We start from the raw sequence: 57,671 nt of genomic DNA on the forward strand, positions 1-57,671 counted from the left end.
AGTAGCAGAAGCATGTTCCTGCGAAGTTCGCCGATCAAACGCTCGCTTTGATTGCGCTTTCCACGATTTCTGGTGCAGCATCGAACGCGTTGCCGGCCCCTGGCATGGCACCTGCATCGTGACAGCAGCCCATTCACCGACCGCAGAGATCCGACATGCGCATCGTGCAAGCCACCCTCGATCACCTCGACATGCTCGCCCCGCTGTTCGTCAAATACCGCGAGTTCTACGGCATGCTGCCCTACCCCGAGTCCTCGCGGAAATTCCTCGAGAAGCGTCTCAAGCGCAAGGAGTCGGTGATCTACCTGGCCCTGCCGGACGACGGCGACGACCGCCTGCTGGGCTTCTGCCAGCTGTACCCGAGCTTCTCCTCGCTGTCGCTCAAGCGCGTGTGGATCCTCAACGACATCTACGTCGCCGAGGACGCCCGCCGCCAGCTGGTGGCCGACCACCTGCTGCAGCACGCCCGGCAGATGGCCCGCGAGACCAACGCGGTGCGCATGCGCGTGTCCACCAGCATCAACAACGACGTGGCGCAGAAGGTCTACGAGTCGATCGGCTTCCGCGAGGACACCGAGTTCAAGAACTACATCCTGCCGATCAGCGACGACCTCGTCTGATCCACGCCTTGCGCCAGGCTAGCCATGGCGTAACGCCAGTATTACAGTGAGGCATCGCACCTGCCGCCCGTAGTCCGGCGGCCAAGGGGTTCCATGAGCATTCCCCAGCGCCTGTTGCGTCACTTCACACTGCTCCTGCTGCTCGGCCTGCCGTTCGGTCTGAGTACCGCCCAGGCCGAGACCCTGCGGGTCGCCACCCTCGACTGGGAGCCCTACGTCGGCCCCGAGCTGCCCGGCCAGGGGCTGGCCAGCCGCATCCTCGACGAGGCCATGGCGCTCAACGGCGACCACGTCGAGCGGGTGTTCCTGCCCTGGCAGCGGGCCCTCAACGAAGCCCGCGAGGGCCGCTACGACGCGCTGATGCCGGCCTACCTGTCGGTGGACCGCAGCCGCGACTTCTACACCTCGATGCCGCTGCTGGACTCGCAACTGGGCTTCTTCCGCCGCCGCGACCACGCCATCGCCTACCGCCCCGGCGACCTCGACAGCCTGCGCCCCTACCGCATCGGCGTGGTGCGCGGGTACGTCAACCAGCGCGAGTTCGACAACGCCGACTACCTGACCCGCGACGTGGTCAACAACGACTGGCAGAACCTGGAGAAGCTCCTGCGCGGGCGCATCGACCTGGCCGTGGTCGACCGCTACACCGGCTACCACCTGCTGGCGCGCAACGCCCCGGCCCTGCGCGAGCAACTCGAATTCATCGAGCCGCCGCTGGAGATCAAGCCGCTGTACGTGCTGATTCCCAAGGTGCGCAACGGCGGCGAAGCGCTGGCGGCCAACCTCGATCGCGGCCTGCGCACCCTGCGCCAGAGCGGCCGCCTGCAACAGCTGATCGCCGACGCCCATCTGGAAACCGCCCAGGCCATGCGCGCGGTGGCCGATCACCCGCTAGCCGAGCAGGTAGACGGCGCCCCCGACCAGCGCCGCGCCCGCGAAGGCGCCGACAACCGCCCAGCGGCGCCAACCCTGAGCTGGCAGGCGAGCCTGCGCTAAACCGTTTTCCAGCGCCTGCTCCAGCTCCGAAAGCGCCTCGAAGCGGCCCTCCGGCTCCGGCGCCAGGGCCCGCGCCAGGCAACCGTCCCAGCCCGGCGGAGGATCCACGCCCAATTCCGCCAGCGGCTGGTAGCGCGCCACCGCGCCGGCGTTCGGCAAGGCCAGCTCCGGCCAGCGCCCGCTGGCCAGCCAATAGGCGTAGGCGGCCACCACGAACTGCTCGGCGCGGCTGTCCAGCGCCTCGCCCCGGCGCAGCTCCGGCGCCAGCGGCAATACCCCTTCAGGCAGCGCCTGGCGCGGGCAGCCGGGAATCGACGCGGCGAGCTCCGGCAGCAGCAACAGCCGCCCGCGCTCGTTCACCAGCACCTGCCGGGGCGACACCCAGACGCCCCGCACGCCGCGCCGCTGCAGGGCGCGCAGGGCTTCCACCAGCTGCCGCAGCAACGCCAGCAGTTCCGCCGGCGCCGGCTTGCGCCAGGCGCCACGCCAATCCGCCAGGCTGCGCCAACGCCCCGGCGGCCGGGCGAACAGCTGGTAGGCGTGCTGGCGTGGCGTGCGCGGCGACAGCACCTCCGGCAGGCTCGCCACCTTGCAGCCACGCAACGCCCACTCGCCCAGCCAGAACACCTGGTCGGCGGCCCGCGTCGCCGCCAACAGCCAGGCCTCGCGGCCATCGCGGTGGAGGGCGAGGAACAGTCGCCCCTCCGGGCCGTAGGGACAGGCCTCCAGCAACTGCCAACCCTCCAGTTCGATACCCGCCTGCAACACCGGCGGCGCCGGCCAGCCCGCCGGGATCGTCAGGCTCACACTGGCGACCAGGCATTGCGGTACCACCAGCGCCGCCGCGCCGGGCGCCGCCAGCAGGGGCGCGAGCAGCGCCTCCAGGTCGGCCTCGGCCACCTCCGCCAGGCCCGCCAGCAGCGGCCGCCGATCGATCACCTCGAGCAACGGTTGCGGCGCCAGCAGCAAGGCCTCGCCGGGATGCAGGGCCAGGTTGTGCTGGGTCAGGGTCAGCTCGGCCTGCTCGCCCAGGTGCCCGTCCTCGCGGCCGGGCAGCGCCTGCAACTCGCCGTCGCGATAACGCAGCAGGCCGACGTTGCCGCAGCGCAGGAAGTGCGCCTGGGCCCCCTGCACCAGCAGGATGCCGGCGGCCAGCCCGGCCAGCGGCTGCCCGGCGCGGGCGCGGCGGAACTGCTGCATGTTCAGCGAAGCCAGCACCTGGCGCAGCGCCTGCGCCTCGGTCCAGCCCTCGGGGCTGCAGGCGAAGTCGGCGAAGAGCGCATCCAGTTGCCACTCCAGCTCGCGCACCAGGTTGGGGCAATCACGCCCCCAGAGCAGCGCCAGCATGAACAGCCCCGGCCGCCCCGCCCGGCCACCCAGCCAGTGGGCGCGAACCCGCGCCGCCTGGGCCGGCAGGTCGGGCCCGGCTCCCAGGGCGAGGCCGGGTGAAGGTGAATGGCGAGCGGGAGGCAGCATGATCGGGGTTCCGGCGAAGTCAGACATGCCTCTGAATTGCAGCCTTCATGCCGACAGCTTTTTCACTCAAGCGCGGTAATATCCTGAAATCTGTCCCGGGTCGCGTCCCGCGACAAAGCGCCCCCCGCTGTAACGCGGTGGTGCCTATAATGCCGGGCTCGGCAGTTCACCACGCGGTTTTCAAGGCTCCTAAATGGATTTCAACCCGATCGACCTCGTTCTGCATCTCGACACCTATCTCTCGCTGCTGGTCAGCAACTACGGCGCCTGGATCTACGCCATCCTGTTCCTGGTGATCTTCTGCGAAACCGGTCTGGTGGTGACCCCGTTCCTGCCCGGCGACTCGCTGCTGTTCATCGCCGGCGCCATCGCCGCCGGCGGCGGCATGGACCCCTGGCTGCTCGGCGGCCTGCTGCTGCTCGCGGCGATCAGCGGCGACAGCACCAACTACGTGATCGGCCGAACGCTCGGCAAGCGGCTGTTCAGCAACCCGAAGTCCAAGGTGTTCCGCCGCGACTACCTGGACCAGACCCACGCCTTCTACGAACGCCACGGCGGCAAGACCGTGACCCTGGCGCGCTTCCTGCCGATCGTGCGGACCTTCGCGCCCTTCGTCGCCGGCATGGCCTACATGCCCTACCTGCGCTTCCTGTTCTTCAGCGTCGCCGGCAGCATCGCCTGGGTCGGCGGCCTGGTGACCCTGGGCTACTTCTTCGGCAACGTGCCGTTCATCAAGCAGAACCTGTCGGTGATGATCATCGCCATCATCGCCTTCTCCCTGGTGCCGATGCTCATCGGGGTGATCCGCCACAAGCTGGCGCGCGACGACAAGCCGCAGGCCTCGGAGCGCTGACGGCGCCATGTGGTCGCTCAGCGCCTGGCGCCGCCAGCGCTTCCTCGCCCGCCATCCGCTGGATGCCGGGCTCTGGGCCGAAGTGCTGCGGCACCTGCCGATCCTCGACGGCCTGAGCGAAGAGGAACTGCGCCTGCTCGGCGAGCGGGCGCTGCTGTTCCTGCGCGACAAGCACCTCACCGCCCTGCCCGGCGTCGAGCTGAACGACTTCCGCTGCCTGCTGCTGGCGGCCCAGGCTCAGCTGCCGTTGCTGCACCTGCCGGAGCTGAACTGGTACGGCGGCTTCCACGAACTGGTGCTCTACCCGGACGACTTCCTCAGCCCGCAGAAGCACCGCGACCCGGCGGGGGTGATCCACGAATTCGACGACGAGCGCAGCGGAGAGACCTCGCTGCAAGGCCCGGTGGTGCTGGCCTGGCCGGGAGTCGAGAGCGGCGGAGGCTGGGACGCCTACAACCTGGTGATCCACGAGCTGGCGCACAAGCTGGACATGCTCAACGGCGACGCCAACGGGCTGCCGCCGCTGCACCGCGACATGCGCGTGGGCGACTGGTCGGCGGCCATGCAAGGCGCCTACGACGAGATGAACCGCCTGCTCGACCGCAACCCCGACGCACACACCGCCATCGACCCCTACGCCGCGGAAAACCCGGCGGAATTCTTCGCCGTCTCCAGCGAATACTTCTTCAGCGCCCCCGATCTGCTGCAGCGGGCCTATCCGAAGGTCTACCGGCAATTGGCCCTGTTCTACCGGCAAGATCCGCTGGCGCGCCTGCAACGCCTGCAGCACGAGAATCCCGACTATCAGGAAACTCCGGCGCACTGAGCGATGTCTGTGGCTTGGCCACGGCAATCTGCCTATAATCCGCCGCACTTTTTCGGCCCGACCAACCCTTGGAGTCGTCCATGAGCTACAGCAGCATCCCGGCTGGCAAAGACCTGCCGAACGACATCTACGTCGCCATCGAGATCCCGGCCAACCACGCGCCGATCAAATACGAAATCGACAAGGACACCGACTGCCTGTTCGTCGACCGTTTCATGGCCACCCCGATGTTCTACCCGGCCAACTACGGCTTCATCCCCAACACCCTGGCGGATGACGGCGACCCCCTGGACGTGCTGGTCGTGACCCCCTACCCGGTCGCGCCGGGCTCGGTCATCCGCGCCCGCCCGGTCGGCGTGCTGAACATGAGCGACGAAGCCGGCGGCGACGCCAAGCTGATCGCCGTGCCGCACGACAAGCTGACCGTGCTGTACAAGGACGTGAAGGAATACACCGACCTGCCGGCCCTGCTGCTGGAGCAGATCAAGCACTTCTTCGAGAACTACAAGGATCTCGAGAAGGGCAAGTGGGTCAAGGTCGAAGGCTGGGGCGACGCCGCCCAGGCCCACGACTACATCACCAAGGCCGTCGCCGCCTTCCAGGCCAAGTGATGGTCGCGGGGTAACCCGCGCTGAAAAAGCCCCGCCTCGCGCGGGGCTTTTTCGTTCCGGGCACTAGAGGCACTCGCGCGCGGCGCGCTCGGCGGCGTCGCCCTCGACGCCCGGGCGCTGATACAGCGCAACCAGGCTGCCGCGCTCGTTGGCCGTGACCTCCAGCAGGCTGGCCGGCTCCCCGCCCTGGCCCTCAGGCAACACCAGGCGATAACCGAAGCGAATCTCCCGCTGCGCCGCCCCCGCCCACTTCGGCGCCAGGCAGTCGCGGTACACCGGCGGCGACTTCAGTGTTTGCAGGCGCTGCGCCGGCGCCTCCTCCTTCAACTGCCCCGGCGACTGACACCCGGCCAACCCCAGCAACAACAGCGCCACCAGATATCCCCTGCGCATCCCCGTCTCCCGCCGAACGAACCTGCCGGGAAGGTTAGCAGCCCATTTCCCCGCCACTCCCGCCAACGCGGCAGCTCAACGTCATGCCGTTGGCGCAATTGGCATTAGGCAACCCCGGCCGAATTTGCTAAAGTGCGCGCCCACGATGCAGGCGCCAGGCGCCGCGTCCACAGAATCAAGGCGGTCGCTGCTTACCAGAAGTAAGGACGGACCACCCCCTGAAAAGCCGGCCACAAGCCGGCTTTTTTAATGCCCGCAGAAATCCACCAATGTCCGTCAAGCCCTGGAAAATCAAGGCTTTGAGACGTACCATCTGTCTCTCAACGTCCACCAATAATCGATAGAATCTCCCGCCAAAGTGTGGGTGAAGGTGTGGGTAGATAGGGAGTCTGTATGGGTAAGCTAACGACCAAGACCATCGAATCATTGGCTAGGACGGCAGAACCCGGAAAAACCAACGATGGCGATGGGCTCTACTTTCAGGTAGCCAAAGGCGGCTCTTCGAGCTGGATCTTTCGCTACAAGCTGGACGGGCGAAGCCGCGAAATGGGACTAGGCCCCTTCCCGGTCATTACCCTCAGCCAAGCGCGGCAACTCGCAGCGGATCAGCGAAAACTTCTCGCGACCGGTATCGATCCCCTAGCCGCCCGAGATGCAGAACGAGAAGCGAAGCGAGAGGCTGAGCGCCAAGCTGCAGCGCGTCGTACCACGTTCGAAGATCTTGCTCGCGATCATCAACAGGCCCATGGAGCCACCTGGTCTGAAAAATGGCGTAAGGGCTGGCTGCGGAAGCTAGAGCTATACGCATTCCCCATCATCGGGAAGCTATCGGCTGACGATATCCAAACCGAGCACATGCTGAGCGTCTTGCGGCCGATTTGGTCGACAAAAACGCGCACCGCCGATGAAGTGCGTGGACAAATCGAGCAAGTGCTAGATGCAGCAAAGGCTCGCCGCCTTCGCGGCGGTGACAATCCCGCCCGCTGGCGCGGCCATCTGGAAAACCTCCTCAGCAAAGCTGAAAAGAAGAAAGCTCGGCAACGCCAGCACTTCCCAGCCATGCATTGGCGTGACTTGCCGAAGCTGATGAGTAAATTGGCTCAAGACTCCAGTCGGGATGCCGTAGCCGCACGCCTGCTGATTCTAACTGGGGCTCGCTCCCACATGATCCGCTTCGCGCAATGGCCCGAGATGGATTTTGCAGCTGGGACATGGGCACTTCCGGCCGAACGCATGAAGATGAGAAAGCCATTCGTCATTCCCCTCCCCTCTCAGGCTGCGGATATGCTGCAAAGCCTACCTCGTACGAATTCACCGTATCTGTTCCCAGGAAAAGGCAAGAGTGGTGCCATACATGCCAATGCCATACGCAACCTCCTGCATAAGCTAGGGCACGCAGACATTACTCGACATGGCTTTCGCTCCACATTCCGCGACTGGGCCAACGAGAACACTCACTACCCACGAGAGGTATGCGAACTCGCACTCGCTCATGACGAACGGGATCAGACCGAAGCCGCTTACTCTCGCTCAGACTTTCTAGAGAAACGCAGAGCACTGATGGCTGATTGGGCCGAATTCTGTACAAGCCACAAGCTGCAGGCATAACTACCAAGCGTCACCGGCAGCAATCGGCAAATTGCACATCCGAGATTATGAATCAATCAGCAGGGCTGTTGCAGCGCATCGCGCCGGGCGTAGGCTCGGAAATAGTCGGCCAGCTTGTAACACGCGATGGCCTGTGCCCCTTGGCAGTCAGCGACTGCTCGGCGCAGAGGATCTGACGAGCGTTGTGCTCCCTTGACCTCTGCACTAGGTGAAGGCGCAGGAACCCCCACAGTTCGAGCCAAGGGCACAGATGAACTCACCGATAGGCCGTAGCGCCGCCGACCAGGCCACAAAACAGCAAGTACGCCTCGACGGCTACAAGTGAGGACAAGCACAAAACTAGTGCTGCCCACTAGTTGCGGCCTGCCGCTGGCTGTCAGCGCCCATAACTTCCTCTGCGATGCCGTGCATTACCTCGACTGACTTGTCAGGGCATTTTGCTATTATTCAGTAACGGACAGGCACAGGGCATCGGGTCTGCTGCCGTACTCACTGGGAGTCGGAACTAGAGGGCATGGGGCATAAGAAGCAATGCCATGGCCCGCCACAATGCCAGGTACGCTCCCGACAATCTGCACAAAAAGGAATTTGGCATGGCCGGGACATCTACTGACAAATTTTCGGCCGGTGAGCAGGGACTGGGATACATCTACCAGGCGCGTCTTGCTCTTCTACAACTGCTCCAATTGCCGGAAGACACCGCCATCTTCCTGGAAAAGGACGATGACCTTGATTTCGTCGACGGCCAGGGCGGGAAGTCTTTGGCCTCGCTTAAGCACAAGGCGATCGGCGACAGACTGACCGACTTGTCGGCCGACTTCTGGAAGTCCATCAATATCTGGTTGGTGCGGTACAAACGTGATGGCCGTGCTGCATCGAACCTGCGGTTCTTCCTCTTCACCACCGGCGAGGTGTCGACCGACTCGTTCCTGTCCCGTCTTCTCCCCAATCAGCCCACCGCCTCCGGCGATGACGAAACTCTGACTGCATTGGCCCAAAAGGCACTTTCGGCATCGAAATCGAAACTCATCGCGCCGATTGCCGCGGCGTTTGAGGAACTGAATGATGTCGAGAAGCAGGATTTCCTCGAGCGCATCCTGATCCTGGATAGCAGCCCGCGCATCGACGACATTCCCGTGCTCATAAGGGATAAGCACATGCGAAGCATCCGGCGCGAGCACCGCGAATTCGTCTTCGAGCGGCTGGAAGGTTGGTGGACCGATGTCGTGATCAAGCAGCTCACCGGTGGTAGGCCCGAAGGGATCTTTGGCTACGAAGTATCTGACAAGCTCTCGAACTTCGCCGAGGAGTACAAGGTAGATAACCTGCCTATCACCTTCCGCGGAAAACTCCCCTCCGACAACATCGACATTGATACTGATCCGCGCCTATTCGTAGCGCAACTGCGCGAGATTGGCATTTCCGCCAACCGAATCAGAAGTGCGATTTTGGATTATTACCGGGCGTTCGAACAACGGTCGGCCTGGGCGCGCGCGAGCCTGCTTGTATTGGGAGAGGTCGAGGAATACGAAGATCGCTTGGCCGATGAGTGGGACCGCTACAAGGATGTCATTTTCGAGAGGCTGGAAGACGACAGTGCTGAGGACGTGCTTCGCCAAGCCGGCACTGAACTTTACAACTGGGCGGAATTTGAAACCGCAAAGATCGACTCCCTGCGCATTCGTGCGCGGGTGACGGAGCCCTACGTCCTTCGTGGAAGCTTCCACATTCTCGCCGACAGTACTCCCCACCCCAGAGTCTACTGGCATCCCAGATTCCTTGACCGTCTCGGCGACGTACTGGAGGCGGCATCATGAAGCGATGGGATCAGCGCCCTTTCGAGGTTCGAAACCTGTTCAATCCTGCATTCTGTGGCTTAGTCATGTTTCGCGCCCTGGCCGGCTACGAAGAAGAAGACGACCGCGGCATGCCTTTTTCGCTGTCGCTTCTTGTGCTGCCCCTAAGCCTGCACAAGGACTCACGAGAGGTGATCGCTGGCAGCCCACGCAGCTATCTGCTCAAGACCGCAGAGAAGAACCAGCAAATCATGGTGGGCTTCGCCGATCGGGTCACGCAGATGCTTCCCTATACCTTCGAGGGGTTCGGTCTACTGATGGAAAGGGGGTGCATCGCCGTCGCGGATGACGGACGCATTCAGACCATCCCCAAGAAGGTGCGCAAGGCCGTCGATGGCACAGCCGAAACTGTCGCCTGCCAGAAAGTGGCCCGCGTCGTAGGAAAGGAATTCGCACGTATCGCCGACCGGGCGACCGTCTACACGACTTTCGGGATTCGCCCATGAAGATCAGATCCATCCACATTTACAGCCATGATGGCCAACGTCGTGACCTCGCATTCAAGGTGGACGGACTCAACGTCATCACCGGTCGCTCCTCCACTGGCAAATCTGCACTTTCAGAGATCATCGAATACTGCATGGGACGATCTTCGTTCAACGTCCCCGAGGGTATCATTCGCGACAAGGTGGCCTGGTTCGCCGTTATCTACCAGTTCGAGAAGGCGCAGGTACTGGTCGCCAAGCCAACCCCTTCTGGCAGCGGCGCCAGTTGCAGTACGGTGATGCTGCGCAGAGGCGCCCAATTGCAGGTACCCGAGTTCAAGGATTTGGCGATCAACACTGACGACGAAAGCATCGTCGAATTATTGTCGCGCCTGCTCGGGATTCCCGAGAATCGCACCGAAGTCGCGCTGGAGCATAGTCGCAACAGCTACGACGCCAACGTTAAGCACACGTTCTATTACCTGTTCCAGAAACAGGGGTTGGTCGCTAACAAAGACCAACTTTTCTACCGGCAGAACGAACAGTTTCAGCCGCAGGCGATCCGTGACACGTTACCGATCCTGCTCGGAGTCTCTTCCAGCGACCGCTACGAACTGGAATCCAAGTTGCGCTTGGCGCAACGGGATCTGAGGGTTAACCAGAAGAAACTGGAACTGGCACAAGACGCCGTCGACACATCGCATGTGCAGGCGATCGGCCTCCACTCGGAAGCAAAGACAGTCGGGGTCCTCGGCACTACCGACGAGAGTCTCAATGCAGACGGGATCATGGAAGTATTGAAGTCTGCGTTGTCCTGGAAGCCCGAAACGGTACCTGACGACGACGGCAGCCGGGTTTCGATTCTGGAAGAGAAACTCGTTCAGTTGCGCCGTAATCGCCGGGACGTTCAGGGAAGGATTGATGCAGCGCGACAGTTCGCCAAACGCTCGGGTGGCTACGAAAACGAGGCTGCCGAACAGATAGACCGCCTGGCGTCGATCAAAGCCTTGCCGAAGAATCCTGACAGCGGCGAATGGCAATGGCCGTTCAGCGAACAGAATCTGGCACTAGAATCCCCGGTTGCCGTTGTCCTGCTCAACGAACTGGCATCGCTCGACAAGGAGTTGCGCGTCGCCACCGGCCAACGTCCTAAGCTCGATGCCTACTTGACCGAACTGGCCGGCACCGTGGACGAGATCAGGGATGAGATCAAACAGAAGGAAGCGGAGCTGTCCGCGGCGATCTCAGCCAGCGAATTTCTCGCCAAGATGGGCTCGCGCAACAATGCCGCTGCGCGCGTGGTCGGCCGTATCAGTCTGTTCCTGGAAACGCTCCTCCCAAATGAGGATCTTGCCAATCTGAAAGCTGAGAGTCACCGCCTCAGCAACAAAGTCAAGCAGCTTGAAGAGCAGATCGGGGCGGATGACAGCAACGAGCGCCTGACGTCGATCCTCAACAACATCTCTGCGCAGATGTCGCGATACATCCAGAAGTTCAACGCCGAGTTCGGTCCTTATCCCGCGCGGCTAAATCTGCCTCAACTAACGATCATCTTTGATCGGCCCGAGCGCCCAGTGCCGATGGGCAGGACCGGCGGCGGCGAAAACCATCTCGCGTACCATCTGTCGGCACTACTTGCCCTGCACCTATTCGCGGCGCAGAACAATCGACCAATCCCGCGCTTCCTACTGATCGACCAACCAACCCAGGTTTACTTCCCCTCTGAACAGGTTTACCAAGATGCCGACGGTTCAGTGCAGAAGACGGAAGCCGACGCCGACCTTGATGCGGTACGCCGTCTATTCGAGCTGTTGCTGAAGTTCACTCAAGAAGAGGTCCCCGGCTTCCAACTAATTGTTACTGAACATGCGAACCTGCGCGAACAGTGGTTCCAGGACGCGTTGGTTGAAGAACCATGGACCAAGCCACCCGCGCTAGTTCCCGAAAATTGGCCATCAGAACCAGTGAATTGATCTAGCAACCATCATACGACTAGAAGTCGTATGATGGTTTAAGTAGATGTGTTTGATCCACTGCTGATACCAACTTTTGCCCGATTCTAACCCACAGGTATTACTAAGGAGTCGCCCGTGAGCCTTGATGATTTTTTCTTAATAGTCGATGAAAAGCTTGAAACAGCCAAGAAAAATGAAATCTTGCTAAAAGCATCCACAGATAAAAATCTAAAAGCACTCAAAGAAGCTGTGATTCGAGCCACCCTCTTGGCAGGAAATTACTCAGCCAGGCTACAAGAGCGCAACCTTAAAGTCGACATCCAAAATTCAGATGAAAGCATAACACTCAGCTTAACCTACAGAGATGGTAGCCATCAAACTATCACTCTTGGTAAAACTTCGAGAGAGAATCTCTTCGGGATAACTGTCGAAGACATCGACAACAACGGGGACATTGTCATATCACTAGATGACTCTCGTAACTATGATTCAGAGAGCTGGGAAGATGAAATTTACGAAAAACAATTAAGAAAATTCATCGAAGACTTTATCTCCTACGCAGAGAGGCATGGTGGGTTTTAATCACAGGGACATCTCAAGCCCTTCAAAAGGTATACAAAAGGCGGGTTAAAGCCCGCCCTTTAGTCAAAATCTACAACGGGCTATCTACATCACAGCAATTCGATTCGAAAAAAACTCAACCCTACATCACAGCAATGACATACCCACCATGGAGGCCCTCCAGCCATGTCATTGCTGTGCCCTCGCTGTAACTCCCCCCAAATTGCATCCCTGCATCCCGCCATGAAGATCGGTGCCTTCGTCGGCACGATCGGTGGAGCAGCACGCGGTGCATCCGCCGCGCTGGCCGGCAGCCAGGCCGGCGCGGCAGTCGGCGCCATTGCCGGTCCGCTGGGCATCACCCTCGGCTCGTTGTCCGGCGCCATTCTCGGCGGCTTGGCCGGTGGCGTCGGCGGTTGTGCTCTGGGCGCCCAACTTGGCGACCAGTTGGATCGTCACGTGCTCGCCAACAACCTCTGCCTGCTCTGCGGGCATCGCTTCAACCTGCCGACCTGATCGGTTTCGCGCGTCTTCTCCCCCCTTCCCTTTTCAACCCTTTCGCCGGTGCTGCGCTTCGCGCAGCGCTTTATGCCGGCTATTGCTCACAGGAAACTCATCATGGCTCATCTCGTAGAACAAATGGCCTATGTCGGCGAAGCCCCCTGGCATGGCCTGGGCAGCCGCCTCTCTCCGAAACAACCACTGGAAGTCTGGCAACGCGAAGCCGGTATGGATTGGCAGATCCAGGAAAGTCCGGTGCACTTCAAAGCGGATGCGGTCGGCCACCTGGGCAGCATCCATTCCTTCCCCGAACAGAAGGTGCTCTACCGCTCCGACAGTAAGGCGCCGCTCTCGGTAGTCTCCCAGCGCTACCAGGTGGTGCAGCCGCGGGAAGTGCTGGAGTTCTACCGCGACCTCACCCAAGTCTCCGGCTACGAGTTGGAAACCGCGGGCGTGCTCAAAGGTGGCCGCAAATTCTGGGCACTGGCGCGCACCGGACAGAACACCTCGCTGAAGGGCAACGACCTGGTCAACGGCTACCTGTTGCTGGCCACCTCCTGCGACGGCACCCTGGCCACCACCGCCACGCCGACCACGGTACGGGTGGTGTGCAACAATACCCTGACCATCGCCGTCGACGGTGCTACCCGGGCGATCAAGGTTCCGCATAGCACCCGCTTCGACGCCCAGGCGGTGAAGAAGCAACTGGGCATCGCCGTCTCGCAATGGGACGAGTTCATGTACCGCATGCGCCACCTGGCCGAGCGCAAGGTGCAGTGGCACGAGGCAATGGGCTACTTCATGCAGGTGCTCTGCGATGCCCAGCCCAACAATCCGTTGCCGGATGCCTTGCCGAATGAGCGCGCGCTGCGTCGGGTGCAAAGCCTGTACGAAGGCCGCGGCCGTGGCTCGCAGTTGGAAGCCGCCAATGGCACTGCCTGGGGCCTGCTCAATGCCGTCACCGAGTACGTCGACCACGAACGCCGGGCGCGTAGCAACGAGTACCGCATGGACTCGGCCTGGTTCGGTCAAGGGGCAGTGATCAAGCAACGCGCCCTGGATGCGGCCCTGCAGTTGGTGGCCTGACGGCCGTTCCCTCCTCTCGTTATCCCTCTTTGCCCAACCGGTTCTGCGACGACAGCGGTCGCTCGCAGATACCGCGGCGTTGGGCGTTCTCTTCCACCCGCCGGGGTTCCGCTCCCGTGGAGTGGGCTCCGGTGTTTCATTGGAGGCCTCTCTCATGGGCTGGCTGTTCTCATCCCGTACCCGGTCAGAACTGATCCAAGATCTGATCCGCCCCGAAGACACGGCACGAGCCAGTGTTCGTGTGCTTGTGCATACCTTGCGCGGAAATGTGCTGTGGTCGGTCATCGAAGTGACGGCGAAAGCCGAAGGCGTTTACCCAGGCCTCGCGCCCGGCGAGTCCATGCGTTACATCCGCTGTGATCTGTTGCAACGCAGTGGCGGTGAGTGGGGGTACAAAGCCATGGATGAGTCCATGGCGCCGTACTACTACAGCTGCCCGCTGTGCTATCTCGACATGACCAAGGAACTCTCGCCCGGCTGGCGCGAGAAGGTTCGTGCTCATCATGCACAGCGACGTCAGTCGGCGACCGCCGTGGCCAGTAGTGCAGCCCGGTAAGCGGGCGTGATCGCAGCGCCGCCTGAATGCGCATCTCCCATTGATGGCCTGACAGCCGCCCATTCCCCCGATGCCCGACCGGCTTTGCCGGCCGGGCATTTTTATGTCTGGAGAAAAACCCTCATGACTCATGTTCATTCCACGCCCAACAGGGCACGGCAGCGCCCTGCCCTGCGCCTGGTCGGCACCAAGGACCTGTCCCGCGACGACTGGCTGGCGGTACGCAAACACGGTATCGGCAGTTCGGACGCTGCCGCCGCGGTCGGCCTCAATCCCTACAAGTCGCAGCTGGAGCTGTGGCTGGAAAAGACCGGCCGCGATGCCGGGCTGCCCAAGAGCGATCCGAACGACGAGGACAGCCCGACCTACTGGGGCAACATCCTCGAACCCATTGTCGCCAGTCACTATGCCCGCCGTACCGGCAATCGGGTTCGGCGAATTAATGCCGTCCTGCAGCATCCGGATTCGAAGTTGGACTGGATGCTGGCCAACATCGACCGCGAGGTGATCGGCGCCAGCGACGTCCAGATACTCGAATGCAAGACCGCCGGCATCAACGGTGCCCGTCTCTGGAAGGAAGGCGTGCCGGTGTACGTGCAGTTGCAGGTGATGCACCAGCTGGCGGTCACCGGCAAGCAGGCGGCTGACGTGGCCGTGCTGCTCGGTGGCCAGCACTTGGAGATCCACCGCATAGAGCGCGACGAGGAGCTCATCGCCCGGTTGATCGAGCTGGAGCGCGACTTCTGGGGCTACGTGCAACGCGATACGCCGCCGCCGGCGGATGGTTCCGATTCGGCAGAACAGGCCCTGCGCTGCCTGTACCCCGAGGACCACGGCCACACCCTGGACCTAACCCAGGATCTGCTGTTGTCGGCGGCCTTCGATGAACTGCAGGCCGTCCGCGCCAGCCTGGAAGTCCAGGGCAAGCGCGAGGCCGGATTGAAGCAGCAATTGCAACAGGCCATGGGTGATTCCAGCCGGGCGCTGTTCGCCAACGGCGCGGTGTCCTGGCGCAAGGCCAAGGACAGCGTAGTGCTCGATGTGCCCCTGCTGCTCAAGGAAAAGCCCTACCTGCTGGCGCGCTACCCCACCACCAAGGTCGGCAGCCGGCGCTTCCTGATCACCTGATTTCGATTCCCCCTTGACCACCCCGGCGTTTCCCCTGCGCCGGGGTGGTCGTTTTTATTCATCCACAGGAGAACCACCATGCTCAAAGGCTTGGCCATTACCCCGCCGGTGCTCGGGCGGATTTCCATCGGCAAGGTCGTCGAGAAGAACGGCAAGCGTCTGCCGGAGAAGGACGATCAATTCACCCTCACCTCGCAGGTCCAGTTGCGGGATGGCTGGTTGGCCCATCCCCTGGACGAGGAACTGCGCAAGGCCCAGGGCGGCAAGATCCGCAGCATTCCGATCCGCCTGCTGTTCAATGCGCCGGAATTGAACTTCCGCGCCGAATACTGCCTATTCGATCGCCAGTCCGGACGGCCACTGTGTGTTGGCAATGGCGAGACCTGCAAACGCCGCGGCCAGGACGGCATCGCCTCGCTGCCCTGCCCTTCACCGGATGGCTGTCCATTGGCCAAGGGCGGTGCCTGCAAGCCCTACGGCCGCCTCAATGTCGCCATCGGCGATGAGGATCCGCTGGGCAGCTTCGTGTTCCGCACCACCGGCTTCAACAGCATCCGCACCCTGGCAGCCCGGCTGCAGTACCTGCAGGCAATCTCGGGCAACCGCCTGGCGTGCCTACCGCTGGAGCTGCGCCTGCGCGGCAAGTCCACCCGGCAAAGCCATGGCTCGCCGATCTTCTACGTCGACATCACGGTGCGCAGTGGCCTTTCGATGGAAGAAGCATTGCTGCAGGCTCGGGAACTCGATGAAACGCGCCAGGCCTCCGGCTTCGACCAGGTGGCGCTGGATGCCACGGCGCGGTTGGGATTTGCCAATGGTGCCTTCGAAGACAGTGATGAGGAGACCGGTGCCATCGTCGAGGAGTTTTTCCCGGAGCCGGCCCCCGAGTCGCCCCCTTCAACTGCTCCTACTGCAGAACCGCAGGCTGCGCCGAAACCTACCTTGTCGACACTACTGAAAGCCCGCGCCGAAGCTCGTGCTCAACACGCCGCGGAGTGATATCCGCGGCGTCACCCACCATTCAACCTACGAGGAGGATCGCACCATGAACCTGGTGCGCTTCATTGGTTTGCTGTTCGTGTTTATCGGCGTGTTGGCCAGCTGTGCGGTAGCCGTTGCGCTGCTGGTGCTCATGCTGCGCTTCTGGCCGTTGGCAGTGGCCATCGTGCTAGCGCTGATCCTGTTCCACCGACTCCTCCAGCGGGTCGGGCTCCACATTTCCCTCTAGTCCCCTGGCGGCATAAGCAGGAGCCATCAGGGCTCCTACTCGCCGACTCTCATCTCAACCTTCCACCTAACAGGAGCACTCACCATGATCACACGGTGTCTGATCTGTAACTCATCCGTGGTGCTGTCCAAGGATGCCGCCAAAGCACTGGCTCGGCTGATGGGCACGCTGGACGGTTTCTTGCGCGGCATCCAGCAGTCACCTGCCCGGCAACAGCCGATCACCTCGGACCTGCATTGCGAGAGTCCGCTGGAGCGCGCGTTCAACCTGATGCTCGATGGTATATGCGGCGCGGCGGCGAACTGGAACAGCACCGGCGATTTCATTCGCGATGTGCGCCGCTTTCAGTTCATGGAATACGACTGCCTCTGCCTTCGCTGCGGAGCGAAGTACAACGAAGAACCCCTACCACGCCGCTAACTCAATTCTGCTGGCTGAAGTGGCACCCCTCACCCGCGACTAAGTCGCTCACTTAACCGTTCGACCATCTCTACGACCAACTGACGGTCGCTCTCCTCCAGGGCATTCAGCAATCCGCTGATCCGCGTGGCCTGGTCATCCGGGCGCAAGCTGGCCTCGCTCAGCAGCTCCATCGCGTTGCAATTGAAGATCGTTGCGAACTCGAACAGCCGGGCAATGTTGGGCATGACGATTCCGCGCTCGATGCGTGACACCGCCTCATTCCCCACGCCCAGGATCTCCGCCACTTCGTCCTGCGTCATCCCACAGCGCATGCGCTGCTTAGCAATCGCCCGCCCTACCGCTTCAGCCAGTGCTTTCTGATCCGTACCAGACATGATGCCTCTCCCATTCAACCTGAATGGTTGGGCACCACCTCATTGACATGAAGAACACCACAGGTCGAAAATCACCTCAAAAGGTTGATTTCCGACTTTATTGGTGATCTTTCTTCACTCGATACAGGGATCGTCCCCATGCACAAGCAACTCCTTCTGGCTTCTCTCCTCGGCTGGCTGGCCACCAGCACCGCTTTTGCCGGCACCTACGAATGGACTTCCAGCTACACCCAAGGCGTCGAAGAACACCTGGTCGACGACGGCAACGGCAACCAATTGGACATCGCCTGCCCGGACGATGACGAAAGCTCCGTCTCCGCCTACGCCACCATCGCCGGTAAGCGGTACTCCTCTGAACATGACGGCTTCGACGTCATCGTCGACGGCACCACCTTCAGCAACCCCTTCTACACCGACTGCGAAGCCTGCAACTCCAGCTTCCCAGGTTTCTGGGCGGCACTGCGCAAGGCCAACACCCTGCAGCTCAGCGCCGGTGGCCAGACGGTGAGGCTCCCGACTCAGAACCTTCCCCAGGTCCTCCAACCCCTGACCAGCAAGAAAAACCTCTGCCGCTCCGCCTGGTAGCCCGGAGCTCTTTCACAGGAATCCTTTCGATGAAGAAGTACCTCCCCTTGCTCCTGATCGTCGCTGCGCTGACTGGTTGCGACTCCAAGCCGCCCATCACCGTTGAACTGGGACAGAACGAAATGTGGGGCAGCCCCCAGCTCCAAATCACCTCCAAGAAGAACGAGGTCACCATCAACAGCGTGGAAGTGAATCGAGGGAACTGTAAGCGCTACGTCTGGGAAGACCTGCCGCACAAGATGGCCTTCGGCGAAGTGCTGAAAGTCGATTCGCGCTACTGCCAGAAGGTCGTCGAGGTTTCCATTTCCACCAGCGAGGGCGACTACGACTTCAGCTTCGACAGCTAATCCCTAGCCTCTCTTAACCCCACTCGGAATACCCAACTCCGCCCACGGCCATCGCTTGGCCGTGGGCGGAGCAGGGACCTTTTTGTTTTTTGAAAACCCAGGAGCTGCTCGTCGAGACACATCCCAGAAGAGAAAAGAACCACAGCCACACACACTCAAGGACCTGACCCCATGACCCCGACGTACCGCAAAACCCTGCTCGCCCTGGCCATCTCCGCCAGTGCCCTGCCCCTCGCCGCCCACGCCCTGACGTTGACCAACAGCGGGCTGGACAGCGAAGGCAACACCTACACCGACAGCACCGAAGTCACCGGCGCCTTCACTGGCAGCAACCAGCCCATTCGCTTCTACAGCGACACCTTCAATCACGACCTGGTGCTCAACGCCCAGGTGCAGGCCACGGGCGATGACCTCAATGGCGTCGACCTGTCCTACGCCGGCGACGAGGACACTCCCTCGCCCATTGGCGCGCCGACCGAGGTATTCGGCAACCTGCAGAACAAAGGCAGCATCACGGTGAATGGCGCTGGCGTCACCGGCCTGCTGGTCGACCCGGCCATCATCCACGGCAACCTGGTCAATGAAGGTACCCTGCAAGTGGCCGGTGGTGTGCTCGAGGACGACGGCATCCGCGGCCTCAAGTTCGCCGGCCAGTCGGTGTTGCAGGGCGACCTGGTCAACGCCGCCAGCGGCAAGATCCTCGCCGATGGCGAAGAAGCTACGGGTATCCAGCTCAAGGGCGGCACCATCGCTGGCAAGCTGATCAACGATGGTCTGATCCAGGTCAGCGGCGCCGGCTCGACGGCAGTTCTCGCCACCTATGACGACGACATGGGTAGCCCGGATCGAGTGGACCTCGGCGGGATCGAGAACCACGGTAGCATCGTGGCCAGCGGCGATGATGCAACCGCGTTGCGTCTCGACGGCGTGAGCTTTGCCAACGCACCGGTGCAGATCCTCAACACTGGAACCATCCAGGCTGACGATGCCGCCATCGAGGTGGGGGCCTTCGACATCGACGGTGCGAATGCCGGCAACACGTTGGTCATCCAGAACAGCGGCAACCTGATCTCCCAGGACGAAGCCATCGATGCCTCCCAGGCCAGTGGCGGCGTGCACCTGGTGTGGAATGCCGGCAGCATCACCGGCAACCTGATCGACCTGTCCAATATCGAAGTGAACGGCGACGTGACCTTTAGCGGCACCGACGCCAGCATCGATGGCGCGAACATCCGCCTGAAGGACGGCGGTTGGCTGGATGTCGGCAGCGATGCGGGCAACACGCCGGCACACTTGGAATTCGCTCAGCCGCACACCACCATTCAGGGCAACCTGGATGTGGCCGGCAACTCCTCGCTGGGACTCAACCTGAGCACGGCCACGGATCCGAGCAAGGCCGTGGTCGCGGTATCCGGTACCGCGGAGTTCGCCAAGGGCTCGCAGATCCAGCTGGCGGCCCAGGGCAGCGACTTCAAGGCCCTGGGCACGACCTACACCTTGGTCCAAGCCGGCACCCTGCAGGATGACGGCGTCAGCGTGACCAGCCGTTCGGCCCTGCTGAACGTCGACACCGTCAGCAGTGGCGACAACCAGATCCTGGCCAAGGTCAGCACCAAGGGCCAGGACGAAGTCGGTGAGGTAATCGGTCAGATTGGCGGTTCAGCCAACGCCCAACGTGCAGGCGCGGCCTTCAGCCAGGTGATTACTGGACTGGCGCAGAGCAATCCCAACGATCCGGTGTTCCAGGCTTACGTGAATGCCTCGCAGGATCCGGCAGCGCTGAAGAAGCTGACGGAGCAGCTCGCCCCCGAGGTGAACGGTGGTGCGACCCAGGCGGCCACCAGTGGGCAGACGCTAGTGAGCAACGTCACCGGCAATCGCACCAGCAGCCTGCGCGGTGTGTCCTCTGGCGATGTGCTGCAGAACACTGGCCTCTGGGCCCAGGCGTTGTACAGCGATGCCAACCAGGATCTGCGTGACGGCGTGGCCGGCTTCAACGCCTACAGCCGCGGCATCGCCATCGGCGCCGATGGCAAGCTCACCGACCAGTTGACCCTGGGCGTGGCCTACAGCTTCCTGCACACCAGCGTGAACAGCGACAGCGGCAACACCACCGATGTCGACGGCAATGCTCTCACCCTGTACAGCGGTTTCGAACAGGGCAACTATTTCGTCGATGCCAACCTGAGCTATGGGATCAACGACAACGAGAGCAAGCGTCGCATCGCCGGCACCACGGCCAAGGGTGACTACGACAGCCAAGTCCTGGGCGCCAACGTCGTCGGCGGCTACACCTACCACCTGAACGAGCAGTTCCTGATCGAGCCACGCCTGGCCGCCCGCTATGCGCGCGTCGATATCGACGGCTACCACGAGAAGGGGTCGGCGGCGGCGCTCAAGGTGGATAGCCAGCGCTACGAGGTGGCGGAACTGGGTGCTGGTGTGCGAGTAGCTGGCGACTTCCCGGTCGGCAACGGCAACCTGCAGCCGCAGGCCAAGCTGATGGCCTACCATGACTTCGCCGCGGACGAAGCCCAGAGCACCTCGACCTTCACGCTGGGTGGCACACCCTTCGTGAGCCAAGGTGCCAAGGCGGTGCGTAACAGCTACGAAGCCGGTGTCGGTGCGGACTACCATCTGGGTGCGGTCACGGTTGGGGTCAGCTACGACTACACCGGCAAGACCGACTTCAACGCCGATACCTTTACCGCCAAGGTCCGTTACAACTTCTGATGAGCCACTACCTTTCCGGCCCGCACTTGTGGGTCGGTTTTCTTCGAGTCCTAATGGCGCTGCTAGTCGGCACCCTGCTCTCCGGCTGCCAGTCGCCACACGAAGCCCTGCAGCAGTTGGCTGACGAGCACGGGCGCCAACTGGAAATCCTACCGGGGCAGCCGTTCCCGCTCGCTATGCTTCCCCCTCAGGGCACAACGAAAGCCACTCGTCTACGCGTTTACCTGGAAGGAGATGGCCATGCCTGGGCTACAGCGACGCAGCCCAGCCTGGATCCGAGTCCGCACAACCTGCTGGTGGCGCGCCTGGCCGTGGACGATCCGACACCGAATGCCTACTTGGCGCGGCCTTGTCAGTTCGTGATGGCACCGACCTGCGAACCTGCCCTCTGGACTGATCGGCGCTTTTCCCAGGAAGTAATCACGAGCCTCAGTCAGGCGCTGGATCAGTTGAAGCAGCGCTATGGCAACCGGGAGTTCGAGCTGGTGGGATATTCAGGAGGCGCGGCACTAGCCCTGCTGCTGGCGGCTCAGCGGGATGACGTCACCTTGGTCCAAACCCTAGCCGGCAACCTCAGCCCACGACTTTGGGCAGAACTGAAAGGGCTCTCGCCACTCAACGGCTCACTAGATCCGCTCGACTATCGTAGTCAACTCGTGTCGTTGCCTCAGCGGCATTTAGTTGGACAGCGAGACACCGTTATTCCAAGTCGCTTGCCAGACCTTTACCGGAGGGCCCTCGGCTCCCCCTCTCATATCGAATGCATCCATATACCGGGAGCAAGCCACGATACTGGCTGGGAAGTCGCATGGAAGCGCTGGGTACAGCCCCTCACTCCAGCACTACAACCTTCGCCTTGTGTTCAGCCAAGACTCAGATCAAGTGAGGCGACATGATCTGTCGCGACCTGCTGGCAGTCTGGCGCCGTCCAATAGTCACGGGATGACTACTATGCCAATCCCACCAGCTCCCTTCACCCTCACCTGCGCGTGCTGCTCTTGGAGAAAGACCATTTTTCCCCAGAGCGATGTGCTGGTACTGGAACGCGATTGGTTCATCACCTGCCCCAACTGCCATAGCCCTTCGCTTGAACGTCGCGGCGCTAATCATAAGGAAATTCTCAGGACGCGCTTGGAGCAATTCCTCAGTGCCAATAAGCAGTGATCCTGCCCAAGAGCAGGCGACACAACTTGTCGCCCCTTCAAGCAAATCTATAGAGGATCCACCAAAGGAGCTTCCAATGAAAAATCTGTTTGCCGCAATCGGCCTCATTGTAGTGCTGAAGAAAGGGTACGAGCTGTACTGCGAATACAACGAACTGAAACGTGAGAAAGAGGCTCGTCAGTCTCCTTCCATGTGAATGACCATCTTCAGTCCTCCCACAGCCGGCATAAAGCTATAACGCTCCGCTGAGTGGGACCCGGTCTGATTTCACAGGCAATAGATGGCACAATGCCACTCAAGCCGCTAGCATCGGCACTGACTTGACGCCAGAACGTTGGCGATAAGTCGCATTTCAACACAAGGTAGTCTTCATGTCCCAAGCGAAGGATACGCTGCTCAGGCTATTCGCATTATTGCGACTGATACCCACCGAGCCTCGGCGCATCGCAACACCAACCCTTCTCGAAAAGCTCCGCGATAAAGGCTTTTCCGTAACTCTGCGCTCCATCCAGCGCGACCTGAACCGGCTGGTTGAACACGGCCGTTGATCACGAGCCTGTCATTCGCACATTCGTGAGCGTCGAACACGAGCTGCACCAACGCGGCATCCCCTATCACGTCTATGGCCGGCCGCCGCTGATGCGTATTCCCGAGATCAGCGCGCTGCTCGGTGTCCTCCAGTTGGCCAGTGGCCGCTGGAAAACCTTGGATGCCGACCAGCTCCGATACGTCATCAAGAGTTTGCTGTACCGCCCTACCCTCTACTTGGACAAGGCAGCAATAAACCGCGTCGTAGAGTTCGTCGTGCGTCAGCCAGAACGCCTTGTTGAAGCCATCCGCTCGACCATCACACTGCAAACCAAAGACTATCAAGCCAACCAGATTCGTGACCGTGCGGATTTGCTTGAGATCCTGGCGACCGCCACCGATCCGCAGGAAAAGGTGCTCACCGTCCTGGATCGCTATCTGCTGGCAACGGAGTTCGAACGCAATATCGAAAAGCAGTCCCCCACCGCGGATCAGGCGGCTGCCGTCATGGCGAACGTCCAGGCCTTCCGGCTCATTGCCAGCCGGCATGAAGGCAGCATCGATGCGTTTCTGGATAGCATCGACCCGCTCATCGACTCATCGGCCATGGAGCCCCCCACAACGCCACACGTGTGGATCAGCTCCATTCATCGAGCGAAAGGGGCACAGTGGTCGAGGGTCTTCGTACCTGGAGTCGTGAGAAGCGGCTTTCCCAGGGACGACCTAAGCGCCGATGAAATCGAGGCAGAGCGCCGGCTGTTCTACGTGGCCATCACGCGCGCCGTCGATGAGGTTTTCATTGCTCACCCCAACGACTTGGAGTTTCAGCGTAGCCTGGAGCGCCCGGATATCACGGAAATGCATCCGGAAACGAGCTCCGTATCTCGCTTTCTTTGGGAGATGGACATTGCCTTAGCTCGGCATGCAGGAGCCGCTGTTGAAGAAGAACGCTTCGCGGCCCTTGGAGAGGTAGACCGTCCCGAGATCGCGAATACCTATTTCACGACCTTTCCCTTCTCTAAAGACTGGCGCTATGCAAAGCGCCCACAGCCGTCCTCACCCACGTCCATGGGAGCAAACCAAAACTTCTTCGGCGCGGCAAAAGGAACGCGGGTAATTCATGCCATCTTCGGGAGTGGAACCATCGACAGATGGATCGACGATCGCGTTCTGCGAGTCGTTTTTGACGATGGGGATACGCGTCTACTGGTGGCCAGCATGGCGCCGATGGAGATAGCGTCGGCATAAAATAGATTTGAGATCGCATTTAAATAGTTGATTGCGCTTATTCACAGTTCCATCCTCCTTTCGCAGGTAAACATCGCTCAAAATCGAGAGCCATACATCTGCAACGCACATGAATACATACCCTATGGGCTACGAAGCGTACTTTCACATAGACTCGGACATCTCGCAAAGGACAGAGCAACAGAAAACCAAATAAAAAGCCACTCTCAAAAAGAGAGTGGCTTACCTAGGGATATCTTCGCGGGGAACCCCTCGGCAGAGAAATAATATCATTATTTCACAAAGAAATCCTCACGACAGGGCTTATGCCGAGGAACAATTTATATTAAAATTTATGTAGGCCACGAGAACAGTGGCCTTTGGAGTTAAAGCCCAAACTGAGGTGCACTATGAAAAACCTTATCGCAGCCATTCTCTGTACATTCACATTGAGTGCTTGCTCTACCGAATACCTGATCATGACCAATGATGGTCAAGTACTGACTACCGCCGACAAACCTCGACTAGACAACAAGACTGGGATGCTCGAATTCAAAGATAGTCAGGGCAAAAACCAACAGATCCCCCAAAGTAGCGTTAAGCAGCTAATCGAGCGTTGAGGATAGGACTCCGTTAGATACTGGTAATCCAGCCAAAAGCCAAGAACCAGGACTTACAGATCTTATCCAAAAATTCTACGGCGTGCAAAACTGCTGAGGACCGCATTACAACCATAGGCCCTATCCTAAGCACCGTTATGCAAGGATAGGGCGCCCCTCTCAGCCTTGAATCTTCAACCTACAGCCACTTTAAAACAGCATGGCAGCCAATCTATCTAAGACTGCCAACCCCAAACCAACATCAATTGACGCAGAAACTCTACCAGAATCTCTTGACATCCAAACAGCATGAAGGAAACCAACCTCGCACTCGAACATTACCACAGGCTGTATATTGGCCGAACAACAGCACGGCTATCGATCATTAATAACTGATTCCGCAAACAGACGCCCTTTTTCTGACAATCTATATTCAACAGAGCTTTTATTGTTATTCCGCAAAAACCTAGAATTTGAAGTATGCATCCGCCTATCAAGCAACCCCAATGAAAACAGATCCAAAAAGTAACTATCCGGCGAAAGCGGAAGCCATACCCCTAATGAACTTGGCCGGACCCACTCCCCTGCCAAATAAACAGCACATATGATAACCACATGATCTTTGCCAATCTTTTCCATCATGGATCCTGCAAAAAACCAATTAGAGCATTTTAAATTCAAAACAAGCCAAAAATAATTCAAACAAATAGAGTCACGCCATCTGCCCGATAGTTCGACGAAAACGCCAAAGCGCCGAAACAAAGAACACTAGCCCAATAATAAAGATCGACGCAAATTGCCCCCAAACTATTGCAAAACCAGCCCCACGAAACAAAATAGCTTGTGCCAACGTTACAAAATGTGTAGTCGGCGCGACCAACATTATATTCTGAACCAACTCAGGCATGCTCTCTCGAGGAGTTGTCCCGCCTGACAATATCTGTAATGGAATCAATATTATTATAACCAGAAGCCCCAACTGAGGCATTGAGCGAGCGACAGTCCCCAAAAAAATCCCCATTGAAGTTGTAGCAAATAGATGGATAGCCGCCCCCGTTAAAAAAAGCAAAAAAGACCCACTCAATGGAACACCAATCCATGTATGCACAACAAATAGCAAAGATGCAGCCGCAGCCGTGAGCACGACCACTCCCATCGACCAAACTTTAGCCAACATAATCTCAAATGCAGTCAGGGGCATTACTAGCAAATGCTCGACCGTACCATGCTCACGCTCCCGAATAAGAGCGGCCCCAGTAAGGATTATCGACAGCATCGTGATCTGATTTATAACCTCCATTACAGCCCCAAACCAAGCCTGAGTTAAATTTGGGTTAAACTCTGAGCGCACAGCCAACCTTATGGGCAGAGGCTGCTCCCCTCGATAGCGATTAACAAACTCCCTTATCTCACTATCGATGATGCTCTGTATATATCCAGCACCAGAGAAAGCCTGAACTGTTTGGGTCGCATCGACATTTAACTGAATCTTTGGATTGCGACCAGCGAGCACATCTCTCTGAAAGTCTGGTGGAACATCAAGTGTAAAGCTGTACAACTCAGTATCCATCCCATGGTCCATTTCGACTTGGTTTATCTCAGACGGAGTCTGAAAGTATGGCTGCTGGAAGGATCTTATTATTTGCTTTGATAGTTGAGACTGATCTTCATCAACCACAGCAATAGAGGCGTGATGTAGCGTCTCAGGCACTCCTGTTGCGGAACTGTATACGCCAAATGAAAATGCCCATGCAATCAGGATCAACATTGCATAGTCACGCCCCAGACTGTGGAACTCCTTGATACCAAGGTTGAAGATGTTCGCTAACTTCTTCATGTATTAGATCTCCTGCTTCTTCAGGAGGCACACACTTAGCAGCGTCAGCATCAGTATCATAGCTACCAATGGTAGGTAATAACCCCATAGATCAGAAATACCTAACGCTTTTGAAAAGACACCACGACTAATAATCAGGAAATGCGAGGTCGGATACAGCTTGCCGATTAACGCAGCGGCACCTTCCAGCGAGGATACTGGATGGATCAGCCCGGCGAACTGAATAGCCGGAATCATAGTGGCGATCGCAGTGCCGAACACCGCAGCTATCTGGCTCCTCATGAAGGTAGAGAGCAGCAATCCTAGACCTGTGCTGGTAATCACGTAGAGCAGCGCTCCCAGAGTCAGTGCCAACAGACTGCCCTTGAGAGGCACGTGGAACAGTAGCACCGCCATGGTAAGCATTAGTACGAAGTTAATCATGCCCATACCGATGTAGGGCAGTTGCTTGCCAAGCAAGAACTCCAGGCGAGTTACTGGAGTGACATATAGGTTGGTAATTGAGCCCAACTCCTTCTCACGCACCACTCCTAAGGCGGTGAGCATCGCTGGGATCATGATCAGCAGCAACGGAATCACCGCCGGAACCATGGCTTTAAGACTCTCCACGTCAGGATTGTATCGGTATCGTACCTCTACACCTGCTGCTGCACTGGACTTGGAGCCAGCATTTTCACGTGATAGTTCAGCTAAATAGCTAGTATGCAACCATTGAACGTAACCTTGGACAGTAGTAGCACGAGTTGGCATGGCACCATCTATCCAAACTCCGATGGTTGGAGTATCTCCACGCTTTAAGTCACGACCAAAATTTGGCGGTATTTCCAATGCCAAACTCAACTCTCCGCTACGCAAACGCTGGTCAAGCTCTTCTGGAGTTTGGATCGGGTTATGTTCAATAAAGTAGCGCGAACCCGCGACATTGAGTACATACTCTTGACTATTGGTAGTCTGATCACGATCAAGCACTGCAAAAGAAAGATTTTCTACGTCTACGTTAATCCCATACCCAATAATAAACATCAGCAATCCCGTTCCCAATAGTGCCAAGGTCAGACGAACTGGGTCACGACGCAACTCCATTGCCTCACGGCGGGCATAGCTAAGTAGACGCAGCCAGCTAAAGCGATCATTCCCCCTATATTTAGCTGATTTAGTTGTCTCAGAAGGTTGTTCCGGCGTGGTCTGTGCCTCAATAGTTACAGGTCCTCCAGCTGCCTCCTCCAAGTAGGCGATGAAAGTGGCCTCCAAAGTCGGCAGACCGCGCTTCTCCATAAGGCCTTGGGGAGTGTCACTGTCGAGAACCCTGCCTGCATGCATTAGTGAGATACGATCACAGCGCCTGGCTTCATTCATGAAATGGGTGGAGATAAAGATGGTCACACCATCGTTCCGCGAAAGCTCCACCATCAGCTCCCAAAAACCGTCACGAGCAACTGGGTCAACGCCTGAGGTAGGCTCGTCGAGGATCAGGATTTCCGGCCTATGGATAACTGCCACCGCTAGTGATAAGCGCTGACGGATACCTAGCGGTAAACTGTCAGGTAATTCGTAACGGACCTTATCCAAGTCGAAGCGTTTAAGCATTTCCTCAACCCGCGGGCCAATCTGCTCGTCCGGCAAATGGAATAGCTTGGCGTGCAATTCGAGGTTCTGCAGCACTGTCAACTCGGCGTACAGGGAGAAGGCTTGGGACATGTAGCCAACTCGCCGGCGCGTCTCCATGTCGTTAGGGTCCACCGGCTGGCCAAACAAGGCACAGCTACCCTCGCTGGTCGGCAGCAGGCCAGTGAGCATCTTCATAGTGGTGGACTTGCCGCAACCGTTGGAGCCGAGAAAGCCGAAGATTTCCCCGCGCTCGATACGGAAGCTGACGTGGTCCACCGCAACGAAATCGCCGAAGCGGCAGGTCAGCCCTTCGGCCTCGATGGCAATCTGCGGCGCGCCGTCACTCTGTGGGCGAGGTGGAATGACCAGCTTGTGGTGACCGTCGCGTTTGCTCTCGGGCAGCAGCGCGATGAAGGCCTCTTCGAGATTCTGCGTGCCAGTCTGCTCACGTAGTTGGGCGGGCGTGCCGGTAGCGAGCACCTTGCCGTCGTCCATCGCCACCAGGTGATCGAAGCGCTCGGCTTCCTCCATGTAGGCCGTAGCCACCAGCACGCTCATCCCTTCGCGGCCGGCGCGGATGCGCGCGATCAGCTCCCAGAACTGGTTGCGCGACAACGGGTCGACGCCAGTGGTGGGTTCGTCGAGGATCAGCAGGTCGGGATCGTGGATTAGCGCGCAGCACAGCCCGAGCTTCTGCTTCATGCCGCCGGAGAGTTTGCCCGCCGGGCGTTCGGCAAAGGGCGCAAGGCCCGTGCTGTGCAGCAGGTCGGCGATGCGCCGCTCGCGCTCGACCTTGTCGTGGCCGAAGAGACGACCGAAGAAGTCGACGTTCTCGAACACCGAGAGCGTCGGGTAGAGGTTCTTGCCCAAACCCTGGGGCATGTAGGCGATGCGCGGGCACACGGCGCGGCGGTGGCGCATGTCGCGCATGTCGCCGCCCAGCACTTGGATATCTCCATCCTGCATCTTGCGAGCACCGGCAAGCAGCGCGAGCAAGCTGGACTTACCAACACCATCAGGGCCAATCAAACCAACCATGCGATTAGCCGGAATGTCCAAGCTGATATTGTCTAATGCTCGGGTCTCACCATAACGCAGCAAGACACCGTTCAAAAGCGCTACGCAGTCGGCAGAGGTCATTGCGGGACCTTGATCTGCAAGTCAGTTGGCCACTCACACTGTGGAGCGAGGCGGAGGTAAGCCATGCCTGGAACGCCGGTCTTCACGTAAGTTATGTACTTCTCTAGCAGAGCCGGATCAAGGCGCGCCTTGATACGGAACATTAGCTTCTCGCGCTCGTTGGCAGTCTCCACAGTTTTGGGTGTGAACTGGGCAACGCTGGCCACGTAGGACACCTTGGCTGGAATCACGTACTGCGGTAACGCATCGATCACCAGGCGCACTTCCTGGCCGAGCTCGACCTTGCCGGCCTGGCCCGAAGGCAGAAAGAAAGTCATGTAGACGTCGGCCAGATCGACCATATTGAGCAACTTGCCGCCAGCGGACAGAACCTCACCCGGCTGCGCCACGCGGTACTGCACGCGACCATTGCGCGGGGCCTTGAGCAGGCTGTCGTCGATATCCGCTTGCAGGCGCGCGGTGCTAGCGGTAGCCGCTTCGATGGCCGATTGCGCCTCGACCACCTGGGAGCGCGCGGCGGCGATCCCGGCCTGAGCCGAGACTACCTGCGAGCGCGAAGCAGCCAGAGCGGCCTGCGAGCTCTGCATCACGGCTTGATCATCATCGAGTTGTTGTTGCGGAAGTGCGTTTCGCTTGACCAACTGCTCGGTGCGACTGAAACGCTTCTGCGCAGCTGTGAGCTCAGCCTGACGCTGCGCCACCACCGCCTCAGCGGTGGCCTTCTCACTCATCCGCTGGGCCACCAAAGACTCAGCAGTGGACTTCGCATTCTGCGCTCGACGTACCTCTGCTTGCGCCTGAGCCAACTGAGCTTCGAGAACCTGAGTATCCATTTGCGCAACCACTTCGCCACTTTTAACGGAGTCACCCTCATCAACGTTGATTGATGCAATTCGACCAGGCAGCTTGGTAGCTACATCTACTTCAGTAGCTTCTATTCGTCCGTTAGCAGCAGCAAACTCCCTACCAATAGCACTAGGCCTCAACATTACCCATACAAGAGCAAAAACCGCTATACAGGCCAGAAACAAGAGAACACGGAGTAGCCATCTCCTACCTACCTTCATCACTCACCCCGAACCAAACCGAACCAAAAAAACGAAACACGCCCCTAAAAAACCATAAAACTCAACCAGATCACCAAACACACAAACTACAACGCCCTCCCAAAGTAAGGGGAAACACACCGACAAATACTACGAAGGTTAAAGTCACTAAACCCAGAGAATTACACCCACTCAGCTCCGTCTCAACACAAGAGTGAACCAAACCACCGAGGCATAGGCAACGTCCCCTGGCGCCAAAAAAACGTCTGCAGAAACAAATTCTATAGACAGAAGGACTATGGACATACTCACAGCATCCAGATATACATATATAAACGCACAAGAGTCGCCCCCAAAACAGGAGCAGCGAGTGGTGAGCAGGATAAGTACCAGTCTAACCGTCCAGCTAGTGAGCATCCTTGCCAGTGAAAGTCTCGACACAGAGCGACTCTGCAAAGAGTCAGGAATAGATATCGAAGAACTAAGCTCACAAAGCAAATTCATCTCAAGATCTAGCGTTCTTCAACTAATGGATCTAGCAGAAATCGAGAGCAGCAACCCAAACATTGGACTGAAAGCCCACCATCAACTTCTTCCAGGTGCATTTCAACTAGTAGGATATGCAATGATATCCAGCGCCAACTTAAAAGATGCACTATTGGCACTAGTTCGCTTTTCCACGCTTCTAGGAAACGGCTTTACCATCAAACTCACACAAGAGAAGAGTGGAATGCGCCTGTGGCACTCTGACAACTCAGAAGGCAAAGCAAAGAAATCTCGAGCATTTAGCGATGTAATACTATCATCAACCATGGGACTATGCCGTCGAATGACAGGAGGAAGACGTCCCATAGCACGAGAAGTCGAGTTTATCTACCCCATGCCAAAAGACATCTCAGAGCACCAACAGATTTTTGATTGCACCTTACACTTCGACAGAAATCGAAATAGCATCCTATTTTTTCAAGAAGCACTATCTATTCCCCTAAGCACTGCAAACGAGGCACTCGCGGTACTCCACGAAAGTCTGGCTGAACATCAAAAACACCATTTAAATAATGGATATTTCAGCGAGCGCACACGATCCTCGCTCATCAAGCGACTCGGGAGCTCCCCCTGCGACATAGACTCCGTAGCAAAAGAACTTAACACCAACGTTCGAATCTTGCAGCGCGAACTTGCAAAAGAGGGAAATAACTTCAAAAAAATACTCGATAGCACTCGAAAAAAACTAGCCGAGCATTATTTAATAAATTATCTATCTTACTCGCTAGAGCACATATGCACCTTGCTAAGCTTTAAAGAAATCAGCAGCCTTCACAAGGCCTGCCTACGCTGGTTCGGCACTCCACCAGGGAGCTTTCGAAGCACCAACGCAGGAACGAACCTACCTAGGGATGGTCTGAAATAGTCCCGTACTTCCGAGCATCCCTAAAGCAAACCCAGATCGCCTTTTTGTGAAAGAGCAGTGAGAAACCCATTAAGCCACTCATGACGACTACAAAGCCCCTCCACAGTCGAATGAGAGTATGGGCAGTCAAAAATTGTCAAACCCAACAAACCAGACTCATATCCAACATCGAAAGGCTTTCTGAGCTCAAATCCAGAGCAACCCTCAAACTCATAGTCATCTAACATTGGACACCTCAAGTTTCTCGGACATAATTATCCAGCAGGCACCTACCACAAAAAAGCCAAAACCACGCTCACCAACTAACAACTCCACCGAGACTCTTTCGTAGACCATGAGCCAATAGTATATTTCTTTGACCATTCCAAAAACTGAAGAGTTAGCACAACACACCCCAGCATCTTATTAAATGGCCTTACACCATAAAAGACTGCTCGCAACCACACTATTGGGACCATGGATATCCGTTCTACCGCTACCCCGTAGACAAGTGCTACTTACGCCACTGCCAGCGAGCAACACGTCGACCAAATTCGCCCGGGAGCAATCAACCAACCCTATCGACTCAGAGGCCGAGCACATAAAGCTTATTCAGCTGACATTGCCTTTACTGTTGAACATAGCGGCCAGGCGCACGCTCAAGCGGTGGGTATTCGGCACTGCCCAGCATACTGGTGGCAGTCTTGCGTGGACCGGCATAGCCAGACAACCAAGTGAACCAATCGCTCCACCAACTACCAGAATGGTGCTGAGCTCCCTGCAGCCAATCGTCGGGCACTGACTCTATGCGATCATTGGTCCAGTAGTGCCGCTTCTGTCTAGCTGGCGGATTGATTACTCCGGCGATGTGGCCGGAGGCGCCGAGGACGAACCGCTTTGAGCCTCCCAGCAATGCCGTACTGGCATAGGCGCTGCGCCAAGGCACGATGTGGTCGTCGTGAGTACCCAGGATATAGGCCGGAGCATCTATAGCGCGCAGATCCAGCTTGACGCCGCACAGATCCAACTCCCCCGACTTGAGGTCGTTCTGCAGGTAGGTGTGGCGCAGATACCAACAATACAGAGCCCCCGGCAGATTGGTGCTGTCGTTGTTCCAGAATAACAGGTCCAGAGCAAGCGGCTTCTGCCCCTTGAGGTACTTGTCTACGTTGTAGTTCCACCACAGCTCGTTGGGCCGCAGCAGGGAGAAGGTATTACCCATGTCCTCGCCGCGGAACAGGCCATATTTTCCACCATGGCCACCGACGGTGCGCTCACGGAAGGCCACCAATTGCTCATCGACGAAGACGCTGATCGGCCCGGTATCAAGGTAGTCAAGAAAGGTGGCGAATAGACTCAGGCTGGCAATATCGTGGTCGCCACGCGCTGCCAGCACCGCTAGAGCGCAGCTCAACATGGTGCCGCCAATGCAGAACCCCAAACAGTTCAGATGGCGCTCACCGCTGATGGCCCGGGTAGTGCGCAGGGCGCTGATCACTCCGTCCTGGATGATCTGCTCCCAAGTGACGTCGGCCTGTTCCTGAGTGAAGTTGCGCCAGGACATCAGAAAAACTTGATGACCTTGCTCCAACAGATGGCGGATTAGAGAGTTTTCCGGGCCGAGGTCGAGGATGTAGTATTTGTTGATCGCCGGCGGGACAATGAATACTGGCCGCTGGTATTGCGTTTCGCTGAGCGGCGAATACTGGATCAGTTGGAAAAGAGGGGTTTCCAGCACTACGGCACCCGGGGTGGTGGCCAGATTCACACCGACTTCGAAATCGCCCAGGTCACATTGACGCAACTTTCCTTCCTTCAGGTCACTAGCAAGATGCAATAGGCCACTTAGAAGGCTGCCGCCCTGGGTTTCTACCAAGCGTTGTAGAGCATCGGGGTTGCTCAGCAGAAAATTACTGGGAGCACTTGCTGCAATCGCTTGTTCGATAAGGTAACGAAGGCGCTGGCGCGGCTTTTGCTCATCGATGGGGAGGAGTTCCAACAATTTCAGCAGGAAACCGGAGTTCAGAAGGTAGAAGGCAGCCAGAGAGCCGAACAGCGGTTCGCTCCAGTTGTCGCTAGCAAAGCGACGATCGTTGAACACGAACGGTTGACAGGTCAGCAGTTGCTGGCCAAGTTCGGCCCACTGTTGTTGGTAGCCAGCCTGCAGCTGCTCCAACGCCTCGACAGGTACGTCGAACCACCGGCTTTGGTCATGGCCGCTGAACCAAGCATTTTGCGCCACATATAAGCGCAGTTGCTGCAGGATGAAGCTGGCGACAAAAGGCGCCTGACCCGACCAGTAGTGAGCAAAGGTGTGTCCGTTGTCCATGGCCTCTCCGGGAGTATGAAAACAAAGGCCGCACCCGGTGAGGGGCGCGGTGCGATCATGTCTGACGTAACCGCACGGCCAGCCTGGCGGTGCGGGTGCAGGGGGGGGCACGTCCGGCAGAGTCGCGAAAGTGTCATTCAGCGCTCGATGGCCAGCGCCACGCCCTGACCGCCGCCGATACACAGGGTAGCGAGGCCTTTTTTCGCGTCGCGCCTGAGCATTTCGTGCAGCAAGGTTACCAGTACGCGACAGCCGGAGGCGCCAATGGGGTGGCCGAGGGCGATAGCGCCGCCGTTGACGTTGACCCTGTCAGCATCCCAGCCTAGCTCCCGCCCCACAGCCAGGGCCTGGGCGGCGAAGGCTTCATTAGCCTCGATCAGATCCAGCTCGGCCAGACTCCAGCCCGCCTTCTTCAGGCAACTGCGAGCGGCCGACACAGGACCGATACCCATGATCGCCGGGTCGACGCCGGCATTGGCGTAGGCCGCGATCTTCGCCAGCACTGGCAGACCGAGCGCTGCGGCCTTCGCAGCACTCATCAGCAGTACCGCGGCGGCGCCGTCGTTGAGACTGGAAGCATTTCCGGCGGTGACGCTGCCGTCCTTCTTGAAGGCCGGTTTCAGCTTCCCCAGCGACTCTACAGTGATGCCGGCGCGTGGTTGCTCGTCGGTGTCGAAGCTCAGCACCTCGCCCTTGCGCTGCGGAATACTCACCGGGACAATCTCGTCGCGGAAGCGCCCGGCCTCAATGGCAGCCGCGGCCTTCTGCTGCGAGGCGGCTGCGAATTCGTCCTGGGCTTCGCGACTGATGCCGTACTTATCTACCAAGTTCTCGGCGGTAATACCCATGTGGTAGTTGTTGAAAGCGTCCCACAGGCCGTCGACGATCATGCTGTCGACTAGTTGCGCGTGCCCCATATGCAAGCCAGTGCGAGCCTTGGGTAGGACGTAGGACGACAGGCTCATGTTCTCCATACCGCCGGCAATCACCACCTCGGCATCGCCACAGCGGATTGCCTGGACGCCCAGGTGCAGGGCCTTCAGGCCCGAGCCACAGACCTTGTTCAGGGTCATCGCCGGCACGGCGTGCGGCAAGCCGGCGATGACCGCTGCTTGGCGAGCGGCATTCTGCCCAACACCGGCAGTGAGTACGTGGCCGAGAATCACTTCATCCACCTGACCGCTATCCAGAGCAGTCTGCTCGAGCAGGTGGCGGATCACCGTGGCGCCCAATTCAACGGCGGGAGTGCCGGCCAGACTCCCCTGAAAAGCACCGATGGCGGTGCGAGTGGCGGCAACGATAACGACTTCGATCATCTGGAACGCCTCATGTCACAGCTGAGCGAGGGTGCGAATGGCGCATCACTGCATGTTCATGCCGCCATTCACCGAGAAGTCGGCGCCTGTGGCATAGGCAGACTGATCGGAGGCCAGCCAGGCCACGATCGATGCAATCTCCTCGGGCTGGCCGAGACGGCCGACAGGGATGCCGGTGATCATGCCCTCAAGGATGTCCGGGCGAATCGCCGCGGTCATGTCCGTCTTGATGTAACCAGGAGAAACCGTGTTAACAGTCACGCCCTTACCACTCACCTCGCGAGCCAAGGCCATACTGAAGCCATGAATGCCCGCCTTAGCCGCAGAGTAGTTAGCCTGCCCGAACTGCCCTCGTTGACCATTGATCGAGGAGATGTTGATTACGCGCCCCCAGCTTTTGGCCAGCATGCCTTCGATGACCTGCTTGGTGGTGTTGAACAAGCCGGTAAGGTTGGTATCGATTACCGCCCTCCAACTCTCCAGAGACATCTTGCGGAAGGTGCCGTCTCGGGTGATGCCAGCATTGTTGACCAACACATCAATCGAACCAACAGTCTCTCGCACCATTTCAAAGGCTTGGCGGGTACTGTCCCAGTCAGTGATATCGCAATCGATACAGTGGAAGTGAAAGCCTGCATCAAATTGCTCGGAGATCCAGGAGGCCTTACGTCGGGAGCAAGGGCTACATCCCACAACCACGATGAAGCCGTCCAGATACAAACGCCGACTAATCGCCGTACCAATCCCCCCCATACCACCAGTGACCAGTGCTATACGCGCCGGATTGTTCGAAGTATTCAACAATCACTCCTCCTTAAAACTGAGAAGTAAGTGTCCTGCGCATCGCAAGCATAGGCAATGTTCCCCGATGACGGGGAATTGTCCCTGCGCGCCATAACTGGCGCGTCTCGACAATAACTCAACCAAGTTTTGATCTAAGTCATTAATAATCACCTTGCAGACGTCTAATTTCCACACTTCATCTCCACAGAGAAACGACGCAGAGGGGCGCATGTACAGGATCAGTTCTAGTTATGTCAGGATGCTGGTAGATATGCTGCAAGCAGAGGGACTGGATGAGGTGAGCCTGTGCCACAAGGCCGGAATCGATATGAGCTTGCTGACGCAAACGGAAGCATTCTTTTCACGTGCAAGCGCGTATCGCTTGATGGAGCTTGCCGAGTGCGCCTCAGGAAACCCGAACCTAGGCCTCAAGGCTGGTGCACATTTCCATCCTGGCAGCTTTCAACTGGTAGGCTACGTAATGATGTCCAGCCCAAATCTGAAGCAGGCTTTGGAGCACCTAGTGCGATTTTTCCCCCTGCTTGGCAATGGCGTCACCCTACTATTATCTCCGGAGCAAGAGGGGCGTCTACGCTTGATATATCTAGAACATCTTGAAGAGGGCATATCCAGGGGAAGAGCGTTTGAGGATGCCGGTGCCACTGCACTACTGGAGTTCTGCCGCTGGCTTACCGGCAGCAGGCCACCACGACCGCTGCAACTCGACTTCGTCCATAGCAAGCCGCAGAATATATCCGAATACCAACGACTGTTCGGTTGTTCACTGCGCTTCGGCGCCCAGCACAACAGTGTCTTGTTCGATCAGCAAGAGTTGCTGCGTCCATTAAGTACCGCGAACGAGGCACTGGCTCTGCTGCATAATCGATTCGCTGAATTTCGCTTGGGGCAGTTAGTTGGCACTTCTCTGGCTGGACGCGTGCGCGGATTAGTCGTTGAACGTCTAGGCCAAGATGGATGTGACATGGAGTCTATCGCTCAGGCTCTCTACATGAGTAAGCGAACTCTACAGCGATCCTTGGAGAAGGAAGGAATACAGTTCAAGGATATCCTCAGCGACGTTCGCCGGCAATTGGCCGATTATTATCTACGTCGCAGCTCATGCACTCTGGATCGGGTAGTCGAAAAACTCGGATTCCATGATCAGAGTAGCTTCCATAAAGCCTGCCTGCGTTGGTTCGGACGCCCCCCTGGACGTTACCGGCAGGACGAAGGCGAGCAAAATATGCCTAATGAAAATGCACCAACCACTACTTATCAGACTGATGATCAGTGAGGGTGTGCAGAATTTTGTGTAACCGGGTTGGGGTTACTGCTGTGGCAGTCTGTCTTCGTAGCTGATCGTAAAGCGCGTCAACGCCGCCTTCCAGTCACGGATCAACAGGGGAATAAGCCACGGTTTTTGGTAATTTTTCGCAGGCTCATGTTCACCGACACGATGGCGTTGGTGGTGTAGATGACCTTGCGGATCTCCGGCGGGAAGTCGAAGAACGGCGTGATCCTGGCCCAGTTGCGCCGCCAGGACTGACCAATCGGCAGGTAGTCGTCATCCCACTTGGCCTCGAATTCACCGAGGCGTAGCTCGGCTTCGTCAGCCGTGCTGGACTGGTAAATCCGCTTCAGGTCAGCGGCCACCTCAGCCCGCCGCTTCCACGACACGTAGTTCAGGCTATGCCTGACCATGCGCACGATGCACAGCTGCACGCTGATCTGCGGGAACACCGCCTCGATGGCCTCGGGAAGCCCTTCAGGCCATCCACGCAGGCGACGAAGATGTCCTGCACGCCACGGTTACGCAGCTCAGTCACCACCTGCAACCAGAACTTCGCACCCTCGTTCTGGGCGATCCACAGGCCAAGGATTTCTTTCTCGCCGGCCAGGTTGATACCCAGCGCCAGATACACTGCCTTCACTCGCACGGCGCCCTCGCGCACCTTGGTGTGGATGCAGTCGAGATAGACGATGGGGTAGACCGTATCGAGCGGGAGCGACTGCCAAGCCTTCACCTCATCAGCCACAGCATCGGTCACCGAGGAGATCAGGCTGGGCGACATCTCGGCGCCGTACATTTCCTGCAAGTGCGCTTGGATCTCGCGCACTGTCATGCCGCGGGCATAGAGCGAGAGGATCTTGTCGTCGAAGCCCGTCCAGCGGGTCTGGTGCTTCTCGACGATCTGCGGATCGAAGGTGCCATACAGGTCGCGCGGCACTTCGATGGGCAACTCGCCGAACTCGCCCTTGAGTTTCTTCTTGCTGAAACCGTTGCGCGTGTTACCAGCGGGGTTGCTGACCGGCTGATGCTTGTCGTGGCCCAGGTGGTTAGCTCCGTATCCAGTGCGCGCTCAACCAGCTTCTTGGTCAGTTGCTTGAGGATGCCGTCGGCACCAATCAGGTCTTCAGGTTTCTGGTACTTGGCCAGGAGCTGATCCAGCAGCTCGTCAGTGATGGGGTGTTGCGTCTTGCTCATGGTGTCTCCGGTTCGGAGCGAAAGTGTCGCTCCGAACCGGAGACACAAAAATTCGGACACCCTCAAACTACCGCAAAAGAAAACACTAAACCCCAATTCGTGCGACGATAACATCTATCGTGAGCGCTGCAGCCGAAGACGAGCCTTGAGCACCTATACTCTTATGGTATTCAATCTATACGAGTGCGAATCTCAACCAATCTACCATTGACAAACCGAAGATACTGGTACGCGCCATTACTAGGGCCGTACACCCACATCTCAATTGCCGCCCCCCCTTTCACAATAAATCCATTCGAGTCAAAAGATGGCCCTAAAACTTGTCGCTGCCCGGGCTTCCCACATTTCCTGATCACATCAACAATCAGATCCCCTTCACTTACCAAATTACTACCACAGCGCATTGTGGCCGCTAGGGCAGATCGCCCCAAAAGCGCGAACATGGCAAGTGCCGAGACAAATAAAAACTCTTTAACCCTCACATTAACACCCTCAAACTTACAGATCACCACAACGCTATTAACAGACCCAAAGAAAGAACAACAAGAGCTAAATCAAGGTACCGCCACACTGAGTTAGCTTATCCTTAATAAAGGCGCATCCCGCGCTTGCTGGCTTTGCACGATGCGCCAATCAACCAAGTATATTCAATCCACCATCCACGAAGTGCACGCCGCCAGTTTGGCCCTGACTGGCGTCACTGACCAGCCAAACGCAGAAGCCACCGATATCCTCCAAATTGACCAAGCGACGCAGGGGAGCACGATAGGTCGAGGCTTGTAGCAAATGATCAAAGTCTCTTAGTCCGGAGGCCGCTCGAGTCAGCATAGGACCAGGAGAAATGGCATTCACCCGGATATTACGCGCCCCCAACTCGGTAGCCAGATAGCGCACGCTGCACTCCAGAGCGGCCTTGACCGGCCCCATCAGGGCATAACCCTCGATCGTCTCCTGGGCGCCCAGGTAACTCATGGTCACCAGACTGCCGCCCCGGGGCATCAGCGGCTCGGCCAGGCGCGCCATGCGTATGAAGGAGTGACAGGAAATATCAATGGCCTGCAGGAAGCCGGTACTGGAACTGTCCAGTAGGCGCCCGCGGATTTCCTCCTTGGGCGCGCTGGCCAGGCAGTGAACGACGAAGTCCAGCGATCCCCATTGCACTGCGAGGCGCTCGAACAGAGCGTCCAGCTCGCCGGCCCGGGTTACGTCCAGGGGCATGCGCACACTGGCCTGCACCTGTTGCGCCAGGGGTTCGACATGTGCCCTGGCCTTGTCGTTCAGCCAGGTGACGGCCAGCTCTGCGCCCATTTCATGCAACGCCTGAGCACAGCCCCAGGCGATCGAATGCGGGTTGGCGATGCCGACCACCAGGCCGCGCTTACCGGCCAGAGACAGGCTTTCCTTGATGCTCATAAGTGTTGATCCTGATACAGACGCCAGGCATGACGGGCGATGATGCTCTCTTCGTCGGTGGGGATGACCCACACGGCCCGTGTGCTGGCGGCGCTGGATATGCGCTCGGCGTTGCATTGGTTTGCCGCCTCATCGAGGCGCAGCCCAAAGAGTGGCGCGAGATGCTGCAGTACCTGGGCACGCAGCGCGGCATCCTTTTCGCCGATACCGGCAGTGAATACCAGCGCGTCCAGCCCACCCAGGCACGTGGCAAGCCGACCGATTTCCTGGGCGATGCGGTAGGCGTAGTAGTCGATGGCAAGGGCTGCGCGCGGGTCGTCGCTGGCGCGCAGATTGCGCATGTCGCTGCTAACCCCGGAGATGCCGAGCAAGCCCGACTGCCGATACAACAGCTTCTCCAGATCACGAACCTGCATGCCCTGATCCAGCAGGTACAGCAGTACGCCGGGATCCAGGGCGCCACAGCGGCTGCCCATGGGTAGGCCGTCTAGGGCGCTGAAGCCCGTGGTCACCTCGACGCTGCGGCCGGCCTCGATGGCGCACAGGCTGGAACCATTGCCCAGATGGGCGATGACCAGCTTGCCGGCAGCGAGTTCTGGTGCTCTGTCGATCAGGCGCTGGCTGACATATTCAAAGGACAAGCCATGGAAGCCGTAGCGGCGAACACCCTGTTCGTACAGCGCGTAAGGCAAGCCGAAGAGCAGGCTCATTTCACTGCGCCCGGCATGGAACGCGGTATCGAAACAGGCGACCTGAGGTAGATGCGCATTGTGCTCGAGCGCTGCTTGGATAGCTGCCAGATTGTGCGGTTGATGTAGCGGCGCCAGGGGTTCCAGCGTCCTCAGGCGCGCCAGAGTTGCAAGATCCACGCGTACCGGGTCGCTGAATTCCATCCCACCATGCACCACTCGGTGGCCGATCAGCGCCGGTGGGCGACTCTGCAGGCCTTCCTTCAGTGCGCGATAGACCTGCTGGAAAGCCGCCTTCATGTCGGCAACATGCTCCGGCGCAAAGACTACGTCCTGCACCACCGTTCCATCGGGCATGACGATCTGGAGGCGCGGTGCCACGCCAATGCCGTCCAGCTTGCCGCGCGCCAGCAAACGTGGCTGCTCCTCTCCTTGGCGGCCGGCGAACAGGCCGGTTTTGATGCTCGACGAGCCAGCATTGACGGTGACGATCAGTTCGTCTTGAACGGGGCTCATGCGGGCACCCCCAGGCGGGTGCGCCGCGCTTCGGCGAGCAGCACGGCCAGCCCGCAACTGGCGATGCGAGCCCGGGGGCTGTCGGCGCGGCTGGTGAAAATGATCGGCACGCGGGCGCCGAGGACGATGCCGGCCGCCTCGGCGCCGGCCAGATAGATCAGTTGCTTGGCGAGGATGTTGCCCGCTTCCATGTCCGGCACCAGCAGGATGTCCGGATCGCCGGCGACGTCTGAATGAATGCCCTTGACTCGCGCAGCGTCGGCGTTGATCGCGTTATCGAAAGCCAGTGGCCCGTCGAGCAGCGCGCCGTCGATCTGCCCGCGCCGGGACATGATCACCAGTGCGGCGGCTTCCAGGGTCGAAGGCAGCTTGGCCGTGACGGTTTCCACCGCCGACAGCAGCGCTACCTTAGGCCGGTCGATGCCAAGGACGTGCAGCATCTGGATCGCATTGCGGCAGATATCGGCCTTGTCCTCCAGGCCGGGAAAGATATTGACCGCCGCGTCGGTGACGAACAGCGCTTTGTGATAGCTGGGCACGCTCATGGCGAACACATGACTGAGGCGCCGTTCCGTGCGCAAACCTCTTTCGCGGTCGGCCACAGCATGCAGCAGTTCATCGCTGTGCAAGCTGCCTTTCATCAGCAGCTCGCCACGGCCCTCGCGGATCAGGGCGACGCCACGCTCGGCTGCGGCGTGGCTGTGTGGCACGTCCTCCACGGTCAACCCATCGATATCCAGGCCGGCCTTGCTGGCGGTTGCCGCGATCTTGTGACGCGGGCCTACCAGAATCGGGGCGATCAGTCCGGCCTGGGTGGCCTCCAGCGCCCCGCGCAGCGCGTTCTCCTCGCAAGGATGCACAACGATGGTGGGTAGCGGGCCAATTTCGGCGCAGCGGTTCAACAACTGCTGGTAGTGATCCTGGCTCATTCGGCGCTGCCTCCTTTGTCCTTGCTCGCGGGGACATGGGCGGGCACGGAGCGGGTCGCCTTGGCGCGTCCCGTTTTTTTCACCGCGGCCACGGGGTCCTTGCTCTCGGCCGCCACTGGGGGTGGGCTGGTATCGATCTGCGCCTCAGTAGGCTGGGCAGAGTTTTTCTTCCTTGGCTGTGCGCCGGCCTTGGGTGCATGGGCATCCGCCTCGGGGAGGAGCTGCCCTGACGGGGCTTGTTCTGGCGCGCTGTCCACAGCGATGAGCGGAACGGGTGGCCGTGCGAAGGCCGGCAGGGGGTGTTCAAGCAGGTCGTGCAAACGGCGCCAGAGTTCGCCCACTGCGCCCTCGGCGTAGAGTAGTTCGGGCACGAGGTGCACGGCGGCTGCCAGCACTGCCTCACGCTGCCTAGCCTCGGGAAGCAACAATGGCAACATCTTCAAACTCTCTTCGGGGAGGGCGAAGACCAGTAAATCCTGCAGGCGGACGCTGTCACGCACGGAAAGCGGGTCGATGCCGAGTTGTTGCGAGAGCGCGCGGGCCTGCTGGGCGAGCTGTTCGATACGTTCCTTGCCAAAGCTGCCGCTTGCATGCGCGAGCAGGCAGAGAATACGAATGAGCGCTTCCTGCTCCCCACCCTTGAGAAGCGAGTTGTGCAGATGCTCGACCAGAGCCTTATCGCGCTGCTCTACGTAGCTCTGCGGCGAGCGTGGTGTCTGGCCGCCAGTCAGGGTGCTAAGCCCACCGTAGAAACTATGGAAGAGCATCTCCCGGACCGCGTCGCGGACGTCACGATAGCCATCGAGCAGAGCCTCGACCGAGCTGGAGAATGCCTCTTGCCAGCCGAACAGGGGATTGTCGGGTGATGCCGGGCGGCGATTGGCGCGCGTCAGGGCTGCATGGCCCGCCAGCCACCAGAGGGTTGGATTGAGACTGCTCCAGACGACTTGCTGCTGGTGGAACGGATGGCTCTTGCGCAAGCATTCGGCGAGTGGTTCGTTGATCGCCCTGTGCATCCAGGGACGCACGAACCAGTCGTAGAGAGTACTGTTGAATCCGGAGACGCGATCGACCAGGGCGAATTCACGTTCGTCGCTAAGGCCATCCTCATCGTGGTCGAGAATGTCGGCTATGCACCGGGATTCGAAATGTACCTGATACGCCTGGTCGTCACTGGCGGATGCCGGCAGGTCGTCGATCACCAGCTCGTACAGTCCTGGCGACAGCAGGGTGATGGCATCGATGGCGCCGAGCAGTTGCCGGTGTTCACGACGGGCGACCTTGCCGGAGACGAAGATGCCCAGGTGGCCGATGCTGGCGTGCTGCAGGTAGACGATAGTGCGCCCAGCGTTGCGCAGTGCCAGGTCGCTGGGATAGACGTCGGCTATCCAGTTCAGTGCCTGCTGCGGCGGGGTTATGTTGTCGCCGTATGAGCAGAACACCACCACGGGCGCCTCAATGCGTTTCAGGTCGATGCTGGTGGTCCTGCGCCCGGAACCACCAGCCAGGCGGTTGCCGATGAACAGGTCGTCGACGATCACCTCGATCTCCTCGCTGTTGAGCAGGGTTGGGCTGCCCCACCAGCGCTCGAAATCGAGGAAGCGCGGGGTTTCGGTATCGACGTTGCTGAACAGCTTGTAGTACTTGCTCCAGTAGGTATTGGCCGGGTTCAGGTTCTCGAAGTTGCTAACAAGCCAGGTGCCGTCGAAACGGCCATTGCCCAAGTCGCTGCCCAAGCGGGTCATCCAGGCGCCGCCGAGCAGACCGCCGGCATAGCGCATCGGGTTGTGCCCGTTGACTCCAGCCCAGTAGGACAGCGGCGCACCGTTGATGATCACCAGCCCTGGCAGTTCCGGACGTGCCGCGGCCAGTCCCATCAACGCCCAGCCGGCCTGGCAGTTACCAATCACCACAGGCTTGCCGGACTCCGGATGGCGCGCGCTGACTGTTTCGATGTAGCGGGCCTCAGCATCGGCGATGTCAATCAGGGTCTGGCCGGGTGCGGGTGCATGGCTGAAAGCAATGAAATAGGTCGGGTGCCCGGCGCGCAGGCTTTCGCCGATTTCAGAGTCCTGCTTGAAGCCGCCGATACCGGCACCGTGACCGCCGCGCGGGTCGATGACGATGACCGGCTGGCGCGTGGCATCGCTCGGATGTTCATCCCCTGGAAGGATGTGTAGCAGGGAGTAGTTGACCGGGTGGGGCAGGTCATGGCCGTCGATCAGCACCTCATAGGGAAACTTGAGCAGCAGGGGATAGCCGGCGCGCTCGTGGGCCAGGGTATTGTCGCCACGTTGGCGCAGTGCATCCCAGAACAGCAGGCCTCGCTGTCCGAAGTCGACCAGGTATTCCCAGCAATCGCCTGCGCTGGGGACACGCAGGCGACCTTCTCTCAGGGGCGCGAGCAGCGTCTCATGGCGTTGGCCAAAGGCATCGAGCAGGAGCTTCCCGTGCAGCTGCTGTAGGCGTCCGAGGTGTTCGAACAGATTATGGAATGAGGAAAAACTCTCTTCTCGCTTTGCAAAAAAACTTTCCTGGCTCATGAGCGTTTCCTATATCAGGGACGCGGGCAAGGCCCTCGTTAGACTCTCTCTGGATAGAGAAGACATGGCTTTCAGGCTCAGTTTTATAGCGAATCACTCCAGCTTGGGCAAAGTTTTTTTGCATCGCAAAAAAACGCTTGCGAGCTTTTCTTGTGCAATGCAACAATTTTGCTAGCGCAGCGGCTCCATCATGGATGGTTTTCGCGTGCTAGGCCGCAAGCGGCCTTCCCCATTGCCAGGAGACCCGACTATGTCTTTTTTCGATTCGGAAAAACTGCAAAGCGCACAGAAAGCCAACCTTGACCTGTTGCAACAGATCAGCGGCAAAGTATTCGAGAGCGTCGAGCAGCTCAGTCAGTTGCAATTCAAGGCGCTACGCGCTTCCAGTAGCGAGCAGTTCGACAGCCTGCGCAAGCTGCTGTCGGTGCGTGACCCGCAGGCCTTCGCCGAGTTGCAGACGTCCTTCACTCAGCCAGTTGCTCAGGCTGAGCGCCTGCTGGAGTTCAATCGAGAGGTGTATGACCTGGTCTCTAGTACTCAGACGGATATTGCCAAGCTCGCCGAACGCCAAGTCGAGGCCGGTGCCAAGCATGTGCAGGAATTGGTGGATGTCATCGCCAAGAACGCCCCAGCGGGCGCAGAGCCGGCGGTAGCCGTCCTCAAGTCAGCATTGGAAAGTGCTGGCAGTGTCTATGAAAGCGCACAGAAAGCCGCCAAACAGGCAGCCGAGATCGCCGAGAACGGCATCGCAGCCGCCGCTTCCGCGGCAGGTCAGGCCACCCGTGAAGCCAGCAAGACTGCGGGCGGGCGCAAGTAAGGCAAGGCAAGGCAACTGCACCAAGGGCGGTGATGGCCTTCATTGGTCATTACCGTCTTTTTTCTTCTGCCTAGAATTGCTGGGTGGGATGCCACCGAACAAGCCGAACAGGTTCTGAGTCCCCAGATAGAGCTTCTTCGACTGCTCGACATACTGACTCATCAGATCCTGCATGACTGGCACCTGTTTGTGCATAAAGTCACTCCAAGCCTGAGAGGACTGCACCCCTGTCTGGGTTTGGATGTCGATCACGGTCTGAATGCTCTTCTCCAGATAGTTGCCGAGCATACCCTGGAACGGGCCGTAGAAACGGATGATGCCCTTGAGCATGTCGCTAGAGAAGATCGGCTCGCCATCGCTTTCCGCCTCCTGAATCACCTGCAGCAAGATACTTCGAGTCAGGTCCTCGCCACTCTTCGCGTCTACTACCCGGAACGGCACTTCATCGATGACCAGTCGACGGATGTCGCCCAGGGTGACATGGGTACTGGTGTGGGTGTCGTATAGGCGTCGATTGGTATATTTCTTGATCAGACGTGGAGCAATACGGTCGTCTTCGGGCATGCAAGGCGTCTCTTCATGAAATGGGCTGTGCTAGTTACCAGCACTATTTTAGTGCTTTTCTCATAAATATCCCCACCGAAGCCAGCAACTGGATATACCACCCCGCAGGACTCCTATCGCAGCTCTAGGCTCCGCAAGAAAAGTTGATGCGACTGGAGTCCCGTACGGCTAGGCGCCACGAATTCCCCAATGCAGCATGGGAGTTACTCAAGGATCTGGTTTCCCTCGAGCAGAGGATGGGGCGGCCGCACAGTGATGATCGCTTGGTGCTCAATGGCATCTTCTGGGTCCTGTGCTCTGGGGCCGCTTGGCATGACCTTGCCGGAACATTTCGCCCGTGGTCGACGGTGATCAGCGCTTCCGTGACTGGCGCGACGACGATACGCTTGACCAAATACTCGAGCGCTGGTACCTCCGATTGAATGAGGAAAGGTTGATGGGGCTGGGGTTACTGCTGCCGGTCTTCGTAGCTGATCGTAAAGCGCGTCAACGCCGCCTTCCAGTCACGGATCAACAGGGGAACGAGCCAAGGCGACCCGACCGCCAAGACTCACCTGATCTGCGATGCCAATAGCGTTTCTTCTGCGCTTCATACTTTCTCCCAGACAAACCAGCGATATCGCACAGGCTCAGCCACTACTGGAACAGGTGCGCATTCCTGGTAAGCCGGGGCGGCTGTTTGGCCGCCTAAAGTACCGACAGCAGAACATCATCGAGCGGACGCTACGACTCAATGCTTACGGTAGCATTTTTCGTACAATACCTAGGACTGCAGCCAAGACTCGACCACATCGTTACCGTGCTCAGCTTTCCAAGCCTTCAGCACCTTGTGATTTCCACCCTTGGTTTCTACCACTTCGCCAGTGTGCGGATTCTTGTAGACCTTCACCACACGCTCACGGCGCTTGGATTGCGATGCACGGCCTCCGCGGACACTCACAGCGCCAACTGCCGATGGATCGAGGATCGCGACGATGTCACGAAGGGACTTGCCATATTCGCCCATCAGCGTTTTCAGCTTTTCCTCAAACTCGATTTCCTTTTTGAGGGAGTTATCGTTCTTCAGAGATTCGAGATAAGCCAGTTGGTCGGCGAGGGCCTTTTCTGCGGCACGGAACTCAGCAAGCTTCGACATAAAAATAATCTCAATAAAAATGAATGACCCAGAGAGCATATCCGACTCTGCAGGTCATCCCAACTAGCGGACCTGTGGTTTGGGATTAGTAACCGCGAGGGATACGACCAAAGCGCAACGTCTTGGTGGTGGCCATGAGGGAATCTGCGGCCTCAGTCGCACCATCTGTGCGTACCCGAACTAGCCTGTAATGCGTGACTTCGCGACCTTCTCAGGATGTGATAGCCCCGGTCTCGATGTACCACGCTCTGGCGCGGCAGGTTCTCGATAAGCTGGCACCAAATAAACCCTGAGCTAAAAGCCGTCGTGCGCACTTAGACTTTCAGCTAAAAACCTGGGCAGGCCGGGCGCAGACGTTCTAGGGTTAGTCATTCAGGCACAAGAACAAGAACCTGGAGACCGAGCCATGATCCGACGCACCCGCCTGGCGCTGGCCGGCGCCGCCTTCCTCGCCGTCTGCGCCACCGCCCAGGCCGCCCCCACCTTCATCAACATCCTCACCGGCGGCACCAGCGGGGTGTACTACCCCGTGGGCGTCGGCCTGTCGCAGATCTACAGCCACGGCATCGAGGGCAGCAAGACCTCGGTGCAGGCCACCAAGGCCTCGGTGGAAAACCTCAACCTGCTGCAGGCCGGCCGCGGCGAACTGGCCTTCGCTCTTGGCGACTCGGTGGCCGACGCCTGGAAAGGCGAGGCCGACGCCGGCTTCAAGACGCCGCTGAAGAAGCTGCGGGCCATCGCCGGCACCTACCCCAACTACATCCAGATCGTCGCCAGCAAGGAGTCGGGGATCACCTCCCTGGCCGACCTCAAGGGCAAGCGCATCTCCGTCGGCGCGCCCAAGTCCGGCACCGAGCTGAACGCCCGTGCGATCTTCAAGGCCGCCGGCCTGAGCTACCAGGACATGGGCAAGGTGGAATACCTACCCTTCGCCGAGTCGGTGGAGCTGATCAAGAACCGCCAGCTCGACGCCACCCTGCAGTCCTCGGGTCTGGGCCAGGCATCGATCCGCGACCTCGCCTCGACCATGCCGGTCAGCTTCGTGGCGATCCCCGCCGAGGTGGTGGCGAAGATCGGCAACAACGCCTACCTGCCGGCGACCATCCCGGCCAAGACCTACGACGGCCAGGACGCCGACGTGCCCACCGCCGCCATCGTCAATATCCTGGTAACCCATGAAGGGGTGAGTGACGAGTTGGCCTACCAGATGACCAAGCAGTTGTTCGATAACCTGCCGCGCCTGGTCACCGCCCATGCGGCGGCCAAGGACATCAGCCTGGACAAGGCGGCGAAGAACCTGCCGATTCCGCTGCACCCCGGCGCCGAGCGCTTCTACAAGGAAAAAGGTCTGCTTCCCTGAGCCATGGGCCGGCCCCACGCCGGGGCCGGCCACCGCAGGAGACCCCGAATGAGCGATACCGCCCACGGCCTGCATGCCGACACCGAGCGCTGGCCCGCCAGCCTGTTCGCCGTCGCCCTGGCCTTTTCGATCTTCCAGATCGCCACCGCGGCCTTTCCGCTGATCTCCACCCAGGTCCTGCGCGCGGTGCACGTGGGCTTCCTGCTGCTGGTGGTCTACCTGAGCTACCCGGCGCGCGGCCAAGGCCGTCCCTGGCAGCCGCTAGCCTGGCTGCTGGGCCTGGCGGGCATGGCCACGGCGGCCTACCAGTGGTTCTTCGAGGCCGACCTGATCCAGCGCTCCGGCGAGCTGACCCACGGCGACATGCTTATCGGCCTGGTGATGATCGTGCTGGTGTTCGAGGCCGCCCGGCGCGTCATGGGTATCGCCCTGCCGATCATCTGCGCCCTGTTCCTCGTCTACGGCCTGCTCGGCCAGTACCTGCCGGGGGAGCTGGCGCACCGCGGCTACGGTTTCGACCAGATCGTCAACCAGCTGTCCTTCGGCACCGAGGGCCTGTACGGCACGCCCACCTACGTCTCGGCCACCTATATCTACCTGTTCATCCTGTTCGGCGCCTTCCTCGAACAGGCCGGGATGATCCGCCTGTTCACCGACTTCGCCATGGGACTGTTCGGCCACCGCAGCGGCGGACCGGCCAAGGTCTCGGTGTTCTCCTCGGCGCTGATGGGCACCATCACCGGCTCCGGGGTGGCCAACGTGGTCACCACCGGACAGTTCACCATTCCGCTGATGAAACGCTTCGGTTACTCGCCGGCCTTCGCTGGTGGCGTCGAAGCCACCTCCAGCATGGGCAGCCAGATCATGCCCCCGGTGATGGGGGCGGTGGCCTTCATCATGGCCGAGACCATCAACGTGCCCTACGCCGAGGTGGCCAAGGCGGCGCTGATCCCGGCCCTGCTGTATTTCGGCTCGGTGTACTGGATGGTCCACCTGGAGGCCCGGCGCAGCCATTTGCACGGCCTGCCGCCGGAGCAATGCCCAAGCGCCTGGGGCGCGCTGCGCCAGCGCTGGTTCCTGCTGATCCCGCTGCTGGTGCTGATCGCCCTGCTGTTCTCCGGGCGTACCCCGCTGTACTCGGGCATGGTCGGCCTGGCCCTGACCGCCATTGTCATCCTCGGCTCGGCGATCATCCTGCGCGCCGGCAACACCTGGCTGCGCATCGCCTTCTGGGTGGCGCTAGGGGTGCTCTGCTCGGGGTTCTTCCGCCTGGGTATCGGCATCGTCTTCCTGGTCATCGCAGCCCTGGCACTGGCCTGCGTCTTCATCCGCGGCGGCCGCGCCACCCTGCGGGCCTGCGTCATGGCCCTGGCCGAAGGTGCCCGCCATGCGGTGCCGGTGGGCATCGCCTGCACCCTGGTCGGGGTGATCATCGGCGTCATCTCGTTGACCGGGGTGGCCACCACCTTCGCCGGCTACATCCTCGATCTGGGCCGCGACAACCTGTTCCTCTCGCTAGTGCTGACCATGCTCACCTGCCTGGTGCTGGGCATGGGCATCCCGACCATCCCCAACTACATCATCACCAGCTCCATCGCGGCGCCGGCCCTGCTGGAGCTGGGCGTGCCGCTGATCGTCTCGCACATGTTCGTGTTCTATTTTGGCATCCTCGCCGACCTCACCCCGCCGGTGGCCCTGGCCTGCTTCGCCGCCGCCCCCATTGCTCAGGAGAGGGGGCTGAAGATCAGCTTCTGGGCGGTGCGCATCGCCCTGGCCGGCTTCGTCGTGCCCTTCATGGCGGTCTACGACCCGGCGCTGATGATGCAGGGTGACAGCTGGGCGGCCACGCTCTACATGCTGGTCAAGGCAATCTTCGCGGTAGTGCTCTGGGGCATGGCCTCCATCGGCCACCTCAGTGCCCCCATGCCCTGGTGGGAACGCGGCCTGGCGTTCGCCGCCGGCCTGTTGCTGATCCTCGCCCTGCCGATCAGCGACGAAGCCGGCTTCGCCCTGGGCGCGGCGGTGCTCGGCTGGCACCTGTGGCGCCATCGCGGCGCGGCCGGGCAGCCGGCATGACCGGCCTGTGCCTGGGGCTGGCCGGGGTGGTCTGGGCCAGCCTGCCGCTGCAGCACTTCACCCTGGCCTGGCAGCACAGCATCGAGAAGATTCGCTGGGAAGAGGACTACCAGGTGACGCCCGCCGGCCTGGTGCTGGGCGAGGCACGCGTACGCGGCAACGGCGCCGGCATGGAGATTCCGGACGGTGCGGTCCTGCGCGACGGCGCCTGGCACTACCGGCGCCACCTTCCACCGCTGCAACCGCTGCACGCCGGGCGCACGCCCGAGGCCGGCGACTACCAGTTGTGCACCGAACACGGCTGCCAGACGCTGTCGCACTGGCTGGGGCCACCGACGACGGCGACCCCGGCCGTGGATTTCTGGGCCTGCGAGACGACCACCGAAACGTCCCGGCCCCTCTAGCGCAGCGAATCGCGCTCGCTCAGCCGACGACGTGCAGGTAGTGCAGGTGCCTTTCATACTGATCGAGAATGTCGCTGATCACGTCATCGCGGCTCCAGCCCATGATGTCGTAGTCCTGGCCACCCTCGCGCAGATGCACCTCGGCACGGAAGTACTTGCGCGCATCGCTGCTCTCCTCGGTGTCACGCATGACGAAACTGGGCGTGGTGAACGCGCGCGGTCGCACTTCGTAGAGGAAGCGGCCTTCGCCGACATGGTCCAGCTCCAGGCTCACGCGGCCGTCTTCGCGCTCGCTCACCGTTACCTCGTAGCCCTGCTTGCGCAATTCGGCGGCGACCTCCTCGCACGCCGGCCTCGCCACCTCGGCGATGAAGCGCGTCACGTGGGCACGCCGCGGCAACATGGCGATGTTGCGCAGGCGCCGCTGCCAGCCGCCATGGGCATAGGGCGCCTGGCGCGGCGACGGCAGTGCCTGGTTGCGCAGGCCGCGGCGGGTGGCGTCCAGGTGCAACGCACGGAACAATCCCCAGATCGAAGCCAGGAGGATGATGGAGAACGGCAGCGCACTGGCGATGGTCGCGGTCTGCAGTGCCTTCAACCCGTTGGCCAGCAGTAGCGCGATCGCCACCACGCCAATGCTCACCGACCAGAAGATGCGCTGCCATAGCGGCGAGTGGTCATGCCCGGACGAGGCCAGCATATCCACCACCAGAGCACCGGAATCGGCGGAGGTGACGAAGAACACCACCACCATCAGTACCGCGACCATGGACACCACGCTCGACAGCGGGAAATGCTCGAGGAAGGCGAACAGCGCCAGCGAGCTGTCCTGGTCGACTATCGCCGCCAGGTCTTGCACGCCATCGGTGAGGATCATGTGGATCGCAGAGTCACCGAAAACCGTCATCCACAGCAGGGTGAAACCGGCCGGTACGAACAGCACGCCACAGACGAACTCGCGAATCGTCCGGCCACGCGAGATGCGCGCGATGAACAGACCCACGAAAGGCGACCAGGACAACCACCAGCCCCAGTACAGCAGGGTCCAACCACCGATCCAGTCCGTGGGCTGGTAGGCGTAGAGATTGAACGTCTTGTAGACGATGTCGGACAGGTAGGCGCCGGTATTCTGTACGTAGGTCTGCAGCAGGAAGACCGTGGGGCCCAGCAACAGCACGAAGAGCAGCAGCACCGCCGCCAGCCCCAGGTTGAGCTCCGAAAGAATGCGGATGCCCTTATCCAGGCCGCTGGCCACCGAAAGCGTGGCCAGGCCGCAGGTAATGGCGATCAGGACGATCTGCACGGTGGGGTTCACCGGCAAACCGAACAGATGGTGGAAACCGCTGTTGATCTGCAGCACGCCATAGCCCAGCGAAGTGGCGACACCGAACACGGTGCCGAGGATGGCGAAAATGTCCACGGCATGGCCGATGGGCCCATGGATGCGCTCGCCGATCAGCGGATAGAGCGCCGAGCGCAGCGTGAGCGGCAAGCCCTTGCGGAAGCTGAAGTAGGCCAGGATCAGCCCGACCATCGCATAGATCGCCCAGGCGTGCAGGCCCCAGTGGAAGAAGGTGATCTTCATCGCTTCGCGCGCGGCGGCTACCGTGCCCGGCTCACCCACCGGCGGCGTGGTGAAATGCATGACCGGCTCGGCGACACCGAAGAACATCAGGCCGATGCCCATGCCGGCGGAAAACAGCATGGCGAACCAACTGCTGCTGCGGTACTCCGGCTCGCTGTGGTCGGGGCCGAGCTTGATATCGCCATAGCGACTGACCGCCAGGAACACGACGCTGATCAGGATCAGCGCCACCGCGAGGATGTAGAACCAACTGGCATTGGTGATGATCCATTGCTGCACGTCGTTGAACAACGCTTGTGCCTGCTCCTGGAAAACGGAGGCATAGAGCACCAGTACCAGGATAAGCACTGCACTGCTGTAGAACACCGGTGGATTCAGGGTACTCCTTGGCTTGGATGGGGCATTCATTGCGGGTTTTCTCCTTTGAATCTGTGTGCCGAAGCACAGCGGAAAACCTATCAAGGGTAACAAGCATGGCCTGCTACCCCTACCGCAAATGGGAAATGGGCGCTTTTTTCGCCGAGCGATTCCTGATACTCCAGCCAGCGTGATGACGCTTACGCAACGGTGCGAACGTGAGGCGCTGGTACTTCACTCACCGCGAAAGGGTCCTGTAGACTTGCGCTCCGGGTGTCTGCTGCAAGGGTGGCGAGACAGGTCAATGCGCAGGTCGGGCCGCCGCGCGGAGAGCTTGTGCGCATGCAACAGAATCCCCTGCCCCGTGCCCAGCGAATGGCCGAGCGCGCCTTCGCCAACCTTGAACGTTTCCTGCATATCGAAGCCGTCAGTGGCGCCGTCCTGCTGGTCGCCGCCGTCATCGCCCTGCTGTGGGCGAACTCCCCGGCCGCTCATGGCTACGACGCCCTATGGCACGCTCCGCTGTCCATCGGAATCGGCTCCTTCACGTTCTCGCGTTCGCTCCACTTCTGGATAAACGATGGGTTGATGACCGTGTTCTTCCTGGTCGTCGGCATGGAAATCCGCCGGGAAATCCATGAGGGTGCCCTGGCCAACCTGCGCCAGGCGGCATTACCCATGATAGCGGCTGTTGGTGGTGTCCTGGCGCCGGCAGCGATCTACCTGGCGATCAACCACACCCCCGCCGCGCACTCGGGCTGGGCCATACCGACGGCCACCGACATCGCCTTCGCGGTGGGCGTGCTGGCGTTGCTGGGCAAATCCATCCCCGCCAACGTCAGGGTGTTCCTGCTGGCGCTGGCCGTCATCGACGACATCATCGCGGTCCTGATCATCGCCGTCTTCTACTCAGGAGGCCTCGACTACAGTGGCTTCGCCATCGCGGCAGTGGGCATCCTGCTCGTGCTCGGCCTGCAGAAGATCGGCGTCGGAACCGCCTACGCCTATGTGCTTCCGGGTGCGGTGACCTGGGCCGGCCTGCTCATGACCGGGGCGCATCCCAGCCTGGCCGGCGTGGTGCTCGGCCTGATGACACCGGTGTACAGCATGCCGATGCGGGAGCGCCCCCTGGAGCGTGTTTCGCGCATCACCGGCGAACTGATCGGCCGGGCCCAATCACCGGAACGGGACGCAAGCGACCTGATGCCGCCCCTGAAGAGCCTGCGCCATGCTCAACGCGAACTGGTCCCGCCCGTAGTACGCGTTCAGCAGGCCCTGCATCCCTGGGTCGCCTACGGCATCATGCCCCTGTTCGCCCTTGCCAACGCTGGGGTCAGCCTCCAGGGCATCGATCTGGCTGCCGAGGCGCCGCATTGGGTCCTGCTGGGCGTGGCCGCCGCGCTCATCATCGGGAAACCACTCGGCATCATCAGCATCACCTGGTTGATGGTGCGCCTGGGCTGGTGTGCATTGCCGAGCGGGGTCACCTGGCGAGGCGTCATCCTGATCGGGCTGCTCGCGGGTATCGGCTTCACCATGTCGATCTTCATCGCCATGCTCGGCTTCTCCGATCCCAGCCTGCTCGGCCCCGCGAAGCTCGGCGTACTGATCGGCTCCACCTTCGCCGCGGCGCTGGGGCTGGCGTGGGGGGCTTTCGTCATGCGTCAGGACAAGGGGCGGGAGCCTGCGCGCGCGAAGTGAGCGACCCGATCCAGGGTCCGTCTCAGGGCCAACGGTCGTGCCTGAGGGACGAAGTCCGCCCACTATTGCTCGGACGAGCATCAGCCTCGCGGACCGAACACCCGAACCGGGGCGGCCCGGATGACATGGTACATTGCCCCTTTCCAGCCCCCCAGGTCGACAGATAGCCCAGTGAAACGCCCGGACAGCGACGCCCGATGAACATTCCGCCCAGCCTCAGCCACCCCTGGCGACTGCGTCTGGTCATCCTGCTCTTCGGTCTTCTTTCGGCCGTGCTCTGCTGGCGCCTGCTCGAACTGCAATTGCATCAGCGCGAGTTCCTGCAAGCCCATGGCGATGCACGCAGCCTGCGCTATCTGAAGATTCCCGCCCATCGCGGCGAGATCACCGACCGCCGGGGAGAGCCCCTGGCGGTGAGCACGCCGATGCTCACCCTCTGGGCCAACGGCAGGGAACTGGCCACCGCGCCCGAACGCTGGGCCGAGCTGGCCAACGCCCTGGGCCAGACGCCTGCGACCTTCGCTGCGCGCCTGCAGGCCAACCGCGAACGTGAGTTCTTCTACCTGGAGCGGGGCCTGCCGCCGGTGGTCGGGCAGGCCATCCTGGCGCGCAAGGTGCCGGGCGTCTATGCGCGGGAAGAGTATCGGCGCTTCTACCCGGCCAGCGATACGACGTCCCAGGTGGTCGGCTTCACTGATATCGACGGCCACGGCCAGGAGGGCGTGGAATATGCCTTCGACAGTTGGCTGTCCGGGGTGCCCGGCCGACGCCTGGTGCTCAAGGACCTGTACGGGCGCGTGGTGAAGAACCTGCAGGTCGTGCGCAACGCCAAGCCCGGCAAGGACCTGGCGTTGTCGCTGGACCTGCGCCTGCAATACCTCGCCAACCGCGAACTGAGGCGGGCGCTGGACCAGTTCGGCGCCAAGGCCGGCAGCCTGGTGATGATCGACGTGCGTACCGGTGAGTTGCTGGCGATGGCCAACCAGCCCAGCTTCAACCCGAACAACCGCCAGGGCCTGGATCCCGCGGCCATCCGCAACCGCGCGCTGACCGACGTGTTCGAGCCAGGCTCCACCGTCAAGCCCATTTCCATGTGCGCCGCCCTGGAAAGCGGCCGCTGGCGGCCGTCTGACCAGGTCGAAGTGTGGCCCGGCAGCCTACGCATCGGCCACTACACCATTCGCGACGTGACCCGCAGCGAGGGCCGCATACTCGACCTCACCGGCATCCTCATCAACTCCAGCAACGTCGGCATGAGCAAGGTGGCGTTCGACATCGGCGGCCAAGCCATCCACGACGTGATGCAACGGATGGGCCTGGGCCAGTACACTGGTCTGGGCTTCCCCGGCGAGCGCGTCGGCAACCTGCCAGCCTATCCGCGCTGGCGGCCAGCGGAGACGGCCACGCTTTCGTACGGTTACGGCCTGTCGATAACCGCCGTGCAGCTGGCCCACGCCTACGCCACCCTGGCCAATGGCGGGCGCATGATGCCCCTGTCGCTGGTGCGCCGCGAGCGCGCGCCGCGCCCCGAGCAGGTCATTCCGGAAAAGGTCGCGCACACCGTGACGGCCATGCTCGAACAGGTGGTCGAATCACCCCGCGGCATCCATCGCGCCCGGGTGCCCGGCTATCACGTGGCCGGCAAGAGCGGCACAGCGCGCAAGGCCGCCACCGGTGCGCGCGGCTACCGGGAAAACGCCTACCGCTCGATGTTCGTCGGCTTCGGCCCGGTCAGCGCTCCGCGCATCGCCATCTCGGTGGTGATCGACGAGCCCAGCCGCGACGGCTACTTCGGCGGTAAGGTCGCCGCGCCGGTGTTCAGTCGCGTGATGAGCGGCGCCCTGCGCATCCTGGAAGCCCCACCCGACAATCTGCCGGAGCCGCCCTTGCGCGAGGCGGCAACGGCTAGCCAGACACTGGCGTCGGGCTGAGGTGCCCTCGAAACGCCTTTCGCCATTTTCCTGAACTTCTCCCGACCCGACTCGACCAAAACTATTCAAACCGAGTCGAACGGGAGGATTTCCATGGAGCAACTCGACACCTGGCTCGATCTGGCCTTTCTCGGTCATCTGCTGCTAGTGGCGGCCACGACCGTGATCGGCTACGGGCTGTTTCGTTTCCTGTTGGGCGCCACGCGGAAGCGCCTGGAGGGTAGGACCAGCCACTGGGCACGCTACGCATCGGTCATCGCGAACAGGACCCGCAACACCCTGGTGTTCGTCTTCGCGCTGATGCTGGCCCTCAAGTTGGTCACCCTTCCCGTCAACTGGGAGATGGCGCTGGCCCATGGATGGTTCGTCATCCTGGCCCTCCAGGTAGCACTGTGGCTCGATGCCTGCGCCCGCCTGTGGACCCGCGACCTCGCCCTCTCGCGATTCGGTGGCATCCAGAACCCAGTGATGGCGACAATCATCTCGGTGGTGGTGCTGATCGTCGTCTGGGCTGTGATGCTACTTTCCATCCTGGCCAACCTAGGCGTCGACATCACCGCCCTGATCGCCAGCCTGGGCGTAGGTGGCATCGCTGTAGCACTCGCAGTGCAGACCATCTTGAGCGACGTGTTCGCATCACTCTCGATTGGCTTCGACAAGCCGTTCGAGATCGATGACTTCGTGGTGTTCGGTGACGTGGCGGGCACCATCGAGCACATCGGCTTGAAGACCACCCGCATCCGCAGCCTCAGTGGCGAGCAGATCGTCTGCTCCAACACCGAACTGCTCAAGCAGACGCTGCATAACTACAAACGAATGAATACCAGACGGATCGTGTTCCAGTTCGGGGTCAGCTATCGGACCCCAGCCGACAAGGCAAAGGCGGTGACGGGACTCGTGAAGGAAATCATCGACGCCCAGACAGAGGCGAAGTTCGACCGCGCCCATCTAGCCGCCTTCGAAGAAAGCCGGCTGCTGTTCGAGGTCGTCTACATCATGCAGACCGCCGACTACAACCGCTATATGGACGTCCAGCAGGCGATCAACCTGCGGCTGCT

General features: G+C 60.0%; 49 protein-coding genes and 4 pseudogenes (1 of these 53 running past the window's edge). 35 read left to right on the forward strand and 18 right to left on the reverse strand.

What is annotated here, in order from left to right; genetic code table 11:
- Positions 1–155 precede the first annotated feature (155 nt).
- Both P3W75_RS04465 and P3W75_RS04470 read left to right on the forward strand, forming a co-directional pair.
- Entirely contained in the window at positions 156–620 is a 465-nt protein-coding gene (locus tag P3W75_RS04465) for a GNAT family N-acetyltransferase (RefSeq protein ID WP_276226171.1), read from the forward strand.
- Between the two features lie 93 nt (positions 621–713).
- The gene (locus tag P3W75_RS04470) at positions 714–1,616 is read left to right on the forward strand and encodes a substrate-binding periplasmic protein (RefSeq protein ID WP_276226172.1); all 903 of its coding nucleotides are present in this window, start codon (positions 714–716) and stop codon (positions 1,614–1,616) included.
- Here the strand turns inward: P3W75_RS04470 and P3W75_RS04475 are convergent.
- The gene (locus tag P3W75_RS04475; RefSeq protein WP_276226173.1) at positions 1,512–3,092 is read right to left on the reverse strand and encodes a protein kinase; all 1,581 of its coding nucleotides are present in this window, start codon (positions 3,090–3,092) and stop codon (positions 1,512–1,514) included. The two genes, P3W75_RS04470 and P3W75_RS04475, sit on opposite strands and share 105 nt — an antisense overlap.
- Positions 3,093–3,285: 193 nt before the next feature.
- On the opposite strand from P3W75_RS04475, the gene P3W75_RS04480 reads away from it, so the two are divergent.
- From P3W75_RS04480 to ppa, 3 genes are all read left to right on the forward strand, one after another.
- Positions 3,286–3,945: a DedA family protein gene (locus tag P3W75_RS04480; RefSeq protein ID WP_276226174.1), complete on the forward strand. Its 660-nt coding sequence runs from the start codon at positions 3,286–3,288 to the stop codon at positions 3,943–3,945.
- A 7-nt stretch (positions 3,946–3,952) separates the two neighbouring features.
- Entirely contained in the window at positions 3,953–4,771 is an 819-nt protein-coding gene (locus tag P3W75_RS04485) for a zinc-dependent peptidase (protein WP_276226175.1), read from the forward strand.
- Positions 4,772–4,851: 80 nt separating this feature from the next.
- Positions 4,852–5,382: an inorganic diphosphatase gene (ppa, locus tag P3W75_RS04490; RefSeq protein ID WP_017521720.1), complete on the forward strand. Its 531-nt coding sequence runs from the start codon at positions 4,852–4,854 to the stop codon at positions 5,380–5,382.
- A 63-nt stretch (positions 5,383–5,445) separates the two neighbouring features.
- On the opposite strand, the gene P3W75_RS04495 is transcribed toward ppa, so the two are convergent.
- Complete coding sequence (locus P3W75_RS04495; RefSeq protein ID WP_276226176.1) at positions 5,446–5,775, reverse strand: hypothetical protein; 330 nt, start codon at positions 5,773–5,775, stop codon at positions 5,446–5,448.
- Between the two features lie 393 nt (positions 5,776–6,168).
- On the opposite strand from P3W75_RS04495, the gene P3W75_RS04500 reads away from it, so the two are divergent.
- The 12 genes from P3W75_RS04500 to P3W75_RS04555 all read left to right on the forward strand — a co-directional run bounded on the left by P3W75_RS04500 (position 6,169) and on the right by P3W75_RS04555 (position 17,099).
- Positions 6,169–7,383: a tyrosine-type recombinase/integrase gene (locus P3W75_RS04500; RefSeq protein ID WP_003150487.1), complete on the forward strand. Its 1,215-nt coding sequence runs from the start codon at positions 6,169–6,171 to the stop codon at positions 7,381–7,383.
- A 536-nt stretch (positions 7,384–7,919) separates the two neighbouring features.
- Entirely contained in the window at positions 7,920–9,200 is a 1,281-nt protein-coding gene (locus P3W75_RS04505) for an ABC-three component system protein (RefSeq protein WP_276226177.1), read from the forward strand.
- On the forward strand, positions 9,197–9,685 hold the full coding sequence (locus P3W75_RS04510) for a three component ABC system middle component (protein WP_276226178.1): 489 nt from the start codon (positions 9,197–9,199) through the stop codon (positions 9,683–9,685). Before P3W75_RS04505 ends, P3W75_RS04510 begins: the two co-directional genes overlap by 4 nt.
- A complete protein-coding gene (locus tag P3W75_RS04515; protein WP_276226179.1) occupies positions 9,682–11,637 on the forward strand; it encodes a DUF3732 domain-containing protein in 1,956 nt (651 codons plus the stop codon). Before P3W75_RS04510 ends, P3W75_RS04515 begins: the two co-directional genes overlap by 4 nt.
- A gap of 117 nt (positions 11,638–11,754) precedes the next feature.
- On the forward strand, positions 11,755–12,201 hold the full coding sequence (locus P3W75_RS04520) for a hypothetical protein (protein ID WP_276226180.1): 447 nt from the start codon (positions 11,755–11,757) through the stop codon (positions 12,199–12,201).
- Between the two features lie 222 nt (positions 12,202–12,423).
- On the forward strand, positions 12,424–12,696 hold the full coding sequence (locus P3W75_RS04525; RefSeq protein ID WP_276226181.1) for a hypothetical protein: 273 nt from the start codon (positions 12,424–12,426) through the stop codon (positions 12,694–12,696).
- 102 nt (positions 12,697–12,798) lie between these two features.
- On the forward strand, positions 12,799–13,767 hold the full coding sequence (locus tag P3W75_RS04530; protein WP_276226182.1) for a DUF932 domain-containing protein: 969 nt from the start codon (positions 12,799–12,801) through the stop codon (positions 13,765–13,767).
- A gap of 154 nt (positions 13,768–13,921) precedes the next feature.
- Complete coding sequence (locus tag P3W75_RS04535; protein WP_276226183.1) at positions 13,922–14,323, forward strand: hypothetical protein; 402 nt, start codon at positions 13,922–13,924, stop codon at positions 14,321–14,323.
- 123 nt (positions 14,324–14,446) lie between these two features.
- Complete coding sequence (locus P3W75_RS04540) at positions 14,447–15,451, forward strand: YqaJ viral recombinase family protein (RefSeq protein ID WP_276226184.1); 1,005 nt, start codon at positions 14,447–14,449, stop codon at positions 15,449–15,451.
- Positions 15,452–15,529: 78 nt separating this feature from the next.
- Positions 15,530–16,450 (forward strand): hydrolase or metal-binding protein, encoded by a 921-nt coding sequence (locus P3W75_RS04545; protein ID WP_276226185.1) that lies wholly within the window; start codon positions 15,530–15,532, stop codon positions 16,448–16,450.
- A gap of 46 nt (positions 16,451–16,496) precedes the next feature.
- Complete coding sequence (locus P3W75_RS04550) at positions 16,497–16,679, forward strand: hypothetical protein (RefSeq protein ID WP_276226186.1); 183 nt, start codon at positions 16,497–16,499, stop codon at positions 16,677–16,679.
- 84 nt (positions 16,680–16,763) lie between these two features.
- Positions 16,764–17,099 (forward strand): hypothetical protein, encoded by a 336-nt coding sequence (locus P3W75_RS04555; RefSeq protein WP_034040891.1) that lies wholly within the window; start codon positions 16,764–16,766, stop codon positions 17,097–17,099.
- A 29-nt stretch (positions 17,100–17,128) separates the two neighbouring features.
- Here P3W75_RS04555 and P3W75_RS04560 read toward each other — a convergent pair whose 3' ends face one another.
- The gene (locus P3W75_RS04560; protein WP_043273556.1) at positions 17,129–17,476 is read right to left on the reverse strand and encodes a helix-turn-helix domain-containing protein; all 348 of its coding nucleotides are present in this window, start codon (positions 17,474–17,476) and stop codon (positions 17,129–17,131) included.
- 138 nt (positions 17,477–17,614) lie between these two features.
- Here P3W75_RS04560 and P3W75_RS04565 point away from each other — a divergent pair, with 138 nt between their 5' ends.
- From P3W75_RS04565 to P3W75_RS04595, 7 genes and pseudogenes are all read left to right on the forward strand, one after another.
- Positions 17,615–18,061: a hypothetical protein gene (locus P3W75_RS04565; RefSeq protein ID WP_276226187.1), complete on the forward strand. Its 447-nt coding sequence runs from the start codon at positions 17,615–17,617 to the stop codon at positions 18,059–18,061.
- Between the two features lie 29 nt (positions 18,062–18,090).
- Positions 18,091–18,408 (forward strand): lipoprotein, encoded by a 318-nt coding sequence (locus tag P3W75_RS04570; RefSeq protein ID WP_276226188.1) that lies wholly within the window; start codon positions 18,091–18,093, stop codon positions 18,406–18,408.
- Between the two features lie 171 nt (positions 18,409–18,579).
- A complete protein-coding gene (locus P3W75_RS04575; protein ID WP_276226189.1) occupies positions 18,580–21,141 on the forward strand; it encodes an autotransporter outer membrane beta-barrel domain-containing protein in 2,562 nt (853 codons plus the stop codon).
- A 53-nt stretch (positions 21,142–21,194) separates the two neighbouring features.
- Positions 21,195–22,037 carry an alpha/beta hydrolase gene (locus tag P3W75_RS04580; RefSeq protein WP_276226213.1) on the forward strand — a complete coding sequence of 281 codons (843 nt, stop codon included), beginning with the start codon at positions 21,195–21,197 and terminating at the stop codon, positions 22,035–22,037.
- Between the two features lie 639 nt (positions 22,038–22,676).
- Positions 22,677–22,835: pseudogene (locus tag P3W75_RS04585) on the forward strand (helix-turn-helix transcriptional regulator); the annotation flags it as partial.
- Positions 22,836–22,878: 43 nt separating this feature from the next.
- Positions 22,879–24,081, forward strand: a complete 1,203-nt coding sequence (locus P3W75_RS04590) for a 3'-5' exonuclease (protein ID WP_276226190.1) — start codon at positions 22,879–22,881, stop codon at positions 24,079–24,081.
- A 389-nt stretch (positions 24,082–24,470) separates the two neighbouring features.
- Positions 24,471–24,680, forward strand: a complete 210-nt coding sequence (locus P3W75_RS04595; protein ID WP_079382993.1) for a YgdI/YgdR family lipoprotein — start codon at positions 24,471–24,473, stop codon at positions 24,678–24,680.
- Positions 24,681–25,371: 691 nt separating this feature from the next.
- Here the strand turns inward: P3W75_RS04595 and P3W75_RS04600 are convergent.
- From P3W75_RS04600 to P3W75_RS04610, 3 genes are read right to left on the reverse strand one after another with little or no spacing between them, the layout of a single operon-like run.
- Positions 25,372–26,496 (reverse strand): ABC transporter permease, encoded by a 1,125-nt coding sequence (locus P3W75_RS04600; protein WP_276226191.1) that lies wholly within the window; start codon positions 26,494–26,496, stop codon positions 25,372–25,374.
- Between the two features lie 3 nt (positions 26,497–26,499).
- A complete protein-coding gene (gene rbbA / locus P3W75_RS04605; RefSeq protein WP_276226192.1) occupies positions 26,500–29,244 on the reverse strand; it encodes a ribosome-associated ATPase/putative transporter RbbA in 2,745 nt (914 codons plus the stop codon).
- Positions 29,241–30,311 (reverse strand): HlyD family secretion protein, encoded by a 1,071-nt coding sequence (locus tag P3W75_RS04610; protein WP_430765338.1) that lies wholly within the window; start codon positions 30,309–30,311, stop codon positions 29,241–29,243. The genes rbbA and P3W75_RS04610 overlap by 4 nt, the downstream gene beginning before the upstream one ends.
- 352 nt (positions 30,312–30,663) lie before the next feature.
- Here P3W75_RS04610 and P3W75_RS04615 point away from each other — a divergent pair, with 352 nt between their 5' ends.
- The gene (locus P3W75_RS04615; protein ID WP_276226194.1) at positions 30,664–31,701 is read left to right on the forward strand and encodes an AraC family transcriptional regulator; all 1,038 of its coding nucleotides are present in this window, start codon (positions 30,664–30,666) and stop codon (positions 31,699–31,701) included.
- A 607-nt stretch (positions 31,702–32,308) separates the two neighbouring features.
- Here P3W75_RS04615 and phaC read toward each other — a convergent pair.
- From phaC to phbB, 3 genes are all read right to left on the reverse strand, one after another.
- Positions 32,309–34,009: a class I poly(R)-hydroxyalkanoic acid synthase gene (phaC, locus tag P3W75_RS04620; protein WP_276226195.1), complete on the reverse strand. Its 1,701-nt coding sequence runs from the start codon at positions 34,007–34,009 to the stop codon at positions 32,309–32,311.
- A 137-nt stretch (positions 34,010–34,146) separates the two neighbouring features.
- Entirely contained in the window at positions 34,147–35,325 is a 1,179-nt protein-coding gene (locus tag P3W75_RS04625; protein WP_276226196.1) for an acetyl-CoA C-acetyltransferase, read from the reverse strand.
- A gap of 45 nt (positions 35,326–35,370) precedes the next feature.
- On the reverse strand, positions 35,371–36,126 hold the full coding sequence (gene phbB, locus P3W75_RS04630) for an acetoacetyl-CoA reductase (protein ID WP_276226197.1): 756 nt from the start codon (positions 36,124–36,126) through the stop codon (positions 35,371–35,373).
- A gap of 211 nt (positions 36,127–36,337) precedes the next feature.
- Between phbB and P3W75_RS04635 the strand changes: the two genes are divergently transcribed.
- Complete coding sequence (locus P3W75_RS04635; RefSeq protein ID WP_276226198.1) at positions 36,338–37,402, forward strand: AraC family transcriptional regulator; 1,065 nt, start codon at positions 36,338–36,340, stop codon at positions 37,400–37,402.
- Positions 37,403–37,435: 33 nt separating this feature from the next.
- Here the strand turns inward: P3W75_RS04635 and P3W75_RS04640 are convergent.
- From P3W75_RS04640 to P3W75_RS04665, 6 genes and pseudogenes are all read right to left on the reverse strand, one after another.
- Positions 37,436–38,593, reverse strand: a pseudogene (locus P3W75_RS04640) (IS256 family transposase).
- A gap of 170 nt (positions 38,594–38,763) precedes the next feature.
- Entirely contained in the window at positions 38,764–39,036 is a 273-nt protein-coding gene (locus P3W75_RS04645) for a DUF2845 domain-containing protein (protein ID WP_346429849.1), read from the reverse strand.
- Between the two features lie 190 nt (positions 39,037–39,226).
- Positions 39,227–40,006: an enoyl-ACP reductase FabI gene (gene fabI, locus P3W75_RS04650; protein WP_034076227.1), complete on the reverse strand. Its 780-nt coding sequence runs from the start codon at positions 40,004–40,006 to the stop codon at positions 39,227–39,229.
- Positions 40,003–41,211, reverse strand: a complete 1,209-nt coding sequence (locus P3W75_RS04655) for an acetate/propionate family kinase (RefSeq protein ID WP_276226199.1) — start codon at positions 41,209–41,211, stop codon at positions 40,003–40,005. The genes fabI and P3W75_RS04655 overlap by 4 nt, the downstream gene beginning before the upstream one ends.
- The gene (locus tag P3W75_RS04660) at positions 41,208–42,140 is read right to left on the reverse strand and encodes a phosphate acetyltransferase (RefSeq protein WP_276226200.1); all 933 of its coding nucleotides are present in this window, start codon (positions 42,138–42,140) and stop codon (positions 41,208–41,210) included. The genes P3W75_RS04655 and P3W75_RS04660 overlap by 4 nt, the downstream gene beginning before the upstream one ends.
- Positions 42,137–44,683 carry a DUF3141 domain-containing protein gene (locus P3W75_RS04665; RefSeq protein WP_276226201.1) on the reverse strand — a complete coding sequence of 849 codons (2,547 nt, stop codon included), beginning with the start codon at positions 44,681–44,683 and terminating at the stop codon, positions 42,137–42,139. Before P3W75_RS04665 ends, P3W75_RS04660 begins: the two co-directional genes overlap by 4 nt.
- A gap of 250 nt (positions 44,684–44,933) precedes the next feature.
- On the opposite strand from P3W75_RS04665, the gene P3W75_RS04670 reads away from it, so the two are divergent.
- Positions 44,934–45,500 carry a phasin family protein gene (locus tag P3W75_RS04670; protein ID WP_049271024.1) on the forward strand — a complete coding sequence of 189 codons (567 nt, stop codon included), beginning with the start codon at positions 44,934–44,936 and terminating at the stop codon, positions 45,498–45,500.
- Between the two features lie 39 nt (positions 45,501–45,539).
- On the opposite strand, the gene phaR is transcribed toward P3W75_RS04670, so the two are convergent.
- Complete coding sequence (phaR, locus tag P3W75_RS04675; protein WP_034076220.1) at positions 45,540–46,064, reverse strand: polyhydroxyalkanoate synthesis repressor PhaR; 525 nt, start codon at positions 46,062–46,064, stop codon at positions 45,540–45,542.
- A 146-nt stretch (positions 46,065–46,210) separates the two neighbouring features.
- Here phaR and P3W75_RS04680 point away from each other — a divergent pair.
- Both P3W75_RS04680 and P3W75_RS04685 read left to right on the forward strand, forming a co-directional pair.
- Positions 46,211–46,504, forward strand: a pseudogene (locus tag P3W75_RS04680) (transposase); the annotation flags it as partial.
- Positions 46,505–46,588: 84 nt separating this feature from the next.
- Positions 46,589–46,746, forward strand: a pseudogene (locus P3W75_RS04685) (IS5/IS1182 family transposase); the annotation flags it as partial.
- Positions 46,747–46,827: 81 nt separating this feature from the next.
- On the opposite strand, the gene P3W75_RS04690 reads toward P3W75_RS04685, so the two are convergent.
- Positions 46,828–47,199, reverse strand: a complete 372-nt coding sequence (locus P3W75_RS04690) for a histone-like nucleoid-structuring protein, MvaT/MvaU family (protein WP_034076325.1) — start codon at positions 47,197–47,199, stop codon at positions 46,828–46,830.
- Positions 47,200–47,605: 406 nt separating this feature from the next.
- Between P3W75_RS04690 and P3W75_RS04695 the strand changes: the two genes are divergently transcribed.
- From P3W75_RS04695 to P3W75_RS04705, 3 genes are read left to right on the forward strand one after another with little or no spacing between them, the layout of a single operon-like run.
- Complete coding sequence (locus tag P3W75_RS04695) at positions 47,606–48,559, forward strand: TAXI family TRAP transporter solute-binding subunit (protein WP_276226202.1); 954 nt, start codon at positions 47,606–47,608, stop codon at positions 48,557–48,559.
- Between the two features lie 48 nt (positions 48,560–48,607).
- Positions 48,608–50,635 carry a TRAP transporter permease gene (locus P3W75_RS04700; protein ID WP_276226203.1) on the forward strand — a complete coding sequence of 676 codons (2,028 nt, stop codon included), beginning with the start codon at positions 48,608–48,610 and terminating at the stop codon, positions 50,633–50,635.
- Positions 50,632–51,039 (forward strand): DUF1850 domain-containing protein, encoded by a 408-nt coding sequence (locus P3W75_RS04705; protein WP_249919086.1) that lies wholly within the window; start codon positions 50,632–50,634, stop codon positions 51,037–51,039. The genes P3W75_RS04700 and P3W75_RS04705 overlap by 4 nt, the downstream gene beginning before the upstream one ends.
- A gap of 19 nt (positions 51,040–51,058) precedes the next feature.
- On the opposite strand, the gene P3W75_RS04710 is transcribed toward P3W75_RS04705, so the two are convergent.
- Positions 51,059–53,032 (reverse strand): BCCT family transporter, encoded by a 1,974-nt coding sequence (locus tag P3W75_RS04710; protein WP_276226204.1) that lies wholly within the window; start codon positions 53,030–53,032, stop codon positions 51,059–51,061.
- Between the two features lie 291 nt (positions 53,033–53,323).
- Between P3W75_RS04710 and nhaA the strand changes: the two genes are divergently transcribed.
- The 3 genes from nhaA to P3W75_RS04725 all read left to right on the forward strand — a co-directional run.
- Positions 53,324–54,682: a Na+/H+ antiporter NhaA gene (nhaA, locus tag P3W75_RS04715; RefSeq protein WP_276226205.1), complete on the forward strand. Its 1,359-nt coding sequence runs from the start codon at positions 53,324–53,326 to the stop codon at positions 54,680–54,682.
- A gap of 197 nt (positions 54,683–54,879) precedes the next feature.
- Positions 54,880–56,613, forward strand: a complete 1,734-nt coding sequence (locus P3W75_RS04720) for a peptidoglycan D,D-transpeptidase FtsI family protein (RefSeq protein WP_276226206.1) — start codon at positions 54,880–54,882, stop codon at positions 56,611–56,613.
- A gap of 93 nt (positions 56,614–56,706) precedes the next feature.
- A protein-coding gene (locus P3W75_RS04725) for a mechanosensitive ion channel family protein (RefSeq protein ID WP_276226207.1) crosses the window boundary here: on the forward strand, positions 56,707–57,671 show its 5' portion. It continues 88 nt past the right edge of the window; the window shows 965 of its 1,053 coding nt (coding positions 1–965); the start codon lies at positions 56,707–56,709; the stop codon falls past the right edge of the window.

The sequence above is a fragment of the Pseudomonas citronellolis genome, from assembly GCF_029335315.1.
In the GTDB taxonomy this organism is placed as follows: domain Bacteria; phylum Pseudomonadota; class Gammaproteobacteria; order Pseudomonadales; family Pseudomonadaceae; genus Pseudomonas; species Pseudomonas citronellolis_A.

Bases quoted from the DNA above. Each gene is read 5' to 3' on its own strand.
- P3W75_RS04465 (WP_276226171.1), top strand. From the start codon at position 156: ATGCGCATCGTGCAAGCCACCCTCGATCACCTCGACATGCTCGCCCCG.
- P3W75_RS04470 (WP_276226172.1), top strand. From the start codon at position 714: ATGAGCATTCCCCAGCGCCTGTTGCGTCACTTCACACTGCTCCTGCTG.
- P3W75_RS04475 (WP_276226173.1), bottom strand. From the start codon at position 3,092: ATGCTGCCTCCCGCTCGCCATTCACCTTCACCCGGCCTCGCCCTGGGA.
- P3W75_RS04480 (WP_276226174.1), top strand. From the start codon at position 3,286: ATGGATTTCAACCCGATCGACCTCGTTCTGCATCTCGACACCTATCTC.
- P3W75_RS04485 (WP_276226175.1), top strand. From the start codon at position 3,953: ATGTGGTCGCTCAGCGCCTGGCGCCGCCAGCGCTTCCTCGCCCGCCAT.
- ppa (WP_017521720.1), top strand. From the start codon at position 4,852: ATGAGCTACAGCAGCATCCCGGCTGGCAAAGACCTGCCGAACGACATC.
- P3W75_RS04495 (WP_276226176.1), bottom strand. From the start codon at position 5,775: ATGCGCAGGGGATATCTGGTGGCGCTGTTGTTGCTGGGGTTGGCCGGG.
- P3W75_RS04500 (WP_003150487.1), top strand. From the start codon at position 6,169: ATGGGTAAGCTAACGACCAAGACCATCGAATCATTGGCTAGGACGGCA.
- P3W75_RS04505 (WP_276226177.1), top strand. From the start codon at position 7,920: ATGGCCCGCCACAATGCCAGGTACGCTCCCGACAATCTGCACAAAAAG.
- P3W75_RS04510 (WP_276226178.1), top strand. From the start codon at position 9,197: ATGAAGCGATGGGATCAGCGCCCTTTCGAGGTTCGAAACCTGTTCAAT.
- P3W75_RS04515 (WP_276226179.1), top strand. From the start codon at position 9,682: ATGAAGATCAGATCCATCCACATTTACAGCCATGATGGCCAACGTCGT.
- P3W75_RS04525 (WP_276226181.1), top strand. From the start codon at position 12,424: ATGAAGATCGGTGCCTTCGTCGGCACGATCGGTGGAGCAGCACGCGGT.
- P3W75_RS04530 (WP_276226182.1), top strand. From the start codon at position 12,799: ATGGCTCATCTCGTAGAACAAATGGCCTATGTCGGCGAAGCCCCCTGG.
- P3W75_RS04535 (WP_276226183.1), top strand. From the start codon at position 13,922: ATGGGCTGGCTGTTCTCATCCCGTACCCGGTCAGAACTGATCCAAGAT.
- P3W75_RS04540 (WP_276226184.1), top strand. From the start codon at position 14,447: ATGACTCATGTTCATTCCACGCCCAACAGGGCACGGCAGCGCCCTGCC.
- P3W75_RS04545 (WP_276226185.1), top strand. From the start codon at position 15,530: ATGCTCAAAGGCTTGGCCATTACCCCGCCGGTGCTCGGGCGGATTTCC.
- P3W75_RS04550 (WP_276226186.1), top strand. From the start codon at position 16,497: ATGAACCTGGTGCGCTTCATTGGTTTGCTGTTCGTGTTTATCGGCGTG.
- P3W75_RS04555 (WP_034040891.1), top strand. From the start codon at position 16,764: ATGATCACACGGTGTCTGATCTGTAACTCATCCGTGGTGCTGTCCAAG.
- P3W75_RS04560 (WP_043273556.1), bottom strand. From the start codon at position 17,476: ATGTCTGGTACGGATCAGAAAGCACTGGCTGAAGCGGTAGGGCGGGCG.
- P3W75_RS04565 (WP_276226187.1), top strand. From the start codon at position 17,615: ATGCACAAGCAACTCCTTCTGGCTTCTCTCCTCGGCTGGCTGGCCACC.
- P3W75_RS04570 (WP_276226188.1), top strand. From the start codon at position 18,091: ATGAAGAAGTACCTCCCCTTGCTCCTGATCGTCGCTGCGCTGACTGGT.
- P3W75_RS04575 (WP_276226189.1), top strand. From the start codon at position 18,580: ATGACCCCGACGTACCGCAAAACCCTGCTCGCCCTGGCCATCTCCGCC.
- P3W75_RS04580 (WP_276226213.1), top strand. From the start codon at position 21,195: ATGGCGCTGCTAGTCGGCACCCTGCTCTCCGGCTGCCAGTCGCCACAC.
- P3W75_RS04595 (WP_079382993.1), top strand. From the start codon at position 24,471: ATGAAAAACCTTATCGCAGCCATTCTCTGTACATTCACATTGAGTGCT.
- P3W75_RS04600 (WP_276226191.1), bottom strand. From the start codon at position 26,496: ATGAAGAAGTTAGCGAACATCTTCAACCTTGGTATCAAGGAGTTCCAC.
- rbbA (WP_276226192.1), bottom strand. From the start codon at position 29,244: ATGACCTCTGCCGACTGCGTAGCGCTTTTGAACGGTGTCTTGCTGCGT.
- P3W75_RS04610 (WP_430765338.1), bottom strand. From the start codon at position 30,311: ATGAAGGTAGGTAGGAGATGGCTACTCCGTGTTCTCTTGTTTCTGGCC.
- phaC (WP_276226195.1), bottom strand. From the start codon at position 34,009: ATGGACAACGGACACACCTTTGCTCACTACTGGTCGGGTCAGGCGCCT.
- P3W75_RS04625 (WP_276226196.1), bottom strand. From the start codon at position 35,325: ATGATCGAAGTCGTTATCGTTGCCGCCACTCGCACCGCCATCGGTGCT.
- P3W75_RS04635 (WP_276226198.1), top strand. From the start codon at position 36,338: ATGTACAGGATCAGTTCTAGTTATGTCAGGATGCTGGTAGATATGCTG.
- P3W75_RS04645 (WP_346429849.1), bottom strand. From the start codon at position 39,036: ATGTTCGCGCTTTTGGGGCGATCTGCCCTAGCGGCCACAATGCGCTGT.
- fabI (WP_034076227.1), bottom strand. From the start codon at position 40,006: ATGAGCATCAAGGAAAGCCTGTCTCTGGCCGGTAAGCGCGGCCTGGTG.
- P3W75_RS04655 (WP_276226199.1), bottom strand. From the start codon at position 41,211: ATGAGCCCCGTTCAAGACGAACTGATCGTCACCGTCAATGCTGGCTCG.
- P3W75_RS04660 (WP_276226200.1), bottom strand. From the start codon at position 42,140: ATGAGCCAGGATCACTACCAGCAGTTGTTGAACCGCTGCGCCGAAATT.
- P3W75_RS04665 (WP_276226201.1), bottom strand. From the start codon at position 44,683: ATGAGCCAGGAAAGTTTTTTTGCAAAGCGAGAAGAGAGTTTTTCCTCA.
- P3W75_RS04670 (WP_049271024.1), top strand. From the start codon at position 44,934: ATGTCTTTTTTCGATTCGGAAAAACTGCAAAGCGCACAGAAAGCCAAC.
- phaR (WP_034076220.1), bottom strand. From the start codon at position 46,064: ATGCCCGAAGACGACCGTATTGCTCCACGTCTGATCAAGAAATATACC.
- P3W75_RS04690 (WP_034076325.1), bottom strand. From the start codon at position 47,199: ATGTCGAAGCTTGCTGAGTTCCGTGCCGCAGAAAAGGCCCTCGCCGAC.
- P3W75_RS04695 (WP_276226202.1), top strand. From the start codon at position 47,606: ATGATCCGACGCACCCGCCTGGCGCTGGCCGGCGCCGCCTTCCTCGCC.
- P3W75_RS04700 (WP_276226203.1), top strand. From the start codon at position 48,608: ATGAGCGATACCGCCCACGGCCTGCATGCCGACACCGAGCGCTGGCCC.
- P3W75_RS04705 (WP_249919086.1), top strand. From the start codon at position 50,632: ATGACCGGCCTGTGCCTGGGGCTGGCCGGGGTGGTCTGGGCCAGCCTG.
- P3W75_RS04710 (WP_276226204.1), bottom strand. From the start codon at position 53,032: ATGAATGCCCCATCCAAGCCAAGGAGTACCCTGAATCCACCGGTGTTC.
- nhaA (WP_276226205.1), top strand. From the start codon at position 53,324: ATGCAACAGAATCCCCTGCCCCGTGCCCAGCGAATGGCCGAGCGCGCC.
- P3W75_RS04720 (WP_276226206.1), top strand. From the start codon at position 54,880: ATGAACATTCCGCCCAGCCTCAGCCACCCCTGGCGACTGCGTCTGGTC.